Annotated in this window: 53 protein-coding genes (2 of these 53 cut by a window edge); 38 read left to right on the plus strand and 15 right to left on the minus strand. The window is 62.2% G+C overall.

Annotation, left to right across the window (positions count from 1 at the left end):
• From KG088_RS11785 to leuA, 4 genes are all read left to right on the plus strand, one after another.
• On the plus strand, window positions 1–802 hold the 3' portion of the coding sequence (locus KG088_RS11785) for an ion transporter (protein ID WP_213825726.1). Its footprint begins 74 nt before the window's first position; the window shows 802 of its 876 coding nt (coding positions 75–876); the start codon falls outside the window, past its left edge; it ends in the stop codon at window positions 800–802.
• A 47-nt stretch (window positions 803–849) separates the two neighbouring features.
• A complete protein-coding gene (locus tag KG088_RS11790; protein WP_213825727.1) occupies window positions 850–1893 on the plus strand; it encodes a M4 family metallopeptidase in 1044 nt (347 codons plus the stop codon).
• Complete coding sequence (locus KG088_RS11795) at window positions 1890–2231, plus strand: protealysin inhibitor emfourin (RefSeq protein WP_213825728.1); 342 nt, start codon at window positions 1890–1892, stop codon at window positions 2229–2231. Before KG088_RS11790 ends, KG088_RS11795 begins: the two co-directional genes overlap by 4 nt.
• 352 nt (window positions 2232–2583) lie before the next feature.
• Window positions 2584–4290, plus strand: coding sequence for a 2-isopropylmalate synthase (leuA, locus tag KG088_RS11800; protein WP_213825729.1), 1707 nt, complete (start codon window positions 2584–2586; stop codon window positions 4288–4290).
• 32 nt (window positions 4291–4322) lie between these two features.
• Here leuA and epmB read toward each other — a convergent pair whose 3' ends face one another.
• The gene (gene epmB / locus KG088_RS11805; RefSeq protein ID WP_213825730.1) at window positions 4323–5360 is read right to left on the minus strand and encodes an EF-P beta-lysylation protein EpmB; all 1038 of its coding nucleotides are present in this window, start codon (window positions 5358–5360) and stop codon (window positions 4323–4325) included.
• Between the two features lie 105 nt (window positions 5361–5465).
• Here epmB and efp point away from each other — a divergent pair, with 105 nt between their 5' ends.
• The gene (gene efp / locus KG088_RS11810; RefSeq protein WP_213825731.1) at window positions 5466–6032 is read left to right on the plus strand and encodes an elongation factor P; all 567 of its coding nucleotides are present in this window, start codon (window positions 5466–5468) and stop codon (window positions 6030–6032) included.
• Window positions 6033–6118: 86 nt separating this feature from the next.
• Window positions 6119–7093 carry an EF-P lysine aminoacylase EpmA gene (epmA, locus tag KG088_RS11815; protein ID WP_213825842.1) on the plus strand — a complete coding sequence of 325 codons (975 nt, stop codon included), beginning with the start codon at window positions 6119–6121 and terminating at the stop codon, window positions 7091–7093.
• On the opposite strand, the gene asd is transcribed toward epmA, so the two are convergent.
• The 3 genes from asd to rsgA are packed head-to-tail and all read right to left on the minus strand — an operon-like array spanning window position 7077 to window position 9977.
• Complete coding sequence (gene asd / locus KG088_RS11820) at window positions 7077–7928, minus strand: archaetidylserine decarboxylase (RefSeq protein WP_213825732.1); 852 nt, start codon at window positions 7926–7928, stop codon at window positions 7077–7079. The two genes, epmA and asd, sit on opposite strands and share 17 nt — an antisense overlap.
• A gap of 15 nt (window positions 7929–7943) precedes the next feature.
• A complete protein-coding gene (locus tag KG088_RS11825) occupies window positions 7944–8774 on the minus strand; it encodes a sulfurtransferase (protein ID WP_213825733.1) in 831 nt (276 codons plus the stop codon).
• Between the two features lie 51 nt (window positions 8775–8825).
• Window positions 8826–9977, minus strand: coding sequence for a ribosome small subunit-dependent GTPase A (gene rsgA, locus KG088_RS11830; RefSeq protein ID WP_213825734.1), 1152 nt, complete (start codon window positions 9975–9977; stop codon window positions 8826–8828).
• Between the two features lie 132 nt (window positions 9978–10109).
• Here rsgA and orn point away from each other — a divergent pair, with 132 nt between their 5' ends.
• Window positions 10110–10700 (plus strand): oligoribonuclease, encoded by a 591-nt coding sequence (gene orn, locus KG088_RS11835; protein WP_213825735.1) that lies wholly within the window; start codon window positions 10110–10112, stop codon window positions 10698–10700.
• Window positions 10701–10704: 4 nt separating this feature from the next.
• Here orn and queG read toward each other — a convergent pair whose 3' ends face one another.
• On the minus strand, window positions 10705–11820 hold the full coding sequence (gene queG, locus KG088_RS11840; protein ID WP_213825736.1) for a tRNA epoxyqueuosine(34) reductase QueG: 1116 nt from the start codon (window positions 11818–11820) through the stop codon (window positions 10705–10707).
• A 151-nt stretch (window positions 11821–11971) separates the two neighbouring features.
• Between queG and KG088_RS11845 the strand changes: the two genes are divergently transcribed.
• From KG088_RS11845 to KG088_RS11895, 11 genes are all read left to right on the plus strand, one after another.
• Window positions 11972–13510, plus strand: coding sequence for an NAD(P)H-hydrate dehydratase (locus tag KG088_RS11845; protein ID WP_213825737.1), 1539 nt, complete (start codon window positions 11972–11974; stop codon window positions 13508–13510).
• The gene (gene tsaE / locus KG088_RS11850) at window positions 13491–14006 is read left to right on the plus strand and encodes a tRNA (adenosine(37)-N6)-threonylcarbamoyltransferase complex ATPase subunit type 1 TsaE (RefSeq protein WP_213825738.1); all 516 of its coding nucleotides are present in this window, start codon (window positions 13491–13493) and stop codon (window positions 14004–14006) included. Before KG088_RS11845 ends, tsaE begins: the two co-directional genes overlap by 20 nt.
• Entirely contained in the window at window positions 14006–15463 is a 1458-nt protein-coding gene (locus tag KG088_RS11855) for an N-acetylmuramoyl-L-alanine amidase (protein WP_319941431.1), read from the plus strand. Before tsaE ends, KG088_RS11855 begins: the two co-directional genes overlap by 1 nt.
• A gap of 27 nt (window positions 15464–15490) precedes the next feature.
• Window positions 15491–17452 (plus strand): DNA mismatch repair endonuclease MutL, encoded by a 1962-nt coding sequence (gene mutL / locus KG088_RS11860; RefSeq protein WP_213825739.1) that lies wholly within the window; start codon window positions 15491–15493, stop codon window positions 17450–17452.
• Window positions 17452–18414 (plus strand): tRNA (adenosine(37)-N6)-dimethylallyltransferase MiaA, encoded by a 963-nt coding sequence (miaA, locus tag KG088_RS11865; protein WP_213825740.1) that lies wholly within the window; start codon window positions 17452–17454, stop codon window positions 18412–18414. The genes mutL and miaA overlap by 1 nt, the downstream gene beginning before the upstream one ends.
• Window positions 18415–18555: 141 nt before the next feature.
• Entirely contained in the window at window positions 18556–18807 is a 252-nt protein-coding gene (gene hfq / locus KG088_RS11870) for an RNA chaperone Hfq (RefSeq protein WP_213825741.1), read from the plus strand.
• An 8-nt stretch (window positions 18808–18815) separates the two neighbouring features.
• Window positions 18816–20132 (plus strand): ribosome rescue GTPase HflX, encoded by a 1317-nt coding sequence (hflX, locus tag KG088_RS11875; protein ID WP_213825742.1) that lies wholly within the window; start codon window positions 18816–18818, stop codon window positions 20130–20132.
• Window positions 20133–20308: 176 nt separating this feature from the next.
• Complete coding sequence (gene hflK, locus KG088_RS11880) at window positions 20309–21556, plus strand: FtsH protease activity modulator HflK (protein WP_213825743.1); 1248 nt, start codon at window positions 20309–20311, stop codon at window positions 21554–21556.
• The gene (gene hflC / locus KG088_RS11885; RefSeq protein ID WP_213825744.1) at window positions 21557–22438 is read left to right on the plus strand and encodes a protease modulator HflC; all 882 of its coding nucleotides are present in this window, start codon (window positions 21557–21559) and stop codon (window positions 22436–22438) included.
• Between the two features lie 153 nt (window positions 22439–22591).
• Window positions 22592–23791, plus strand: coding sequence for an ATP phosphoribosyltransferase regulatory subunit (locus KG088_RS11890; protein ID WP_213825745.1), 1200 nt, complete (start codon window positions 22592–22594; stop codon window positions 23789–23791).
• Window positions 23792–23860: 69 nt separating this feature from the next.
• Window positions 23861–25156, plus strand: a complete 1296-nt coding sequence (locus KG088_RS11895) for an adenylosuccinate synthase (protein ID WP_213825746.1) — start codon at window positions 23861–23863, stop codon at window positions 25154–25156.
• Between the two features lie 81 nt (window positions 25157–25237).
• On the opposite strand, the gene cobO is transcribed toward KG088_RS11895, so the two are convergent.
• Both cobO and KG088_RS11905 read right to left on the minus strand, forming a co-directional pair.
• Entirely contained in the window at window positions 25238–25837 is a 600-nt protein-coding gene (gene cobO / locus KG088_RS11900) for a cob(I)yrinic acid a,c-diamide adenosyltransferase (RefSeq protein ID WP_213825747.1), read from the minus strand.
• 57 nt (window positions 25838–25894) lie between these two features.
• Window positions 25895–27406, minus strand: coding sequence for a RimK family protein (locus KG088_RS11905; protein ID WP_213825748.1), 1512 nt, complete (start codon window positions 27404–27406; stop codon window positions 25895–25897).
• Between the two features lie 182 nt (window positions 27407–27588).
• Here KG088_RS11905 and KG088_RS11910 point away from each other — a divergent pair, with 182 nt between their 5' ends.
• From KG088_RS11910 to pepN, 5 genes are all read left to right on the plus strand, one after another.
• The gene (locus KG088_RS11910; RefSeq protein ID WP_213825749.1) at window positions 27589–28062 is read left to right on the plus strand and encodes a GNAT family N-acetyltransferase; all 474 of its coding nucleotides are present in this window, start codon (window positions 27589–27591) and stop codon (window positions 28060–28062) included.
• A 111-nt stretch (window positions 28063–28173) separates the two neighbouring features.
• Window positions 28174–28659, plus strand: a complete 486-nt coding sequence (locus KG088_RS11915) for a YajQ family cyclic di-GMP-binding protein (RefSeq protein WP_213825750.1) — start codon at window positions 28174–28176, stop codon at window positions 28657–28659.
• Window positions 28660–28806: 147 nt separating this feature from the next.
• Window positions 28807–29343, plus strand: a complete 537-nt coding sequence (locus KG088_RS11920) for an Hsp20/alpha crystallin family protein (protein ID WP_213825751.1) — start codon at window positions 28807–28809, stop codon at window positions 29341–29343.
• Window positions 29344–29518: 175 nt separating this feature from the next.
• Entirely contained in the window at window positions 29519–29896 is a 378-nt protein-coding gene (locus tag KG088_RS11925) for a YbaN family protein (RefSeq protein WP_213825752.1), read from the plus strand.
• Window positions 29897–30004: 108 nt separating this feature from the next.
• Window positions 30005–32635, plus strand: coding sequence for an aminopeptidase N (pepN, locus tag KG088_RS11930; RefSeq protein ID WP_213825753.1), 2631 nt, complete (start codon window positions 30005–30007; stop codon window positions 32633–32635).
• Between the two features lie 80 nt (window positions 32636–32715).
• On the opposite strand, the gene KG088_RS11935 is transcribed toward pepN, so the two are convergent.
• From KG088_RS11935 to KG088_RS11960, 5 genes are all read right to left on the minus strand, one after another.
• Window positions 32716–33003 carry a hypothetical protein gene (locus tag KG088_RS11935; protein WP_213825754.1) on the minus strand — a complete coding sequence of 96 codons (288 nt, stop codon included), beginning with the start codon at window positions 33001–33003 and terminating at the stop codon, window positions 32716–32718.
• 16 nt (window positions 33004–33019) lie between these two features.
• Window positions 33020–33439, minus strand: a complete 420-nt coding sequence (locus KG088_RS11940; RefSeq protein ID WP_250148226.1) for a CBS domain-containing protein — start codon at window positions 33437–33439, stop codon at window positions 33020–33022.
• The gene (locus tag KG088_RS11945; protein ID WP_213825755.1) at window positions 33429–33779 is read right to left on the minus strand and encodes a P-II family nitrogen regulator; all 351 of its coding nucleotides are present in this window, start codon (window positions 33777–33779) and stop codon (window positions 33429–33431) included. The genes KG088_RS11940 and KG088_RS11945 overlap by 11 nt, the downstream gene beginning before the upstream one ends.
• On the minus strand, window positions 33776–35272 hold the full coding sequence (locus tag KG088_RS19960; RefSeq protein WP_319941427.1) for a DUF1538 domain-containing protein: 1497 nt from the start codon (window positions 35270–35272) through the stop codon (window positions 33776–33778). The genes KG088_RS11945 and KG088_RS19960 overlap by 4 nt, the downstream gene beginning before the upstream one ends.
• A 142-nt stretch (window positions 35273–35414) precedes the next feature.
• Complete coding sequence (locus KG088_RS11960) at window positions 35415–37019, minus strand: cation:proton antiporter family protein (protein WP_213825756.1); 1605 nt, start codon at window positions 37017–37019, stop codon at window positions 35415–35417.
• 132 nt (window positions 37020–37151) lie between these two features.
• On the opposite strand from KG088_RS11960, the gene yegS reads away from it, so the two are divergent.
• The 3 genes from yegS (at window position 37152) to KG088_RS11975 (ending at window position 39450) form a co-directional block, all read left to right on the plus strand.
• Window positions 37152–38087, plus strand: a complete 936-nt coding sequence (gene yegS, locus KG088_RS11965; RefSeq protein ID WP_213825757.1) for a lipid kinase YegS — start codon at window positions 37152–37154, stop codon at window positions 38085–38087.
• A 49-nt stretch (window positions 38088–38136) separates the two neighbouring features.
• Window positions 38137–38565: a VOC family protein gene (locus KG088_RS11970; RefSeq protein WP_213825758.1), complete on the plus strand. Its 429-nt coding sequence runs from the start codon at window positions 38137–38139 to the stop codon at window positions 38563–38565.
• Between the two features lie 69 nt (window positions 38566–38634).
• A complete protein-coding gene (locus KG088_RS11975) occupies window positions 38635–39450 on the plus strand; it encodes a midas domain-containing protein (RefSeq protein ID WP_213825759.1) in 816 nt (271 codons plus the stop codon).
• 190 nt (window positions 39451–39640) lie between these two features.
• Here KG088_RS11975 and KG088_RS11980 read toward each other — a convergent pair whose 3' ends face one another.
• A complete protein-coding gene (locus KG088_RS11980) occupies window positions 39641–39847 on the minus strand; it encodes a cold-shock protein (RefSeq protein WP_089794949.1) in 207 nt (68 codons plus the stop codon).
• A gap of 298 nt (window positions 39848–40145) precedes the next feature.
• On the opposite strand from KG088_RS11980, the gene KG088_RS11985 reads away from it, so the two are divergent.
• Window positions 40146–40790, plus strand: coding sequence for a LysE family translocator (locus tag KG088_RS11985; RefSeq protein ID WP_213825760.1), 645 nt, complete (start codon window positions 40146–40148; stop codon window positions 40788–40790).
• A gap of 34 nt (window positions 40791–40824) precedes the next feature.
• On the opposite strand, the gene KG088_RS11990 is transcribed toward KG088_RS11985, so the two are convergent.
• On the minus strand, window positions 40825–42801 hold the full coding sequence (locus tag KG088_RS11990) for a transglycosylase SLT domain-containing protein (RefSeq protein ID WP_213825761.1): 1977 nt from the start codon (window positions 42799–42801) through the stop codon (window positions 40825–40827).
• A gap of 168 nt (window positions 42802–42969) precedes the next feature.
• Between KG088_RS11990 and KG088_RS11995 the strand changes: the two genes are divergently transcribed.
• The 6 genes from KG088_RS11995 to sixA all read left to right on the plus strand — a co-directional run bounded on the left by KG088_RS11995 (window position 42970) and on the right by sixA (window position 50320).
• Complete coding sequence (locus KG088_RS11995) at window positions 42970–43299, plus strand: YkvA family protein (RefSeq protein WP_213825762.1); 330 nt, start codon at window positions 42970–42972, stop codon at window positions 43297–43299.
• Between the two features lie 101 nt (window positions 43300–43400).
• A complete protein-coding gene (gene htpG, locus KG088_RS12000) occupies window positions 43401–45305 on the plus strand; it encodes a molecular chaperone HtpG (protein WP_213825763.1) in 1905 nt (634 codons plus the stop codon).
• Between the two features lie 320 nt (window positions 45306–45625).
• Complete coding sequence (locus tag KG088_RS12005; protein WP_213825764.1) at window positions 45626–47197, plus strand: Re/Si-specific NAD(P)(+) transhydrogenase subunit alpha; 1572 nt, start codon at window positions 45626–45628, stop codon at window positions 47195–47197.
• Between the two features lie 16 nt (window positions 47198–47213).
• Complete coding sequence (locus KG088_RS12010) at window positions 47214–48659, plus strand: NAD(P)(+) transhydrogenase (Re/Si-specific) subunit beta (RefSeq protein ID WP_213825765.1); 1446 nt, start codon at window positions 47214–47216, stop codon at window positions 48657–48659.
• 100 nt (window positions 48660–48759) lie between these two features.
• Window positions 48760–49827 (plus strand): NAD(P)H-dependent glycerol-3-phosphate dehydrogenase, encoded by a 1068-nt coding sequence (locus KG088_RS12015; RefSeq protein ID WP_213825766.1) that lies wholly within the window; start codon window positions 48760–48762, stop codon window positions 49825–49827.
• A complete protein-coding gene (gene sixA / locus KG088_RS12020; RefSeq protein ID WP_213825767.1) occupies window positions 49820–50320 on the plus strand; it encodes a phosphohistidine phosphatase SixA in 501 nt (166 codons plus the stop codon). Before KG088_RS12015 ends, sixA begins: the two co-directional genes overlap by 8 nt.
• 81 nt (window positions 50321–50401) lie before the next feature.
• Here the strand turns inward: sixA and KG088_RS12025 are convergent, their stop codons facing one another.
• Window positions 50402–51349 (minus strand): AEC family transporter, encoded by a 948-nt coding sequence (locus KG088_RS12025; protein WP_213825768.1) that lies wholly within the window; start codon window positions 51347–51349, stop codon window positions 50402–50404.
• Window positions 51350–51669: 320 nt separating this feature from the next.
• On the opposite strand from KG088_RS12025, the gene kdgD reads away from it, so the two are divergent.
• From kdgD to garD, 5 genes are all read left to right on the plus strand, one after another.
• Window positions 51670–52587: a 5-dehydro-4-deoxyglucarate dehydratase gene (gene kdgD, locus KG088_RS12030; protein WP_213825769.1), complete on the plus strand. Its 918-nt coding sequence runs from the start codon at window positions 51670–51672 to the stop codon at window positions 52585–52587.
• A gap of 28 nt (window positions 52588–52615) precedes the next feature.
• A complete protein-coding gene (locus tag KG088_RS12035; protein WP_213825770.1) occupies window positions 52616–53671 on the plus strand; it encodes an ABC transporter substrate-binding protein in 1056 nt (351 codons plus the stop codon).
• A gap of 115 nt (window positions 53672–53786) precedes the next feature.
• The gene (locus KG088_RS12040) at window positions 53787–54230 is read left to right on the plus strand and encodes a tripartite tricarboxylate transporter TctB family protein (protein ID WP_213825771.1); all 444 of its coding nucleotides are present in this window, start codon (window positions 53787–53789) and stop codon (window positions 54228–54230) included.
• A gap of 17 nt (window positions 54231–54247) precedes the next feature.
• Window positions 54248–55810: a tripartite tricarboxylate transporter permease gene (locus KG088_RS12045; RefSeq protein WP_250148227.1), complete on the plus strand. Its 1563-nt coding sequence runs from the start codon at window positions 54248–54250 to the stop codon at window positions 55808–55810.
• A protein-coding gene (gene garD / locus KG088_RS12050; RefSeq protein WP_213825773.1) for a galactarate dehydratase crosses the window boundary here: on the plus strand, window positions 55791–56779 show its 5' portion. Its footprint extends 580 nt past the window's final position; only the first 989 of its 1569 coding nucleotides appear in the window; its start codon is at window positions 55791–55793; the stop codon falls past the right edge of the window. The genes KG088_RS12045 and garD overlap by 20 nt, the downstream gene beginning before the upstream one ends.

The following is a 56779-nucleotide window of genomic DNA, read 5'->3' on the forward strand; positions in this document are numbered from 1 at the left end:
GATCACCATCATTGTGATCTCGGCGCTGCTGATCGGCGCCAAGACCTATGAGGAGACTAACCGTTTCCAGCAGTGGCTGCTGGTCATGGATGTCGCGATCACGGTCTTCTTCCTGATCGAGATCCTGATACGCATGGGGGCGGAAAAGCGCCTGCGCGACTTCTTCCGGCGCGGGTGGAACGTCTTCGACTTCCTGATCGTGACTGCCAGTCTGGTTCCCCTGGACGACTCAGAGATGGTATTGCTGGCGCGCCTGCTGCGCATCTTTCGGGTGTTGCGCCTGGTCTCGATGATTCCTGAGTTGCGAATGCTGATCACGGCGCTGTTCAAGTCGATTCCCCGTATGGGGTATGTGGCGCTGCTGATGTTTATCATTTTCTACATCTACGGTGCCATCGGCAGCTTCCTGTTCGCCAGCGTGGACGAGAAGCTTTGGGGCAACATCTCGCTGGCCATGCTGACGCTATTCCAGGTGGCCACCTTCGAGAGTTGGGCCACGGCCGTGCTCTACCCGACCATGGAGCACTACCCCTACGCCTGGATCTACTTCCTTACCTTCATCTTTCTCACCGCTTTCGTCTTTCTCAACATGATGATCGGTATCGTGCTCGATGTGATGCAGAAGGAGAACCTGTTGATGGAGCTCGAGAGTGGGGAGGGCGAGGCCGCCGAGATGCAGGGGCTACGCCAGGATGTCCGTGAGTTGCAGAGCCAGCTCACCCGCATGGAAGCGATGCTGGAAGGCCACGACAGGCAGCGGAACCTTTCGGCTCAGGGTGAACCAGACAAGACGAATCGCTGATCGTTCTATCATCACAGGCGGCAATATGGCCCTCGAGGAGATCCGCTATGACCCCTTTATCCATTCCGGCTTCCTTGCCCTTCCTGCCGCCTTACCTGCTCGAGCGCATCGCCAATTCGGCGAGCCCACGGCTACGTGAGTGCGCCAGCCAGACTTTAGTGGTCGACCGGCATTTCCGCGCTCGCATGGGCGCTGTGGCCCTGCCGCCGGGCAGTTTTGTACGTGGGGAGCCGGCCCGCTACATCTATACCGCCGATCAACAGCAGACATTGCCCGGGCGTCTGGTGCGTCGCGAACGCGAGGGCGACAGCGGCGATCCTTCTATCGACGAGGCTTATCACGGCCTGGGGGCGACGTATCAATTGTTCTGGGAGGCCTTCGGCCGCCATTCCATCGATGACCGAGGCATGGCCATGCTGGCCACGGTGCACTACGGCAAGGACTACGAGAACGCCTTCTGGGATGGCAGCCAGATGGTCTTCGGCGAAGGAGATGGAGAGCTGTTCAGCCGGTTCACCAGCGCTCTGGATATCATCGCCCACGAGCTGAGCCACGGCGTGATTCAGCATGAGGCCGCGTTGGTCTATGCCGATCAGGCAGGAGCGCTCAACGAATCGCTCGCCGATGTCTTCGGAAGCCTGGCTAAGCAGCATCAGCAGGGCCAGGGTGTCGAGCAGGCCGATTGGCTCATTGGCGCGGAGCTGTTCACCGACCAGGTCGCGGGCCGGGCCCTGCGCTCGATGGCGGAGCCCGGTACCGCCTATGACGACCCCTTATTGGGCCGCGATCCACAGCCGGGTCATATGCGCGACTTCGTCTTGACCCAGGCCGACAATGGCGGGGTGCATATCAACTCAGGTATTCCCAACCGGGCCTTTCATCTCGCGGCGATGACCCTCGGTGGTTTTGCCTGGGAAACCGTGGGGCCGGTCTGGTACGACACTCTGATCAACCGGCGACTGACGAAGGATAGCGACTTTTCGGCCTTCGCTGAACTGACTCTGGCCAGCGGTGCTGAGCGTTTCGGGACGACAAGCCGGGAAGTCGAGGCGGTGCGCGAGGCCTGGCGCGCCGTGGGCGTGCTGCCATGAGCGCATCCGACACGCTGCCGATCCTGACGGCATCCAGCGTATTGCGACTCCACCGCGAGGGCGGCGTGGCGCATTTCCCGGGGCTGGCGCGTCCACGCTGCATCGAGTGTCGCCAGTGCAGCGCCGCCCAACGGGATGAACTGCAACAGTTGCTCGAGGCCGTAACCCGCGCCTGTGCGTCCGAGATGCCGCCTTTGGGCGCCGATCGACGTCTACTGTCGTTGAGCGTCGAGGAGGACGACGGCAAGGTGATATGGACGCAGAAGGTCGACGAAGACGCGGCCCCCAAGGAACTGCTTCGCTGGTGGCGCCAGGCCGCCGCCGATAACGGTGAATGAGCGACAATTCTTGTGGTCTGGCTTGACAAGTAGGCCAAAGGCTGATTTTGTAGTAGCCATGACTTTCGCATTTTGCCACCTCAGCTTGGACCTACGACTACTAACCGGCTACTAAACGTGTCGGGCGATGCCTCGCGCATCGCGTCTTTCAGGTCAGTTGAGGTATCGAAATGTCTTCCACCCCCACCTTCTCTCGCACTCGCTGCTGTTCTCGCCCGACCTCCTCCGGCCCCGCGAACGGTTTTGCCGTGCCCCCGGCGCCCCGGTATGCTCATTGCATCCGGGGCGTTGTCGTTTCTGAATGCCGCCCGTCTTGTGAATACCGCATCGCCAGCCCACGGAGAATGCCATCATGATGCTCGACAACCCCGCTTCAAAATATCGCCCCTTCGTTGCCGTCGATCTGCCCGATCGCCAATGGCCTGCTCGACGGATCGAGGCGCCACCGCAGTGGTGCAGCGTCGACCTGCGCGATGGTAACCAGGCATTGATCGACCCGATGGATCTGGAGCGCAAGCAACGTCTCTTCGACCTGCTGGTCAAGGTTGGCTTCAAGCAGATCGAGGTGGGCTTTCCCTCGGCGTCGCAGACCGACTTCGATTTCGTGCGCGCCTTGATCGAGGACAACAAGATCCCCGAAGACGTCAGTATCCAGGTGCTGACCCAGGCACGCCCACAACTGATCGACCGCACCTTCGAGGCGCTGGAGGGTGCACAAAACGCTATCGTCCACGTCTACAATGCCACCGACCCGATGTTCCGACGCGTGGTGTTCGGGGTCGACAAGGCCGAATGCGTGCAGATCGCCGTGGAGGCCACCACCCGGATTCGCCAGCGCATGGAAGAGGCGCCAGCGACCTGCTGGACCTTCCAGTACTCGCCCGAGCTCTTCACCACGACCGAAATGGATTTCGCAGTGGAGATCGTCGAGGCGGTGATGGATGCCTTCGAACCGACCCCCGAGCAGCGGATGATCGTCAACCTGCCGGCCACCGTGGAAGTCGCCCCGCCCAACAACTACGCCGACCAGATCGAATGGTTCTGCCGCAACGTAAAGAACCGCGACAGTCTGATCGTCAGTCTGCATCCCCATAACGATCGTGGCACCGGCGTCGCCGCGGCGGAGCTCGGCATCATGGCCGGCGGCGATCGGGTCGAGGGCACGCTGTTCGGTAACGGTGAGCGTACCGGCAACGTCGATATCGTCACCCTGGCCATGAACCTCTATACCCAAGGCGTCCATCCCCAGCTCGACTTCTCCAACATCACGCCGGTGATGCGCGAGGTGGAGTACTGCAATCAGCTGCCGGTGCACCCGCGTCATCCCTATGTCGGCGATCTGGTCTTCACTGCCTTTTCGGGCTCCCACCAGGACGCAATCAAGAAGGGCATGGCCGATCGTCGCGCCAACCCCGAAGCCTTCTGGGAAGTGCCTTACCTGGCCATTGACCCCATGGATGTCGGCCGCAGCTACGAGGCGGTGATCCGGGTCAACAGTCAGTCGGGCAAGGGGGGAATCTCCTATCTGCTGGAGCAGGAGCATGGCATCGAGCTGCCGCGTCGGCTGTCGATCGAGTTCAGCCATGTCGTGCAGGAAGTTGCCGATCGCACCGGCAAGGAGATCACCTCGACGATGATCTATCAGGCCTTCGCCGATGAATATCTGGAGCAGCGCTCGCCCTTCGCGCTGCTCGGGCATCGTCTATCATCCGCGCCTGACAGCCCTCGCGTGAGCGTGGAGGCCACCATCGAGGAACGCGGCGAGCGCCGGGTCATCCAGGGCGAGGGCAATGGTCCGCTGGCGGCCTTCATCAGGGCACTGGCTGGCGCCGGGCATGACGTGGAGATCATCGACTATCACGAGCATTCACGCGGCCAGGGGGCCGATGCCGAGGCCATTGCCTACGTGGAGGTGCGCATCGACGACAGAGCGGTGTTCGGTGTGGGCACCGATGAAAGTATCACGACTGCCTCGATGAAAGGCGTGATGAGTGCGATCAACCGCTATCTGTCGACCCAGGCACCCGCGGCCAACGTCACCGCGGATACGCTGGTCTGAAGCCAGTCGAGGCTGGCGACGCCGCGTCTTTGCTAGAGCGGCGTCTTGCTCGCCTCGCCGGGAATTTCGCGCACCAGCCTCGGCATAAGAAATCCCGGCAGCACCCGACGCAGGCCCGCGACCAGCTCGCGGGCCTGGTCATCGTCGACATCGAAACGCGCCGCTCCGTCCACCGGGTCGAGCACGTGCAGGTAATAGGGCAGAATGCCCGCTGCGAAAAGTCGCTCGGAAAGGGCTGCCAGGGTCTCGATGTCGTCATTGATATCGCGCAGCAGCACGCTCTGGTTGAGCAGGGTGACACCGGCATCGCGCAGTTTTCGGCAGGCGGTGACGACTGCCGCGTCGATCTCATTCGCATGGTTGATATGCAGCACCACCACCTTCTGGAGCCGCGTGGCGGCGAGCCAGCCGAGCAGAGCCTCGTCGATGCGGTCCGGGATCACGACGGGCAGCCTTGTATGCACGCGTAGCCGTGTCAAATGGGGGATGGTATCGAGCCGCTCGACCAGCCAGGCGAGCTGTCGGTCGCTCGACGCCAGAGGATCGCCGCCGGAGAGGATCGCCTCGTGGATGCTGTCGTCGGCGCGCAGGTAGTCGAGCGTTTTCTCCCACTGGGCGCGAGACGGTGCATTCTGCTCGTAGGGGAAGTGGCGTCGAAAGCAATAGCGACAGTTCACCGCGCAGGCGGGACTGGCAATCAACAGCACCCGACCGGCGTATTTCTGGATCAGCCCCGGGGCCGGGGTGTGGTCGGCCTCCTCGAGCGGGTCGGTGCTGAAGCCGGGTATTGGCTCGGCTTCTGCGTTCACCGGCAGCACCTGAAGCAGCAGCGGGTCGCGGCTGTCGCCAGGTCGGATACGGGCCAGATAGGCCTCGGGAACGCGGACCTCGAACAGGGCGTGGCCGCGCTCGGCGCCGGGTAGCCAGGCATCGTCCAGGCCCAGCCGGCGGCAGAGTTCATGCGGATCGCGAATCGCTCGGGCCAGCTGGGTCTGCCAGGGCGCCTGCACGGCCAGCGGTTGAGCCTCCCGGTCGGGACGCTGCAAAAGGGCAGGGCTTCGGGTTATCATGCGCCACACCAGTCAATGCGGGCGAGGGATCGACCTCGCAGAATGTCGTTTGCTTGCACGCCACCGCTTATCGTCGGGGGCGTGCTCGAATATGAGTGAGAAATCATGGCGAACTATTCTACCAACGAATTCAAGGGCGGTCTGAAGGTGATGCTGGATGGCGATCCCTGCACGATCGTCGAGAACGAGCTCGTCAAGCCCGGAAAGGGCCAGGCCTTCAGCCGCGTGAAGCTGCGTAACCTGATGACCGGCCGCGTCGGCGAGCGCACCTTCAAGTCGGGCGACTCCCTGGAAGGCGCCGACGTGCTCGAGCTTGAGATGGAGTACCTCTACAACGATGGCGACATGTGGTATTTCATGAAGACGGATGGCTCGTTCGAACAGTACGCGGTAGAAAAGCGCGCCCTGGGCGACACCGAGAAGTGGCTCAAGGAACAGGTGCCCTACACCGTGACACTGTGGAACGATAACGCCATTGCCGTCTCTCCTCCCAACTTTATCGAGCTGGAAGTCACCGAGACCGATCCCGGCGTGAAAGGCGATACCGCCCAGGGTGGCTCCAAGCCGGCGACGCTCTCCTCGGGGGCGGTGGTTCGCGTGCCGCTGTTCATCAACGAGGGCGAGGTGTTGAAGGTCGACACACGTTCCGGCGATTACGTCAGTCGCGCGTAACGCAAGGCCCTCTCCTAGCGATGCTGAATCCGTCTCTGACGGGCCACGCCAAGGGCGTGGCCTTCGTGATTCTGGAGAAAAGAACCATGGCCAGTGACTGGAGGCCTTCGGCCTCCATTGTGACCCTACGCGAGCGCGCGCGCCTGCTGGCCGAGGTCCGTGCCTTCTTCGCCGAGCGCGAGGTGCTGGAAGTGGAGACCCCGGTGCTGGGCCATGGCGGCAGCACCGATGTGCACCTCGCCTCGCTGTGCGTCGAGGCGACGACGTCCGCTGGTGGCGAGCGGCTCTGGCTTCAGACCTCGCCGGAATTTCACATGAAGCGTCTGTTGGCCGCCGGCAGCGGGCCGATCTTCCAGCTGGCGCGCAGCTTTCGCGACGCCGAGGTGGGAAGCCGCCACAACCTCGAATTCACCATGCTCGAGTGGTATCGGCCGGGGCTCGCGATGGAGGAGCTGATCGAGGAAACCGTCGAGCTGATCCGCAGGGTGCTTCCGCGCGACCCCGGGCCGGTGTGTCGGCGGCGCTACCGCGAGCTGTTTCGTGACGCGCTGGGCATCGACCCCTTCACCGAACCCTTGCCGGCGCTACGTCGGCTGGCCGGTGAGACGGGCGGGCTGACGATGGCCGATAGTGATCGCGATGGCTGCCTGGATCTGCTGATGGGGCTGGTCATCGAGCCTCATCTTGGACGTGAGGGCATCGAGGTGGTGCTCGACTATCCGGCGAGCCAGGCGGCATTGGCACGGTGTCACCGCGACTCTGAAGACGGCGAGTGGGTCGCGTCGCGCTTCGAGGTCTATCTGGCCGGACTTGAGCTCGCTAACGGCTATGACGAGCTCACCGAGGCCGCGGAACAGCGCGCGCGTTTCGAGCAAGACAGCGTAGTGCGACGTCGGCAGGGGCTGCCCGAGGTCGACATGGATGCACGACTGCTGGCGGCACTCGAACATGGCATGCCGCCCGGTAGCGGGGTGGCCCTGGGAATCGACAGGTTGATCCAGCTGGCGCTCGGAAAGCCACGGGTCGCGGATGTCATGGCCTTCGCTACCCCTCGCTGTTGAGGGGGAAGCTGCCCAGCGATGCACACACCCTCACCTTGGTCTTGGGCGCCAGGCGATCATCGAAGTCGACCTGGCCGGCGAAGGCCATCACCACGGTGGAGCCAAGCTTGAAGCGCCCCATCTCCTCGCCTTTTTCCAGCCTTACCGGCGTGTCGAAGCGGACACGCTGAACGTCGCCGGAAAGCGGTGTGACCTGGCCGGACCAGACCGTTTCGATGGCGGCAACGATCATCGCACCGACCAGCACCACTACCATTGGGCCGTACTCGGTATCGAAATGGCACACCAGCCGCTCGTTGCGCGCGAACAGGTTGGGGACATGGTCGGTGGTAGCCGAGTTGACCGAGAACAGCCGTCCGGGAACATAGACCATCTCGGTGAGCGTCCCGCCGAGCGGCATGTGTACACGGTGATAATCGCTTGGCGAGAGGTAGACGTTGGCATAGCTGCCGCCACGGTAGTGTCTCGCTGTTTCCGCGTCCCCGCCGAGCAGGTCGGCCATGGAGAAGCGCTGGCCCTTCGCCTGCAGCAGGTGGTCGGCTTCGATGGCACCGAACTGTGACAGGGTGCCGTCCGCGGGGGAAAGCAGTCCCTCTCCGAGGGGGCGGGCATCCGGCTTGAGTTCGCGGGTGAAGAAGTCGTTGAAGGTGGCGTAAGCCGTGTAATCCGGCTCGGCGGCCTCTCTCATGTCGACCTTGAACTGCTTGATGAAGGCCTTGATCAGAGCATTCTTGAGCCAGGTCAGACGACACTCGGCGAGTCGTCCCGTCAGCCTGGAAAGCAGATGGTGGGGAAGCGGATACTGGATCAGGGAAAAGAGCTTGGAAAATGACAAGGGTGTGATTGCCTTCTATTTCTCGATGGGAGTGTCGTCGCGGTTGCCCCATTCCTTCCAGGAGCCCGCATAACCGCGAATCTTTTCGAACCCCAGCGCCTTGCCCACCAGCCAGGTGAAACCGCTGCGGTGATGGCTCTGACAATAGGTCGCCACTTCCATGTCCGGCGTCAGGCCCAGGGCCTCAAGCTCGGTGATCAGCTCGGCGTAATCGCGAAGGCGTAGGGCGCGTTGTGGGTCCATGGCATGGGTCCATTCCATATTCACGGCGCCGGGAATGTGACCGAGGTGCTTGTTGCTGCCCTTCTCGCCCAGGTATTCAGCTTTGGAGCGGGCGTCCCAGAGGGCGAAATCTCGATCACCCAGTCGCTCCTGGATCTCGTGTCGGTCGATCGCCACTTCCGGGTGCATGATGGCGGCCTCGTAATCGCTGGCCGAGGGGGTGTGTGACTTGGTGGTAAGGGGGAGCGCATCTGCACGCCAGGCATGGATCCCGCCGTTGAGATAGGAGTAGCGGGTATGGCCGAGCAGCTCCAGCGTCCATAACAGCCTCCCGGCCCAGCCACCGCCTTCATCGTCGTAGGCGACTACGTGGGTGTCGCGCGTCAGCCCCAATGAGGAAAACAGCCCGGAGAGCGCTTCGGGCGAAGGGACATCATTGGGCACCTCGCCCTCGCCGCGAAGCAGCCGGCGATGGTCGAGAAACACGGCGCCGGGAACATGACCGTGGTCATAGCTTTCGGCCTTGGCCGGCACGTCGATGATCAGTAGCGATGGCTCGTCAATATATGCCGCGAGCTGGTCGGGTTCGGCGATCAACGGCAGCAGATTGTCTTCGGAACTCATGGCAGTCTCCTGGCTCGGTTCTATGTGGCCTTTATTCAACGTAGCCTTTATTCACCGTAGCTTAGCGGGCGTTGAGGTCGCGGGGTCGTTGAGGCTGTCGACGATGCGTCGATAGCTGGCGAAACGTTCGGGGTGAATCTCGCCGCGTTCCACTGCGCCAAGCAGGGCGCAGCCAGGTTCATGGCGGTGGCGACAGTCCCGGAAATGGCATTGGCCGAGCCATTCATGAAATTCGATGAAGCCCTCGGCGACCTGTTGCTCGTCCAGATGCACCAGCCCGAACTCGCGGATGCCCGGCGAATCGATCAGCTGACCGCTATCGGCAAGGTCTTTGGCGGCAAGGTCATCGGAAGCATGGCCCTCTACGGCACGCTCCCCGGCGTCCGTGCCGGGCAACCGATACAGGCGGGCGGTAGTCGTGGTGTGGGTGCCCTTGCGTGAATCCTTGGACAGTGCCCCGATACGCAGTTCCTCGTCCGGCAGCAGGCGGTCGATCAACGACGATTTGCCCACCCCGCTCTGGCCGACGAAGACCGATGTGCGCCCGCCAAGCCGCTCACGCAGAGCGGTCAGGCCATCCTCCCGCGCGGTAGTGGAGGTCACCACCGCATAGCCCAGGGCCTCGTAGCTGCCGAGCAGGTCACGTATATTGCCGCCACCCTCGGGCAGCAGGTCGATCTTGTTCAACACCAGCACCGGGGCAATGCCGGTGGCCTCGGCGGCGACCAGGTAACGGTCGATCAGGTTGGCGTGCGGCGCGGGCTCAACGGCAAAGACGATGAGTATCTGGTCGATATTGGCGGCCACGGCCTTTAGCTGGCCGCGGGCGTCGGGGCGTTCCAGCACGCTGTCGCGTTCGCCGCGCGCGACCACCACGCCATCGACTGTTTGGCCGTCGGCATCGTGGGCGGCACGCCAGATCACGCGGTCGCCGGTGACCAGGCCCTCTAGATTGGCCCGCAGGTGGCAGCGTACTGTCTCACCGTCCTCACTGTCCTCACCGTTCTCAACGCGACCTTCGGGCGCCACGTTCAGCGAGCGCCCGAAGTGGGCGACGACGCGGCCGGGTTGTTCGGGGCCATACTCTCCTGCGGCCAGCTTCTCGCTGTCGCGGTTGTCGTGCTTTTCGGCGCGCTTGGCACGTTCCGTCTGGACTTTCTCGACTCGCCAACGCTGCTGGCGACTCAGATTACGTTTGCTCATGGGGGCCCGATGCTCGGTACAATGACGGCATTGTACCCACCTTGGGCTGCCCCTGTCGTCAGCCACCGTTCCTAAAGCCACCGTTCCTCAAGCCACCGTCCCTCAAACAACATTCGTCAAGGAAGTCTCTTCATGTCCGCAAACGACACGCACGATCCGCGCACCAATCGCCTGGTGTGGATCGATCTGGAAATGACCGGGCTCGATCCAGAACGCGAGCGCATCATCGAGGTCGCCACGTTGGTCACCGACAACGAGCTGAACCTGATCGCCGAAGGGCCGGTGCTCGCCGTCCATCAGCCGGAAGCCCTGCTGGCCGCCATGGACGACTGGAACCTCAAGACGCATGGCGAGTCGGGGTTGATCGAGCGGGTCAGGCAGAGCGAGATCGACGCCGCCGAGGCACAGCGCCGGACGCTGGCATTTCTTAACGCCTACGTCGCCCCCGGCAGCTCGCCCATGTGCGGCAACAGCGTGCATCAGGATCGCCGCTTTCTCGAACGCGAAATGCCGTCGCTGCTGGGCTTCTTCCATTACCGCAATCTCGATGTCTCGACCCTGAAGGAGCTGGCCAAGCGTTGGAATCCCGGCGCCATGGCCGGCTTCGAGAAGTCCGGTACGCACCTCGCCATGGACGACATCCGCGAGTCTGTCGCCGAGCTCGCCCATTACCGCACGACGTTCCTGATCGTGCCCGAGAACGCGCAAGACGCGTCGGCGTGACGTCTCACTCTGAAGCGATCAGCGCCTCGCGCTTGGCTCGCTGGCGGGCCAGGGCCCAGCGCACATGCTCGCGCACCAGGTCGGAGGGGTAGGGCAGGCGTGCCCGCAGGGCGGCTTCGACCGTCTCGCTCCACGGGGCGTTGCCGAGCCCTACCGCCAGGTTGCGCAGCCAGCGTTCGTAGCCGATACGGCGGATGGGGCTGCCGGCGGTCTTGACGAGGAATTCCTGCTCGCCCCAGGCGAATAGCGATACCAGGCTGGCTCGGTCCAGGTCATGGCGGGGAGCGAAGTCGGCCTCATGGCTCGCGCGGGTGAAGCGTGTGAAGGGACAGACCAGCTGACAGTCGTCGCAACCGAATACGCGATTGCCCATGGCTTCACGGTAGCGTTCGGGAATGGCGCCGAAGAGTTCGATGGTGAGGTAGGAAATACAGGCTCGGGCATCCACCACGCGGTCCTCGACGATGGCGCCGGTAGGGCAGGCGCTGCGACAGGCGCTACAGCTGCCACAATGATCACCTTCGAAGGGCGCATCAACGGGTAGCGGCAGGTCGGTGTAGAGTTCGCCGAGAAAGAATAGTGACCCGGCCTTGGGGTGGAGCAACATGGCGTTCTTGCCGAACCAGCCAAGGCCGGCCTTGCGCGCCAGCGCGCGCTCCATCACCGGGGCGGAATCGACGAAGGCGCGATAGCCGAAGGGCCCGGTTTCGGCCTCGATCCATTTCGCCAGGGTCGCCAGGCGCTTGCGCATCAGCTTGTGGTAGTCGCGGCCGGTGGCGTAGCGGGAGACATAAGCCTTCTGCGGCTGGCCAAGAACCTTGGTGGTTTCCACCTCGGGGGGCAGGTAGTCCAGGCGCACGCTGATTACCCGCACGGTGCCGGGGATCAGCTCCTCGGGCCTTGTGCGCCGGGTGCCGTGCTTGGCCATGAAGCCCATCTCGCCATGATGGCCCGCGGCGAGCCAACGCTCGAGGCGTGCCTCGTCGGCGGAGAGGTCGACATCGGTGATGCCGAGCTGCTGGAAGCCGAGCTCGCGTCCCCAGGTCTTGATGCGAGCGGCCAGGTCGTGTAAGTCGGGCTGAGCGTCGGCCAAGGTGTCGGGCTGCGTATGGGACATCATTGCGGACATCGTCACCGGGGCATGCATGGGAGAAACCGCTATTTTGGAAACGTTATTGTGGAAAAACGGCTGATGCCACCTCTCGGCACTTGGCGAGAGGCGGTCAGTCCTTACACTGGATGATAAAGCATCACTTGCAGGGGAGACACCGATGTCCGTCGCGTCATTCGCCCATCGCGCCGACCCGGGTCGTGCGCTCTACCGCGCCGAGCAGGTTCGAGAGCTCGACCGGCGTACCATCGCCGCCGGCATCGAGGGGTTTGCGCTGATGCAGCGCGCCGCCGCCGCGGCCTGGCAGGACCTCAAGGCGCGCTGGCCCGGGGTGCGCGCGATCAGCGTGCTGTGCGGCGGCGGCAACAATGGCGGCGATGGCCATGTGCTGGCGGCACTCGCCGCCGCCGAAGGATTGACAGTACAGCGCATTGTCCTCAAGCCCATCGAGGAACTCGGTGGCGATGCTCGCCGCGCCGCCGAGATGGCCTCGGCAGGCGGCGTGGCGGCGATTGACTGGCAGCCGGGGTTAACGCTGAGCGGTCAGGTGGTGGTCGATGCGCTGCTGGGAACGGGACTCACCGGCGAGGTGCGTGGCTCTTTCCGCGAGGTCATAGCGGCGGTCAACGAGAGCGACAAGCCGGTCTTGGCGATCGATATTCCCTCCGGGCTGCATGCCGATACCGGTGCGGCGTTGGGTCTGGCGATTCGCGCGACACTGACGGTGACCTTTATCGGCGACAAAGTTGGCCTGCATACCGGGGCAGCTCCGGCACATGTCGGTGAATTGGCATTCCGGGACCTCGAGGTCGATGCCGAGGCGGAGACGGACCTGGTGCCCGCGGCACGGCTGCTCGGGGCCGGGCTGGTTGCGGCTGCGATGCCGCCTCGTTCGCGTAGCGCGCACAAGGGCGCATTCGGCCATGCGCTGATACTCGGTGGCGCGCCGGGGTTCGGTGGCGCGGCGCTGCTTGCCGCGGAGGCCTGTGGGCGGCTGGGCGCCGGTAAAGTGAGCCTGGCGACCTCGCCCGAGCATGTTGTGGCTAGCCTGGTACGACGGCCCGAGGTGATGGTCCATGGTGTGCGCGGCTCGGGCGATCTGGGGGAGTTGCCGCACCAGGCCGATGCCCTGGTTGTCGGACCGGGGTTGGGGCAGGGCAGCTGGGGCCAGGGCATGCTGCAGGCGGCACTGGCAACCGGGAAGCCGCTGGTCGTGGACGCCGATGGCCTTAACCTGCTGGCGACACGCTTTAGTGGCGAGCGACGCGACGACTGGATTCTCACCCCGCATCCGGGCGAGGCGGCGCGACTGCTTGGGATCAGCGCGGACGAGGTGGAGGCCGATCGCCCCGCGGCGGTCCAGGCATTGCAACAACAGTTCGGTGGTGCGGTGGTGCTCAAGGGGGCCGGCAGCCTGGTAATCGGCCCCGAGGGGCTGGCCGTCTGCCCCTTCGGTAACCCGGGCATGGCCAGTGGCGGCATGGGCGATGTGCTCTCTGGCATGTTGGGCGCCCTGCTTGCCCAGCATTTTGTACCAGAGCAAGCCGCGAGGCTTGGGGTGTTGGTCCATGCCCTGGCCGCCGACATGGCCGCCGATGACGCCGGGGAGCGTGGCCTGCTGGCCGGCGATCTGGCATCCTATGCGCAACTATTGATCAACCCCGGGACTGGCGAGGACCATGCTGCTGCAACTCGATGATGAGAATTGCCAGGTCGGCTTCGGTGAAAGCCTGGGCCGGGCGCTTGGCGGGCATGGCCGGGTGCATCTGGCCGGCGAGCTTGGCGCCGGCAAGACGACACTGACCCGTGGCCTGCTGCGCGCCCATGGGTACATGGGCACGGTCAAGAGTCCGACCTATACGCTGGTGGAACCCTATGAGCTCGATGACGCGAGGATTTATCATTTCGATCTCTACCGCCTGGGTGATCCCGAAGAGCTTGAATTCATCGGTGGCCGCGACCTGCTGAGCGAGGACGCCCTTTGTGTCATCGAATGGCCGGAGCGTGGCGAAAGCTGGTTGCCGCCCTCGGATCTGAGCATTGAGCTCGCTATCGCCGGCAATGGACGCCATGCGCTTGTCTTGGCCAATAGCGAGCATGGCCATCGCGCGCTAGCGCGCCTACTGGCCGATCCAACACTGGACGCGATGATCGTGGATCGCCGCGAGTCTGACCAAAGAGGCATTAGGGCATGATGACGCAACCGGTTCTTGTATTGCGTTGTCTGATGGCGGCGGGCCTGTTAATGGTGACGCTGCTGACGGCCGCGGCCCAGGCCGGCCAGGTCGACAATCTGCGGCTGTGGGCAGCCCCCGACCACGCGCGTCTGGTGTTCGACCTGGCCTCGCCCACCCAGGCCAATGTCTTTGCCCTGGACAACCCGCGTCGCCTGGTCATCGATCTCGATGATAGCCGCATGGCTGCCGAAATCGCTGACCTGGATCTTTCCGGCAGTGCCATCAGCGAGTTACGAAGTGGTGTTCGCAATGGCAATGGCCTGCGGGTGGTGCTGGAGCTCGAGCGTGAGGTAGAGCCGCGCCATTTCACGCTGGCGCCAAACGATCAATACGGCCACCGTCTGGTGGTCGACCTCGAGTATCCCGGCGAAAGCGCCGTCGAGGATCCCATTGACCCCATCGAGTCGATGATTCGCGAGCAGGAGATCATCGCCAGTCGCGGCCAGACCATGGCTGAGAGCAGTTCCGGCCAGAACGCCTCGGCAGCCACCGAGGCCCTTAAACCGGCACAGCCGCACCCCCGGCGTGACATCATCGTCGCCATCGATGCCGGGCATGGTGGCGAGGACCCTGGCGCCATCGGGCCCGCCGGCACGCGCGAGAAAGATGTGGTGATGGAGATTGCCAGGCGCCTGCAGGGGATGGTCGATGACGCCGAGGGATTTCGCGCGGTGATGATCCGCGATGGCGACTATTACGTGGGACTGCGACAGCGGACCCGCATCGCGCGTGAACAGAAAGCCGATTTCTTCGTCTCCATTCATGCCGACGCCTTCAACAGCCCGCGCCCCAACGGCAGCTCGGTCTATGCGCTTTCCCAGCGTGGTGCGACGTCGGAGACCGCGCAGTGGCTGGCCGCCAGCGAGAACCAGGCCGATCTGATCGGTGGCGTCGACGGCAGCCTCTCCCTCGATGATAAGGACGAAGTGCTGCGGGGCGTGTTGCTCGACCTGACGATGACGGCAACCCTTAATGACTCCCTGACCATCGGCGGTCAGATGCTCGACCAACTCGGGCGCGTCAACCGGCTGCACAAGCCGAGGGTCGAGCAGGCCGGCTTCGTGGTGCTCAAGTCGCCGGACATCCCTTCGCTGTTGGTCGAGACGGGCTTCATCTCCAATCCACAGGAGGAGCGGCGCCTCAACGATGGCGGGCATCAGCAGAAGATGGCCGAGTCGATGTTCGGTGGCATTCGCAGTCATTTCCAGCGCAACCCGCCACCTGCCAGCCTGCTGGCCTGGCAGCGTGACCGGAACATCAACACCGATGACAACGACTATCGCATCCAGCCCGGCGATACCCTGTCGGAGATTGCCGCCCGTCACGATGTACCGGTGGCGCATCTTCGCCAGGCCAACGAGCTCAACGGCGACGTGATTCGTGTGGGTCAGGTGCTGCGTATCCCTCGCTCATGACCAGGCGCTCAGGACCAGAAACGTAATATGACCGAGCCTCGACGCATCCGGGTTCTCGACCCACGGTTGACCAACCAGATTTCCGCCGGCGAGGTGGTGGAACGTCCTGCCTCGGTGGTCAAGGAACTGGTGGAGAATGCCATCGATGCCGGCAGTCGACGCATCGAGCTGGAGCTGGAAGCCGGTGGTTCACGCCTGATTCGCGTGCGCGACGATGGCAGCGGTATCGACGAGGAAGACCTGCCTCTGGCGCTGTCGCGCCATGCGACCAGCAAGATCCATTCCCTCGAGGAGCTAGAGGGCGTGGCAAGCCTGGGATTCCGGGGCGAGGCACTGGCCTCGATCGGCTCGGTATCGCGGCTTGAATTGACGTCCAATATCGACGACGACCCACGTAGCGGTTGGCGGGTGGTGGCCGAGGGACGGCTGATGGAGCCCCGCGTCAGCCCTGCTCCGCATCCACGCGGCACCTCGGTGACGGTGCGCGACCTCTTCTTTAATACCCCGGCGCGACGCAAGTTCCTGCGCACCGAGAAGACCGAGTTCGGCCACATCGAAGAGGCCTTTCGCCGCCAGGCGCTATCACGCTTCGACATCGGGTGGGTGCTGCGCCACAACCAGAAGACGCTGCATCAGCTCAAGCCCGGCGACGAACCGGTGGCCCGGGAGCGCCGCCTGCAGTCGCTACTCGGCAAGGCCTTCCTGGAGAACGCCCTGCATCTTGACCTGGAGGTCAGCGGCCTGCGTCTCTGGGGCTGGGTCGGCTTGCCGACCCACTCACGCGCCCAGGCGGACCAGCAGTATTTCTATGTCAACGGGCGTGTGGTGCGCGACCGCCTGGTCGCCCACGCCGTACGCCAGGCCTACCGGGACGTATTGTTTCACGGTCGCCACCCGGTCTTCGTGCTCTATCTGGATGTCGACCCGACGCTGGTGGACGTCAACGTGCACCCCACCAAGCACGAGGTGCGTTTCCGCGACGGCCGCATGGTGCACGATTTCCTGTTCTCCAGCCTGCACCGGGCATTGGGGGAGGCGCGTGCCGGTGACTATATCGCGCCGGCGGACGATGGAGCCGAGGCCGCGCCTCCATCGTCAGGAGGAAATGCGTCAGGTGTTGGGGCCCCAGGGGCCGCGTCACCAGGAATAGGGGAAAGTGACGGGCGCTGGGAGCAGCAGCCCATGTCACTGCCCGGACGCGAGGCGCAGCGTCAGCCGGTGGTCACGCCCAACCGCGTCAGGGCGTTCATGGAAGGCTATCGAGCGCTGCACCCCCAGCATGAGGAGAGCCTGTTGACCCCGCAGCCCCGCGCGCTTGACGCTGGCGGCACGGCGGAGGCGTCGGCGACACAGCAGACCACGGGGGAGTCAGGTCCCACCCTGCCCGAGGCGGACGATACCCGCGCGCCGCCGCTGGGTTATGCCCTGGCGCAGCTCAAGGGCATCTATATCCTCGCCGAGAGCGAGCGAGGGCTGATTCTGGTAGATATGCATGCCGCTCACGAGCGAATCGTCTACGAGGGCATGAAGACGCAGATCCAGGCGGGGTCGCTGCAGGCGCAGCCGCTGCTGATGCCCATCTCGCTGGCCGCCAGCCCGGCCGAGGTGGCGACCGCCGAGAGTGAGCACGACGCCTTCGCCCGGTTTGGCGTCGAGCTCGACGTAGCCGGCCCCGAGACCTTGCTGGTGCGGCAGTTGCCGGTGATGCTCAGCGACGCCGATGTCGAGCCGCTGATCCGCGACATGCTGGCGGAGCTGGAGCGCTACGGGCGCTCCGACCGTCTGGAGGCGCACATCAATACCTTGCTGTCCACAATGGCTTGTCACGGCAGTGTGCGCGCCAACCGGCGCCTGACCCTCGAGGAGATGAATGCCTTGCTGCGTGACATGGAGCGCACCGAGCGCAGCGGGCAGTGCAACCATGGCCGGCCCACCTGGACCGAGATGGGGCTTCGCGAGCTCGATCGCCTGTTCATGCGAGGCCAGTGATGTTGGCAAGCCAGACAGCGTCCCCTCGAGACGATCGCCCTCTCGCCATCATGCTCGTGGGGCCCACCGCCGCCGGCAAGACCGACCTGGCCATTGCGCTCCACGAATGGCTGGGGCATGAGCTGATCAGTGTCGACTCGGCCATGGTCTATCGTGGCCTGGACATCGGTAGCGCCAAACCCTCCATGCAGGAGCTGGCACGCGCCCCTCATCGTCTGATCGACATCCGCGATCCTTCCATCCCCTATTCGGCCGGCGATTTCCGCGAGGACGCCCTGGGCGAAATGCGACAAATCAGCGCAGCTGGAGGGGTGCCGCTACTGGTGGGTGGCACCATGATGTATTTCCAAAGGTTGCTCGAAGGCGAGGCCAATCTGCCTTCCGCCGACCCGGACGTGCGGGCCGAGCTGGAGCGCTGGCGTAAGCGTCAGGGGCTTGCCGCACTGCATGCCGAGCTTGCGCGCCTCGATCCACCGTCAGCGGCACGGATTCATCCCAACGACCCACAGCGCCTGATGCGGGCGCTGGAAGTGCATCGTTTGAGCGGTAGGCGTCTCAGCGACCTGTGGCATGAGCAGACGGACGAAACCTTTCCCTGGCGGACATTGTCGATAGGCTTAGCGCCTTTCGACAGGAAGGTGCTGCACACCAGAATAGCCGAGCGTTTCGCGACCATGCTCAGGGCCGGGCTGATCGAGGAGGTGGCCGCGCTGAAGGCGCGTCCCGAGCTGCATGCGGACCTGCCGGCGATGAAAAGTGTCGGCTATCGTCAAGTGTGGGAGTACCTTGAGGGTGTCGTCGACATGCCGGAGCTTGAGCGGCGCGGGGTGATTGCAACGCGTCAGCTCGCCAAGCGGCAGCTGACCTGGATGCGCAGCTGGAACGACTTGCACTGGATCGATAGCCTGGGTCCTAATCCTCTCGGCAAAGCGCTGAAACTGGTGCGAGAATTCAGTAGTTAGCGTAAGATGAGGCCTTCGAACGGCCAGATGGTCAGGCCCTTTCGAGTAACACATCAGGCCCTTTCGGGTAACACAGAGCGCCGCGTCAGGCGCCGTTGCAACCATAATTTTAACCCCAGAGACAATTTCAGGGAGAGTAACATGTCCAAAGGGCAGTCCCTTCAAGACCCGTACCTGAACATTTTGCGCAAGGAGCGCATTCCGGTATCGATTTTTTTGGTCAACGGCATCAAGCTGCAGGGGCAGATCGAGTCTTTTGATCAATTTGTCATCCTGCTGCGTAATACCGTCAGTCAAATGGTCTACAAGCACGCTATTTCCACCGTGGTGCCGTCTCGCAACGTGCGTCTGCCGGTCCAGGATCCTGCGGCTCCGCAGGACATCGAAGGGTGAGGTACTGATTGTTTTTTGAGCGTCCCGATGCCGGAGAAATGGCGGTCCTCGTTCATGTGGATTTTCATGACGAGCAGGAGCGCGAGGATCCTGGTGAATTCCTCGAACTGGTGCGTTCCGCAGGAGCCGAGCCGGCAACGCTGGTCACCGGCAGCCGGCAACGCCCCGATTCTCGGACCTTTGTGGGCTCCGGCAAGGTGGAAGAGCTGCGCGAGGCGCTGTCGGTTCATCATGCCGACCTGGTGATCTTTAACCATGCGATGAGCCCTTCCCAGGAACGCAATGTCGAGCGCGCACTGAAGTGTCGTGTGCTCGACCGCACTGGCTTGATTCTGGATATCTTCGCCCAGCGTGCTCGTACACACGAGGGCAAGCTGCAAGTGGAGCTCGCTCAGCTCGAATACATGTCGACTCGTCTGGTGCGTGGCTGGACCCACCTGGAGCGCCAGAAGGGTGGCATCGGGCTTCGCGGTCCCGGCGAGACTCAGCTCGAGACCGACCGGCGTCTGCTTCGCGGACGTATCAAATCGATCCACAAGCGACTCGACAAGGTGCGTAGCCAGCGCGATCAAAACCGCCGGGCGCGCTCGCGGGCGGAGATTCCCAGTGTCTCGCTGGTCGGCTATACCAATGCGGGCAAGTCAACGCTGTTCAACGCCCTGACGGCATCAAAGGTATATGCGGCCGACCAGCTCTTCGCTACGCTCGACCCGACTCTGCGTCGACTGGAAATCGAGGACGTGGGCCCGGTTGTGCTGGCCGACACCGTCGGCTTCATCCGTCATCTACCGCACAAGCTGGTTGAGGCCTTTCGCGCCACGTTGCAGGAAGCCGCCGAGGCGAGCCTATTGGTGCATGTCATAGATGCTGCCGATCCCGACCGTGAGCTCAATATCTCCCAGGTCGAGGTGGTTCTCGATGAGATCGGTGCGCTGGAAGTGCCGACCCTCAAGGTGATGAACAAGATCGACTTGCTCGATAGCGCACCGCGTATCGAGCGCGACGGTGAGGGTCGTCCCGAGGTAGTGTGGTTGTCGGCTCGCGACAACAAGGGGCTGGAGCTGCTAGAGCAGGCACTTTCGGAATGCCTGGCCGATGATGTCATCGACTTCGAGCTCAGCCTGGCGCCGGAGCAGGGTCGTCTGCGGGCGGGTTTACACGAGCTTGGCGCGGTGCGTGAGGAGCGCTTCGACGACGCGGGACATTCCACTCTGGAGGTGCGGCTGCCGCGCCGCGATTTCATGCAGCTGATGGCACGCCTTGGCGAGAAAGCCGAAGACTATCTTCCCCAGGCCCTGCAGGAACCGTCCGTATGGGAAGCATGAGTGCAAGTTTGAGCAGAACCGCCCATGTAGGCGGTCGTGGCCCTGAGATACGGCAAGGCTGCACAACAATGAAGGGGTCACAAGGCGCCGTCTCCAGGCGCTGACAGGATCGCAACCGATGCCCGTCGCGGAATCTCTTCCGCCGCGGGACGCAACGCATAGTGGAGAGAGGACGTATGGCCTGGAATGAGCCTGGTGGTGGCAACCAGCACGACCCCTGGAGTGGTGGTGGCGGTCGACGCGGCGGTGGCAATGGTGGCGGCGGTGATAATAACCGCGGCGGCAACCAGGGGCCCCCGGATCTCGATGAAGCCCTGAAGAAATTTCAGGACAAGCTCAACGGTATGTTGGGTCGTGGCGGCAAGGGTGACAGGCCCGGCGGCTCTGGTGGCAAGAGTGGCGGTGGCAAACCGCGCAATGTCTTCACCCTGCCAGGGTTGTTGATCGTGGTGGCGCTGGCGATCTGGGCGGCGTCCGGCTTCTATCTGGTCGACCAGTCCGAGCGTGGTGTAGTGCTGCGTTTCGGCGAGTTCCAGGAAGTGGTGACGCCGGGGCTGCAGTGGAACCCGCCGCTGATCGATGATGTGCGCATGGTCAATGTGACGCGCGTGCGTTCCTTGACCCAGACCCAGTCGATGTTGACCCAGGACGAAAATATCGTCTCGGTAGAAATCTCGGCGCAGTATCAGGTCGCCGATCCCCGGGATTATGTACTCAACGTGCGTGACCCCGAACTCAGTCTCGAAAATGCCTTGGACTCGGCCCTGCGTCACGTGGTGGGTGGCACCGACATGATCGACATCCTGACTTCAGGACGTGAGATCCTCGGCAGCTCGGTCAACAGCCGGCTACAGTCGTACCTCGACAGCTACGGTACCGGTATCCTTCTGCAGACGCTCAACGTCGAGTCCACCTCGCCGCCGACGGCTGTGCAGGATGCCTTCGATGATGTCATCCGTGCCCGCGAGGATCGCCAGCGCACCATCAACGAAGGCATGGCCTATGCCAACGCCATCATCCCCCAGGCGCAGGGTCAGGCCCAGCGTTTCGTCGAACAGGGTCAAGGCTATCGTGAATCCGTGGTGGCCGAGGCACAGGGCCAGGCCAACCGCTTCACCGCCCTGTTGACACAGTACGAAGACAACCCAGGCTTGATGCGCGAGCGTCTGTATCTCGATGCAATGGCCGAGGTGTACGGCAACACCGAGAAGGTGCTGGTCGACGTGCCCGGGGATAGTCCGCTGATGTACCTGCCGCTGGACCAGCGCCTCGGCGGTGGAAGTGGCGGGCAAGACAGCGATGCCAGACTCGGCGAGGAAGGCGAGCTTGATCCCCGTGTGCTGGAGCGGCTGCGCAGTACGCAGTCGTCGAGCAACAGTGGCAGCAATAGCAACAGCAGTGGAATCCGCAGGGAGGGCCGCTAAATGATCAATAATCGTTCCCTGCTTATCGTCGGTGGCATCGCCGCTGTCGCCTGGTTGGCAAGCAACACCCTGTATGTGGTCGACGAGACCGAGCGAGCGGTCAAGCTGCGTTTCGGGGAAGTGATCGAGGAGAACATCCAGCCGGGCCTGCATGCGAAGATTCCGATTACGCAGACCATCCGCAAGTTCGATACACGGGTGCTGACTCTGGATACCGATCCCAGTCGCTATCTGACGCTCGAGCAGAAGGCCGTGATCGTCGACTCCTATGTCCAGTGGAAGGTGGTCAACCCCACGCGTTACTACGAGGCGACATCCGGGGATGAGTTGATGGCGATTCGGCTGATCCAGCCACGGGTCGATGAGAGCCTTCGTAACGAGTTTGGTCGCCTGGATCTGCAGCAGATCATCGCCGAGCGCCGCGATGACCTGATGACCGGGCCGGCCGAGGATCTCGACGCACTGATGCGTGAGGAGCTGGGGGTGTCGATCCTGGATATCCGCGTCAAGCGCATCGACCTGCCCGAAGACGTCTCGGCCGCGGTCTATGACCGCATGCGCTCCGAGCGTGAACGTCAGGCACGGGAATGGCGTGCTCAGGGCCAGGAGGAGGCCGAGCGGATCCGCGCCAACGCCGATCGTCGTCGCCAAGTGCTGCTTGCTCAGGCTCAGGCGCGTTCCGAAACCTTGCGAGGTGAGGGCGACGCCGAGGCGGCAGGCATCTTCTCCGAGGCGTATGGTGAAGATGAAGAGTTCTTCAGCTTCTGGCGTAGCCTGAATGCGTATCGTGAGAGCTTCGAGGGCGATGGCAACATGCTGGTGCTCGATCCTTCGAGTGAATTCTTCCAGTACCTCAAGAGTCCGACTTCCACCGAGGAATGACGCGTCGGCGGGTGGTACGCTACCCGCCTGTGGGGTTCATCCCGCACTCAAACGTGGTAAGATCCTGAAACCGGGCGTGGCCCGGTTTTTTTGTGGCCGTCATCTTCGATCTGGCTACCTCTGGGCAATTCATCGTCTTGCAGGATAATTTACATGACCATCGCTGACCGCTGGCTGCTGCCCGACGGCATGGATGAAGTGCTGCCGCCCCAGGCGAGCCGCATGGAAGAGCTCCGCCGAGCGCTGCTGGATCTCTACCAACGTTGGGGCTACGACCAGGTGATGCCGCCGCCGGTCGAGTTTCTCGACTCGCTGCTGACCGGCACCGGTACCGATCTCGATCTGCAGACCTTTAAGCTCACTGACCAGCCGACCGGCCGAATGATGGGGGTCAGTGCCGATGTCACGCCCCAGGTGGCACGCATGGACTCACATTCCATGAAGCGCCAGGGGCCGGTTAGGCTGTGCTATTGCACCAATGTGCTGCGGGCCAAGGCCGATCAATATCAGGGTGGGCGCAGCCCGGTTCAGGTGGGTGTGGAGCTGTTCGGTCATGCCGGTCTGGAGGCCGACCTGGAAGTGCTCCAGCTGGCGCTAGCCAGCCTGAAAGCCGCCGGTGCATGCGAAGTTCACCTTGCCTTGGGGCATATTGGCATCTATCGCAGCCTAGTTCAGGCCGCCGGGCTCGATGCCGATCAAGAGCGGGCACTGTTCGCGGCGCTGGAACTCAAGTCGCCGGGCGAGTTGGCTGCCCGGGTCGAAGAGAGTGTCGACGACCCGGCCCTGGCCGAGATGTTCATGGCCCTGGGCCGCTTGCATGGTGGGCCGGAAGTACTCGAGGAGGCTCGCGAGGCCTTCGTCGAGGCGCCAGCACCCGTGGCTGCGGCGCTCGACCAGTTGCGCGCCCTGCAGCGTGGCGTGCTGGCCGAACATGCGGAGGTAGCGCTATACGTTGACCTGGCAGAGCTGCGCGGCTATCAGTATCACACGGGGATGATGTTTGCCGCGTACGCTCCGGGTTATGGCCAGGCATTGGCCAAGGGCGGGCGCTACGACGATACTGGCCGCGCCTTCGGCCGTGCCCGGCCGGCCACCGGGTTTTCCATGGATCTGAAATTGCTCGCCACGCTGGTTTCGGCAGCGCCTGCCCGTGATGGCATCTGGGCGCCTGCCGAGGGGGGCGGACTGAGAGAGGCTGTCTCCGCATTGCGCGAGCGCGGTGAACGTGTCGTGCAGGCGCTGCCTGGCCAGCGCACCGGGCCCGAGGCGCACCGCTGCGACCGTATCCTGGAACACCGCAACGGCCATTGGGACGTGGTTTCCCTGACAAGTTCATCATCCGATCAGGCCTGAGGGCCGGTGGTCATGGAACATGGCCCTGGGCCCGGGACGGGCGCGGAGCCGCAACGAGAGACAGAGCTGATGGGTAAGAACGTAGTCGTGCTAGGCACCCAGTGGGGTGACGAAGGTAAGGGCAAGGTCGTTGACCTGCTGACCGAATCCGCCTCGGCCGTTGTGCGTTTCCAGGGTGGCCATAATGCTGGCCACACCTTGGTGATCGACGGCGAGAAGACCGTCCTGCACTTGATTCCCTCAGGGGTGCTGCGGGACGACAAGATCTGCGTGATCGGCAATGGCGTCGTCCTGTCACCCGAGGCGTTGATCAAGGAGATACGTGAGCTCGAGGCCAAGGGCGTGCCGGTGCGCGAGCGCCTGCGCCTGTCGCCTGCCTGCCCGTTGATCCTGCCCTATCACGTGCGCCTGGACCAGGCCCGCGAAAAGGCGCGTGGGATCGCCAAGATCGGTACCACGGGGCGCGGCATCGGGCCGGCCTACGAAGACAAGGTGGCGCGTCGCGGCCTGCGCCTCGGCGATCTAATGCATCGCGAGCGCTTCGCCTCCAAGCTTGGCGAGGTGCTGGATTACCATAACTTCGTGCTGACCAATTATCACAAGGAAGCCCCGGTTGACTTCAAGGAGGTGCTCGACGGGGCGATGGAGATGGCCGAAGAGCTCCTGCCGATGGTCTGCGACACGGTGGGGCTGGTCCACGAGATGCGCCGTGCCGGCGAGAACATTCTCTTTGAAGGGGCTCAGGGCTCGCTGCTCGACATCGACCACGGCACCTATCCTTTCGTGACCAGCTCAAACACCACGGCCGGCGGGACGGCCACCGGCTCGGGTGTCGGGCCGCTCTACCTCGACTACGTGCTGGGCATCACCAAGGCCTACACCACGCGGGTCGGTTCCGGTCCTTTCCCCACCGAGCTGTTCGATGCCCATGGGCGCCATCTGGCCGAGCGTGGCCACGAGTTCGGCGCCACGACAGGCCGCCCGCGTCGCTGTGGCTGGTTTGATGCGGTGGCGCTGCGTCACGCCGTGCAGATCAACTCGGTCTCCGGCATCTGTCTGACCAAGCTCGACGTGCTTGATGGGCTGGAAACCATTCGTGTCTGCGTGGGCTATCGCAGCAAGGACGGCGATGTGCTCGATACGCCGGTGGACTCCGAGGGCTACGCGGCCATCGAGCCGCTCTACGAAGACCTGCCCGGCTGGAGCGAATCGACCCTGGGCGCACGACGCATCGAGGACTTGCCGGCTAATGCTCGCTCCTACATCAGCTTTCTCGAAGAGCGGGTGGGCACGCCCATCCACATCATCTCGACCGGGCCGGACCGCAACGAGACGATCGTGCTGCGCAATCCCTTCGACGAATAAGCATCCCTCGTCATCGGCAGAAATAGCAAAGGCGCCCGAGAGGGCGCCTTTCGCGATTAATGACTCGGGGTGTCGAGCGATTCAGTAATCGATGCCGCGCCTGGCCTGAAGGCCGTTATTGAAGGCGTGGCGGACTTCCTGCATCTCGGTGACGGTATCGGCCATGGCGGTGAGCTCGCGATGCGCATTGCGGCCGGTGATGATCACGGTCTGTTCCGGTGGCCGATTCTCCAGCGCCTGTTTGACGGTGGCGATGTCCAGGTAGCCGAACTTGAGCATGTAGGTGATCTCGTCGAGCACCACCAGGTAGACCGCGGGGTCGGCCAGCAGGCGTTCGGCCTCGACCCACACCTCGCCGCAGGCGCGGGTGTCGGCCTCGCGGTTCTGGGTATCCCAGGTAAAGCCAGTGGCCATGATGGCTACGTCGAGGTTGGGATCCTCTTCCAGGCGGTCGCGCTCGCCGCACTCCCATAGCCCCTTGATGAACTGCACCACGCCCACTCGGTAACCGTAGCCCAGGGCCCGTGTCACGGTTCCCCAGGCCGCGGTGGTCTTGCCCTTGCCGTTGCCGGTGAACACCAGCAACAGGCCGCGCTGCTCGGTGGCGCTCGCCACTTTCTCGTCGACCCGGGCCTTGAGTTTCTGCATGGACTGCTGGTGGCGGGATTCTCGATCGCTCATCATGGCTCCTCGACATTGGAAGGGGATCGCGAAGCGTACGTCATTTGCCGTCGCTCGTCAGCCGGCAGGCGTCTTACGAGCCTCGCGCACCCGCGCTTCCAAGCGTGCCAGGAAAACGCCCATGATCCGCTCATAAAGCGTGCGACCGAGGATCGCATCCTCGACGCCGGCATCCACGTTGGGGTTGTCGTTGACCTCGATCACCACCACCCGCTCCCCGGCCTGCTTGAGATCCACGCCGTAAAGGCCGTTGCCGATCAGCCGCGTCGCCTTAAGCGCCGCCTTGATCACGCCCTTGGGTACCTCGGCGGGATCATGGGTCGTGAAACCTCCACTTCTCACCCGAGCGCCGGAATGGTCGTAAATCTGCCAGTGCCCGCGGGCCATGTAGTAACGACTGGCAAACAGCACCTGTCCGTCGAGCACGCCGATGCGCCAGTCATATTCAGTCGGTAGCCACTCCTGAAGCAGCAGTAGGGCGGAGTCCTGAAACAGGCGGCGGGCCTCGGGCTCTAGTTGCGCCAACGATTCGATCTTGACGATGCCGCGCGAGAAGGCGCCATCGGGAATCTTCAGGACCAGCGGGAAGCTCAGCCCGGCAACTCGCTCGGCCAGCGGACGCCGGTCGCGTCGCTTGAGCAACACACCTTCTGGCGCCGGCACGCCGCGAGCTTGCAGTAACGCATGCAGATAGACCTTATTGGTACAGCGCAGGATGTCCTGCGGCGCGTCGATCACCACTAGCCCCTCGTGCTCGGCCTGGCGCGCCATGCGATAGGTGTGGTGATCCAGCGCGGTAGTCTCGCGAATGAAGAGTGCGTCGAATTCTGCCAGGCGTCCCGCGTCGCGCTTGGTTATAAGTGATACGTCGATCCCCTGTTTGCGCCCCGCGCGGATGAAGGCCTTGAGCGCGCTGCGGTTGCTGGGCGGGAGGGCCTCCTGGGGTTCGACGAGAATCGCCAGGTCGAAGCGGTAGCGCCGCCGCGCCTTGGGGGTTCGCCACACCTTGCGCGAATGGCGGTTGAGCGCGACGGCGAAGCGGTCCTGTTCGTCGACGTTAAGGTCGCGCAGTCGCAAGGGCTTGAGGCTGGCCAGCCGCCAGAGATCATGCCGACGTTCCAGGCGGGCCTCGAGCAGCGGGCAGGGGAGTCGCTCGAACAGCTTGCGGGCGAGCTTGGCCAGCTCGGGCAGCAGGCATTCGCCGAACAGCAGACGTAACGAGAGGCGGTCACCTGAAAGCGAGCCACGCCGGGCCAGCTCGCTGAGCAGTGGCGCAATATCATCGAGTTGCAGGTCGATGAGTGCCTTGCGCGACAGGGCGTTGAGTGTCTCGACCGTAGGTATCGCCCGCTGTCCGCGTGCCTGTGCCAGCAGCGAGACATAGTAGCCAGTGCCCAGATAATCGAGCTCGCCGCACAGGTTGATCACATGGGTGGATCGCTCCTGGTTGGCAGTATCGCCATGGCGGCGATCCAGGGAGAGAAAATCGTCGGCGGTGATCAGGTCTTCCGAAGGGTAATAGGGTTGCCAATCTTCCAGACGGTCGACGACGATGCGTAAGGGACACATGAGGGGTTTCCTGGAAGATAAGCCGGAAGACGAGACGGGGCGAGATGTGGGCAAGTCCGTTAGCATGACCGTGAGGCTCGTTATCAACAAGCGGAATCAGAAATGAAAATATTTCATGTAGAGACGGCTGACAGTGACTCACGTGATGGCCACAATCACAGCCACTGATCAGGAGACAAGACATGACTGTCAGTCTGCGCCAGGCCACTTCCCGCGACCTGGATGCCATCTATCGCCTGGAGCAACTCGCCTTCAGCGGTGATCGCTTCAGCCGTCGCCAGCTCTGGCACCTGCTGAATCGGGCCAATGCCGAGACGCGCGTGGCAGAAGATGAAACCGGCCGCCTTTTGGGTTACGCCACGGTATTGCTTCGTCAGAATAGCCGGCGCGCTCGACTCTACTCCTTCTGCGTTCACCCCGAGGCTCGGGGAAGCGGCCTCGGAAGGCGCCTGCTGGAGGCAGTGGAAGCCGTGGCTCGCGAGCGTGGACGTGATGTGTTGGGACTGGAGGTGAGAGTCGACAATCGCGTGGCGCTGGGGCTTTACCGGCGCATGGGCTTTCGTCTGGAGGCCTGGCTCGAGGCTTATTATGAAGATGGCAGCGCTGGCTGGCAGATGGCGAAGCTACTCACACCGCCGGTCGAGGCCGCGTCCTGATTCGTGGGCTGATAAACTCGTTGCCGTTCACGCCGCTGTGTGTGGTTCATCGCAGCGTCGCTAATCATTACCTCGTCGTCATCCAGGTTCGTCGTCATACAGGAAAGCGCCATGCCCTCTTTCGATATCGTCTCCGAGTTCGACCGTCACGAAGCCAGCAACGCCGTTGATCAGGCCAACCGCGAAATCCAGACGCGCTTCGACTTCAAGGGCGTCACCGCGAGCTTCGAGCTCAGCGGTGAGACGGTCGCGCTGGAGGCCGAGGTCGACTTCCAGCTAAAGCAGATGCTCGATGTGCTGCGTAACAAGCTGATCGGTCGGGGTATCGATGCGCGCTGCATGGACGTTCAGGAGCCGGTGCTCTCCGGCGTGCGGGCCCGTCAGGAGGTGATCCTCAAGCAGGGCCTCGACGCCAAGGAAGCCAAGGACGTGGTCAAGCGTATCAAGGACAGCAAGCTCAAGGTGCAGGCGCAGATTCAGGGCGAGAAGGTCCGGGTGACCGGCAAGAAACGCGACGATCTTCAGGCGGTGATGGCGTTGCTGCGGGGGGAGGGTGGCCCTGAGCTGCCGCTGCAATTCGACAACTTTCGCGACTGACAGCGAAGGTGTGCCAGCAAAGGCTGATTCAGGTCAAGTTCGCTTTAGTACACTTGGAAAAGAGCGCTTTCGCCACCAATACTGTGACTGAAAAAGGGAACTAGCCCTTGGGAATTGCGTAATGTGTTCAGACACAGGAGGTGTCGTATGAATCTACAGAAGTTTTCTCCCTGGAATTGGTTTAAGAGCGAGGCGAACGACGCCCCGTCCAGTGCTTCACCGGTTGAGCAACCACGCGGTGCCGAATTGTCGCCGATGTTGGGCATGCATCAAGAGCTAGACCGCTGGATGGGCAACGTCATGCGCCAATTCGGCATGCCCTCGCCGGAGGGGCGCCTCGGCGATATGCCGGCGCTGCTGCGTCCGCAGCTCGATATAGCCGAGAGCGACCGGGAGTACGTGATTACCATCGAGGTGCCTGGCGTCGACGAGAAGGACGTCAAGCTGAACCTCGACGGTAAGCAGCTCATCATTGAGGGCGAGAAACGTCAGGAGAACAAGACCGAGGAGGATCGCTACCAGCGTATTGAGCGCTCCTACGGTAGTTTCCGCCGCGTGCTCGATCTTCCGGCGGATGCCAAGGCCGAGGATATCAAGGCCTCCTTCGCCAACGGTGTCCTGACGGTGAACGTGCCGCGCAGCGGCGAGGTAACGTCCAGTCGTCGCGAGATTCCCATCCAGTAGACCGCATTGCGTTTCTCTTCGGCCCGCCCCACGGCGGGCTTTTCTCTGTACGCGCGATAACTGCCGTCATAGACACAGCCGATTGGCAAGGCGGTAGTGAATGCGCTTGAATGGACGTGTCAGTCCCGCCATCATTCTCGGCGGTGGTTACGAAGGCTAGATCGGGAGGACGTTCATGCCGTCATTGCGTCGTGCGGCCTATCTCGCTCTCGCCTGGGTGAGCTTTGCGCTGGGCGTGATCGGTGCCTTCCTGCCGCTGATGCCGACGACCTGTTTCATGCTGCTGGCCGTCTGGGCAGCCTCTCGAGGGTCGCCACGTTTTGCCGACTGGATACGCGATCATCCGCGCTTCGGCCCGGCTGTTATCGCCTGGGAGGATGAGGGAGCGATTCCTCGGTATGCCAAATGGCTGGCCGTCGTCATGCTCGGTGTGTCGATGCTGGTGCTTGTCTTCACCGTTGGCATTCTGTGGCTCAAACTCACCCTGATTGCAGGGCTCTCGTTGATCGGGGTGTGGATCTTCACGCGGCCCGAACCTGCCATCAGCTCCTGACGTTGCGTGGTAGGGTGTTCTTCCGAGGACCCGCCACGATCGTTGTTTTGGGATAAGCGGCAGCGGCGCCGTACAATGTTTGGTAATTCCAGACAGGAGCCTTACTGAATGTCCGAACCGCAGCCGACCTACCTGAGCGACTACCGGCCTCCCGCCTATCGCGTGACGCACACCGAGCTGACGTTCGACCTCGACCCATTAGCGACGCGCGTCAAGGCACGCCTGCATCTGGATCGCCATCCCGAGCATGGTCCCGGCACTGCGCTGATGCTCGACGGCGAACAGCTGACCCTCAAGGCCATTGCCATCGACGGGCAGCCGCTGGACGATGATGAGTATGCGCTGTCGGATGCGGGGTTGACGATACACCGCGTTCCAGAACGCTTCCTGCTCGACACCGAGGTGGAAATTGCGCCAGAGGCGAACACCGCCCTCGAGGGCCTCTATCTCTCCAATGGTATGTACTGTACACAGTGCGAGGCCGAAGGATTTCGGCGCATCACCTATTACCCGGACCGTCCGGACGTGATGGCGACCTTCTCCACCACGGTTATCGGCGAGACCGCCCACTTGCCCATCCTGCTTTCCAACGGCAATCCGGTGGAGCGTGGCGAACTGCCCGGCGGTCGCCATTTCGCCACCTGGGACGATCCGCACCCAAAGCCCAGCTACCTGTTCGCGCTGGTGGCCGGCGACCTGAAAAAGGTCGAGGACGGTTTCACTACCATGAGTGGGCGCGACGTGACGCTGCAGATATGGGTGGAAGAGGAGAATCTCGACAAGACCGAGCATGCCATGGCGTCCCTGAAGCGTGCCATGAAATGGGACGAGGACACCTACGGTCGTGAGTACGACCTCGACCTGTTCATGATCGTCGCGGTCAACGACTTCAACATGGGCGCGATGGAAAACAAGGGGCTCAACATCTTCAACTCGGCGGCGGTGCTGACCCATCCGCATACCGCGACCGATGCGGCCTTCCAGCAGGTAGAGGGAATCGTTGCCCACGAATACTTCCATAACTGGTCGGGCAACCGGGTGACCTGCCGCGACTGGTTTCAGTTATCGCTCAAGGAAGGCTTCACGGTCTTTCGCGACCAGTGTTTCAGTGCCGATACCAACTCGGCCCCGGTCAAGCGGATTCAGGACGTCTCCTTCTTCCGCACCGCCCAGTTCGCCGAGGACGCCGGCCCCACGGCGCACCCGATTCGGCCGGATCACTACATCGAGATCACCAATTTTTACACCCTGACCATCTACGAGAAGGGTGCCCAGGTGGTGCGCATGTTGAGCAACCTTCTGGGTTGGGAGGCCTTCCGGCGCGGCAGCGATCTGTATTTCGAGCGCTACGATGGCCAGGCGGTGACGATCGAGGACTTCGTCGGCTGCATGGCGGAGGTGTCGGGTCTTGACCTTTCCCAGTTCATGCGCTGGTACTCGCAGGCCGGTACGCCGGAAATCGATACACATGGTGAGTACGACTACGCCAAGTGCGAGTATCGCCTGGTGCTGCGACAGCGGATTCCGGCGACGCCCGGCCAGCCCGACAAGCAGCCGCTGTACATTCCGCTGCGCCTTGGCCTGGTGGGCACCAAGTCCGGCCGTGACCTGCCGCTGACCCTGGACGGCGAGTCGCTGGGCAGCGATGCGGTGATCCATCTGCGCGAGGAGGAGCAGGAATTTGTGTTCACCGATGTCACCGAGGCGCCGGTGCCGTCGCTGCTGCGTGGGTTCTCCGCTCCGGTGAAGTTGCGCTTCCCCTATGGCCGTGAGGACCTGGCCTTCCTGCTGCAGCACGACTCGGATGATTTCAACCGCTGGGATGCCGGCCAGCGACTGGCCATGCTGGCCCTGGAAGACTTGATCGCCGCGCATCGCAATGGGGTCGAGAAGGTCATGGATACCCGGGTGGTGGACGCCTTCCGCAGCCTGCTGGCTGACGAGGCCGACGACAAGGCAGTGCTTGCCGAAATGCTGACACTGCCCACCGAGGCCTATATTGCCGAGCAGCAGGCGCTGGTGGATGTCGATGCCATTCATGCCGCTCGCGAATTCGTCAAGCAGTCCTTGGCGCTGGCACTGCGTGATGACTTCCTGCGCCTCTTTGAAGAGAACCGCTCCGACGTGGCGTATGCCCCGATACCTGAACAGATCGCCCAGCGCAGCCTCAAGAACGTGGCGCTTGCCTACCTGATGGCGATCGAGGAAGAGGAGGGCATCGAACTGGCGCGCGCCCAGTTCAATGCCGACCACAACATGACCGATGTGCGCCATGCTCTGACTCTACTGGTTCACAGCTCGCGTACCGATATCGCCGAGCCGGCACTCAAGGCCTTCGGAGAGGCATGGGCCCACGACCCGCTGGTCATGGATCAATGGTTCAGCATTCAGGTGACCCGCCCCCAGGCGGATGCCCTGGAACGGGTCAAGTTCCTGATGAATCATCCCGCCTTCTCGCTCAAGAACCCCAACAAGGTGCGCGCCTTGATTGGTGCCTTTGCGCAGAATCGGGTCAACTTCCATCGTCTCGATGGCGCCGGCTACCGGCTACTCGCCGACGTGGTGATCACACTCAACACACTCAACCCGGAGATTGCGGCCAGGATCATTATGCCGCTGACGCGCTGGCAGCGTTTCGAGGAGCCGCGCCAGGAACTCATGAAAGCCGAGCTCGAACGCATCCGTGTCGAGGAGCTTTCGCCCAATGTCTACGAAGTTGTCGAGAAGGCCTTGGCGTAACCGCCCGACGCAGGACCCGTCAACGACAACGCCGCCTTTGAGGCGGCGTTGTCGTCTGTAAAGGGTAACAGGGTGAAACGCTAGTTGATCAGCCAGCTAAGCACGAGCACAGCCAGCAGCCACCAGATCAAAGCGGCAATCAGACCCCCACGGGTAATGGCACGCAGGCCTTTCCAGAGCAACCACAGACCGATGATCAACACACCCAGGCTGACCAGCGAAGGGGCGATGCCCAGTGATTCGGAGAGCCCGCTCAGGAAACCTCCGACGGAGTCGCCCAGATTGGCAAAGAGGTTGGTCAGTAGGTCGACCAGAAAACGGATGATGTCGCCTATGGTGCTGCCGAGCCAAGCAAAGAAATCTGTCATTAATAGGGTTCCAGCATCACTCGATCAGGTCCATGACGGTCCCGACGATGTCATCCATGGTCACCAGGCCGAGCAATCGGTTGTCGTCGAGCACCAGCACGCGCTTCACCACGCTGCTGGTCATCAGGCTGGCTACGTGTTTCACGTCGAGCGATTCGCCGACTCCGATTGCCGGTTTGGCGCACACATCGTAGACGTTGATCAGGTCGATGTCGCCGTTCTCGGCGACGATCGTCTTGAGAATGTTGGTATAGGTGATCAGGCCCCAGGCGTCGTGGGGGTCCTGTTGTTCGACGACTAGACATTTGAGGCGATGACGCTTCATGAGCCCGAGTGCATCGCGCAGGGTGGCGAAAGGCGACACCGTTACCGGGTCGCGCATCATGATGTCCTTGACCAGCATGGTGTCTCTCCGTCGGTTGGGTTCAGTGCTCATGCCTGAGTTGTTCCTCGAAGCGCCTGACCTGGGACATATCGATGCCGCCCAGGTGTTCCACGGGAAGCGTCATGACCAGGCCTTGTGAGTCGTCACCGGCGGGGTTGAGGACCTTGCGTATGGCCTTGAGTACTTTGAGGGACAGGCTTTTTTCTAGCGTTATCAACAGCACGCTCTGGCTGCCTTCAAACGTCAGGCCAAAGAAGGTCTTCTTGCGTTCGCCGCCGATGCCACGGCCTGACATCAGCGTCATGCCCACGGCCCCGGCGTTGGTGGCGGCATCGATGCACGCCTTCTCGAGCTCCTCCGGAGCGATGGCGACCAGTAGAGAAAATTTCATGTCGTCTTGCCTCTCGTTTTCATCACGCGCTCCATCAGAATGGCATAGCTCATTACGGTCACAATAGGAAAGATCGAGGCGAAGGCGATCAGACCAAAGCCATCGATCAGCACGTTACGACCATCAATCTGACTGGCTAAACCAATGCCCAGCGCCGTCACTAATGGCACCGTCACCTCGGAGGTGGTGACGCCCCCTAGGTCAAAGGCCAGGGCCACGATGTAGCGGGGTGCCAGCGCTGTCAGCACGATCACCAGCAGGTAGCCGCCGATAATATAATGGTGGATGGAGTCGCCGGTGATGATGCGATGCACGCCGATGGTGATGCCGATGGCGACACCCAGCGCGACCAGCAGCCGGATCACGTTGCCCTGGATCTTCCCGGCGGCGGCCTCCTCGGCCTGCTGGCCTACGGCGAGCAGCGCCGGCTCGGCCATGGTGGTGGCGAAACCGATACAGAAGGCGAACAGATAGACCCATAACCAGCTGTCCAGGGCGATCAGCTGCTCCGCCATGTTGCGACCGATCGGGAAGAGCCCCAGCTTGAGGCCTACTACGAAGGCGTAGAGCCCGATGATCACCAGCGCGAAGCCGGTCGCTACCCTGAGTGGGTTGGCCATTGGCCGCTGGAGAACGAGGTACTGGAAGAACAGGATCACCAGGATGATCGGCAGCACGTCGCGCAGCATGGAGAACAGCTCGAGTATCATCGCCATCACGCCACCGGGTGCCTCGACTTTCGCCTGGGTGTCGATCAGCGCGGCATTCCCTGCCGCGTTGCCCGGGTCGCCGAAGACCAGAATGCCGTAGAGCTGCACGCTGATCATGGGCACCATCACCGCCAATGCCACCAGGCCGAAGCCGTCGATCAATGGGTTTCGCCCCTGGATCGAGGAGGCCAAGCCGATGCCCAAGGCAGCGATCAGCGGAACGGTCACGATGTTGGTGGTCACACCGCCAGAGTCGTAGGCCAGCCCGACGATTTCCTCAGGGGCGAAGAAGGTGACGGCCACGACGGACATGTAGCCGATGATCATGTACCAGTGTAGCGGGTGGCCGAGAATCACTCGAAACACCCCCAGCGCCATGACCAAGCCGACCGAGGAGGCGACGATCAGCCTCAGAGTCAGCGCGTCGATGCGACCTCCGCTGATCTGCGAGGCTTGTTCGGCAACGGCGATCAAGGCCGGTTCCGCGACGACGGCCGAAAAACCTATCGCGAAGCCGAATAGCATCAGGATCGGCATCGAACCACGGCGAGCGAACTGGTTGGCTAGTCGTTTGCCGACCGGAAAGATGCTCAGTTCGAGTCCCCTAAGAAAGAGCGCCACGCCAAGAGCGACGATCAACAGGCCGACCGCCATGGCCAGGCCACCCTCCGGCCACTGGCGTAGTAGAAAGGTCTGGAAGGCCACCACCACCAGGATGATGGGCAACAGGTTGCGCAGTGCGTGGAGCAGCGCGTGGGCGAAGTCCCTGAGTTGTTCAGCCAAGACCGACCCCCTCTTTTCCCTGTTATCTACCAACCTCGCCGGCCATGCCGCTCGGGACGGGGAAATACGAGCCACAATCTATCATCAATGACCTGCCCGGCTGCAGAGTGAGCTTGATGTGAATCAAGGTTCGCTTTTTCCATCAGCCCAACTGGCGTGAAATGGATTCGACACCGGACTCCTCGGCGGCGCTGTCAGCCAGCGCCCGACCTGCCTCGTCGTAGACGTGGAAGACCGCATTGGCCCCGAGCGCCATTATCGGCTCGATCTCCTCGGGGTATTCGACGATTGCGGTGATGCGCCCTCTGAAGGCACGTGACTTCAGCTGCTTCAGGGCGAAGAGGTTGCCCGCATGGTGGGGCATAGCGAGTACGACCATCTGGACGCCATGGGACATCAGCAGCTTGTCCCAGAAATCCGAGTCGACGGCATCGCCCTCGAGAATGTTGAAGCCGCGCTTGCCGAGAGTCTCGACGGTATGGGTGTTGCTGTCGATGCCCAGCACGCGGAGACCGTATTCCTTCTGCAGGCGACGGTAGACGCTGCGGCCGATGCGACCCATGCCCAGCACCACGGCCTCGGCGTCGCCGACCTCGATGGGCCGGTCGCGGGGTGCCAGTTGCCGAGGGTCGTGCTGCGGTAGCCTGGATTCGATCCGGCGATAGATTCCTTCGCTGAAGCCATTGAGGATGGCTGAGGCAGCGAAGCTGATGGCCACGGCCAGCGACAGGACGACCAGCCACTGATCGTTCAGCCAGCCGCTGGCGACGGCGATGGTGCCCACGATGAGGCCGAACTCCGAGTAGTTGGACAGGCTGAGCGTAGCCAGCACTGAGGTCCGGTTGCGCATGGGAAAGCGCAAGAAGATGAACTGATAGAGCAGACTCTTCAGCGGTAGTACGACCACCAGCATCAGGGCCATGCCGAGGTGCGTCCAGTTCGGCATAGCGGTCAACCCGAGGTTCAGGAAGAAGCCCACCAGCAGCAGTTCCTTGAGGTTGAACATTGATCGGGCGAGGTTCTGCGCCGAGGAGTGTGGTGCCAGCAGCAGCCCAATAATCAGGGCTCCAAGGTCGCCCTTCACGCCGACCGACTCGAAGAGCGAGTAGCCCAGCACCAGGGCCAGCAGCATGCCGAACAGGATCTGCATCTCGCCGTGGCCGAGCCGGTCGAGCAGGGTGCGCAGGAGCGGCGCCAAAGGGATCAGCAGCACCAGGCCCAGGGCCCAGGGGCTTGGCAACTCACCGGTGGAGGCTGTCAGAAAGAAGACGGCAAAGATGTCCTGCATGATCAGTACGCCGATGGCCAGGCGCCCGTAGGCGGTCTGGCTTTCGCTGCGCTTGTCGAGAATCTTGACCACGAAGACGGTGCTGGAGAAGCTCAGCGCGAAGCCCAGCAGGGGGAGGGTTTGCCAGCCGGCGCCGTCCAGCAGGCCTAGCCCTAGTCCCAGCCACTTGAACAGCGACAGCAACGTCACCATCAGCAGCGTCGATGCCAACATGTGCAGGGAGGCACTCCCCCAGACATCCCGCCGCAGCAGGGTGCGCACGTCGAGCTTCTGGCCGATGGTGAAGAGCAGCAAAGTGACGCCGATGCCGGACAGGGTCTCGAGTAACGGTGTCTTGTCGTAGCCCAGGGCGTTGAGCGCGAAGCCGGCGACCAGGAAACCCACCAGGGGCGGTAGCCGCAGGGCCATGGCTGCGAAGCCACCGACGAAGGCTGCCAGAAGAAAGGCCGGGTTGATCATGCACAGTCCAGTTCAGCACGCTTCGGGAAGACAGACAGTGTAGGGAAGACGTAAAGTAAATGACATGCCCTTCCACCATTCGGTGGGGCGCGTAAATGTGCGCCAAGACCAGGAAATCTTCAGGGAGTTGACATGATTTCGCTCATTCTAAACGGCATGAAGGCCCAGTTGCCGGCGGTGAGGGAGGCCGTTAATGCGCGTCGCAAGGCAGGTGATGTTTTCGAGGTGTTCGTGACCTGGGAGCCGGGCGATGCGGCGCGTATGGCTGAGCAGGCAGGCAAGACGGGAGTGAAACGACTAATTGCCGGAGGCGGCGACGGCACGGTCAACGAGGTTGTTAAAGGCCTCATGCGATTGCCGCGGGGGCGCCGTCCCGAGTTGGGAATCCTGCCTCTGGGCAGTGCCAACGACTTGGCGACCTCGGTGGGGTTGCCACTGGATGCCGAGCCGGCCCTGGGGGCGGCCATGCAGCTGGACGCCTTTCCCGTGGATGTGCCGCGGCTCGGTGATCACTATTATCTGAACATGGCCAGCGGCGGCTTCGGTCCGGAAATCACCTCGTCCACTCCCAAGACACTCAAGCGCCTCCTCGGCGGAGGCGCCTATTCGTTGATCGGCGCCCTGCGTGCCTGGCAATACAAGCTCTATCCAGGCCAACTGGAGTGGGAGGGAGGAAAGCGCCGCGCCTCACTGTTTCTTCTCGCCATCGGTAATGGTATTCAGGCCGGGGGAGGACAACCGCTGACGCCGGAAGCCAAGCTTGATGATGGCCTGCTTGACGTCCTGGTCATTCGCGACTTCAAGGGCCTGTCACAAATGCGGCAGGTCATCGCCGAGCTTCAGTCTCGTCCCCGGCAGGGTGAGTTCGTCGATGTCTTTCGCACCCCCTGGCTGACGTTCGAGGGTGATGTCGAGCTACCCATCACCCTCGACGGTGAGCCCTGCCAGCGCCAGGAGTTTCGCGTCGAGCTAGACCCAGGGGCACTGTCTCTGGTGCTTCCCCCCGACTGCGCTCTGCTGTCCCGCGAGCGACCGGACACGTCCGCTCAGCTGGCCAGCCGACAATAGTCGCGGCATGATAGCGACTGACATTGGTCAAACAACGGAGGATCCTCCCATGCTGACGCCTTTCCATCTCGCCGTTCAGGTCCGTGACCTGGCGGAAGCGTGTGGCTTTTACGGAGACCTGCTGGGTTGCCCGCAGGGCCGCTCCAGCGATACCTGGGTCGATTTCAATCTCTTCGGTCATCAGTTCGTTTGCCATCTCAATCCGGCCCTGGGCGACAAGGGCATCGATGATCACCGTAACCCTGTTGACGGTCATGGCGTCCCGGTGCCCCACTTTGGCGTAGTGTTGGAAATGAGCGATTGGGAGGCGCTGGTAGACCGGCTGACCGCGTCAGGGGTGCGTTTCGAGATCGAGCCCTACATCCGGTTTCGCGGCGAACCCGGTGAACAAGCCACCATGTTCTTCCGTGACCCCAGTGGTAATGCGCTGGAGTTCAAGGCGTTTCGCGATATTGCCGGGCAACTGTTTGCCACATGACGGTTCACATCGCCTTGCGGGAGGGCTGTCGCTCTGCTGCAATATGGTCTTTTCGTCAGGAGCAAGAGGATGGCAATGAAACCCTGGATACCGCTGGTCATGGCCCTGAGTCTGGGTCTCGCTGGCTGTGGCAATGGTGAGGACGAGCCCGAGCCGTCCCAGACGCAGCCGAGCCAGCCTGAAGCGGAACAGGAGGCTCAGGAAACGCCTGAGGCATCGGACGCCGCGGCCTCTGAGGAGGGCGATGCTGCTACTTCCGAGGCGCCACCTGATGACGACACTGCACCGGATTCGGCGTCTGCGACGGACAGCAATGCCAATTCCGATGGACAGACGGCAGAGGACAACGAGGCCGCGGCAAGCGATGACGACGAGGCCGCGGCAAGCGATGACGACGAGATGGAGGCCGACGCCGAAACGACACTCGGGGAATCGCCGGGGACCAGCCTTGAGGGGGACGAGGCGTTACCCGGAGAAACCACTACCGATGACGTGGATGCCATCATCGAGGAGCAGGAGCGCCGCTTCGATGAGGCCAGCCAGCGTATCGACGAGCAGTTCGAGCAGGTGGAAAGTCAGCCCGCTGTACCTGACAGCCTCGACGAAGAGTCGCTTGACTCGGAAATGGAGTCGATCGACGATATCGGCTCAACGATCGATGAGGAGGCAGCACGAGCGGGCGAGCCCACCAGCAGTGATATCGATGCCATCATTGAAGAGCAGGAGCGGCGCTTCGAGGAAGCCAGTCGACGCCTGGAAGAACAGTTCGAGCAAGTCGGAGAAGATGAGATCCCCGAACTGGAACCTATGGAGATCGATGAGCCACTGGAAATCGACGAACCGATGGACAGCGACGAACCTGCTGCGTTCGACGAATCACCCTGAGCTTGCACTGCCGACACATCTTGGCCGCCTGTCGTAAAACCTGGCGTCATAAAGAAGGCCCACCATCTGGTGGGCCTTCCTGTTTCTCGCTACATGCTTATGGCCGCGAATATTGTCTGGTTTGCTTAAAGTAGCTTGTTAGCCGGACAGGGTCGGACCGCTGCAGCGCCGTTCCACCGGAGAGGGTAGCTCAGTTGGCGAGACGGATATTGGAGGCCTGAAGGCCCTTCTTGCCTTGGGTGACCTCGAAGGAGACCTTCTGGCCATCCTGCAGGCTCTTGAAACCTTCAGCCTGAATTTCGGAGAAGTGGGCAAACAGATCATCCCCGCCGTCATCGGGAGAAATGAAGCCGTAGCCTTTAGTGTCGTTGAACCACTTGACAGTGCCAGTTGCCATCGTCGATTTCCTTAACTTACGGTAATAATCATACAGGGCACCCGAGGTGGTTCGAGGGCCCCAAATGTACAGGTGTCACAAGAAAAAATACGTAAACGGCTTATCGACGGAGTCGAGGTGCCATCGACGAACTTTACTCTCAACCCTGCACAGCGGTAGGAGCGCAACACTTGCTCAAGGCCGTCAGGCCCTTCGCTTCGGTCGTTTTTACCTCCCGCAAAAGTTACTCTAGTTGCATAGCCGCCATGCGTCCAGCAACGGAATTGCGCATTTTTTTCATCTTCACGCGAGCCTTGTTATGTGGATGGATGACCAATTCTGGTCTTTTCTGGTGGCCATCACCTTGTTGACCGTTAGCCCTGGGGTCGACACCTTGCTGGTTATCCGCAACACCGCGCGAGGTGGCATGCGCGATGGCATACTCACCAGCCTGGCCATTAGTTGTGGGCTCTTCGTGCATGCCGGAGTGTCGGCACTGGGTATCTCGTTGATCCTCTTGCAATCGGCCTGGGCCTTCGGTCTTCTCAAGCTTGCCGGGGCCGCCTATCTAATCTGGCTGGGGGTGACGAGCCTGTTGGCAGCGCGTCGTGGCAAGAGATTGGTGCTGAACGAGAGCCCTAATGATTATCCGCGGGAGTCAGCCTGGCGACCGTTGCGCGAAGGATTTCTCTCCAATGTGCTCAACCCCAAGACGGTGGTCTTCTACATGGCCTTCCTGCCACAGTTCATTGCCCCAAGCGATCCCGCGCTCGCCAAGTCATTGTGGCTCGCCGGCGTGCATTTCATGATTGCCAATGCCTGGCAGGTGGCAATTGCCATGATGGTCGGTACTGCCGGCGGATGGCTGGGAAGCCCGCGGTTCGCTCGCTGGCTCAATGGCGTCACGGGAGCCGTGCTGGTCGCACTGGGCGTGAAACTGGCGTTGCAGCGACTCCCTGGCTAACGCCGGGAGCTGTCACAAGCGAACTGCTCACCCATCATTTTCGTGCCAGCAGCGAAACGTCGTAGCGCACGGTCTTCTCGGTATCACTCAGCATCGAGACCCCCTCGCTGTTACCGTCGTTGGCGAGACTTTCGAATATCGCCCGATAGGAAAGGACCGCCTGGACGTAGGCACGTGTCTCGCGGAAGGGAATACTCTCGACGAACAGGTCGAACTCCTGCGGAGCCTCTCGCAGCCAACGATCGACCCGGCCAGGGCCAGCATTGTAGGCGGCGGTGGCGGCGAGGCGGTTGCCCTGATAGCGGTCCAACATGTCGCGGATGTAGGTGCTGCCGAGCCGGATGTTGGTTTCGGGGTCAAGCACTCCGTACGGGCCGGGATCGGCGATGCCCAGTTGGCGGCTGAGTTGGGTGGCGGTGGCCGGCATCACTTGCATCAGGCCCCGTGCGCCGGCAGGGGAAAGGGCTGCAGGGTTGTAGGCACTCTCGCGACGCGCGATGCCCATCAGCAGGTAGGGATCGACACCGTTCTGCTGCCCCCAGTGAATAAAGTCGTCGCGATAGGCCTCGGGAAAGCGCCAATTCAGCGCGTCCCACATGCCGCCGGCGATGGTGGTCTGAACCAACTTGGCCAGCCAGCCGCGGCGCTGGGCATAATCCGCCATGGCCCTTGCCTCACGCGGACTGGCGTTGGCCACTGCGCGATACCATTCACTGCCGGCCAGGCCTGGTTCACCGATGCGCATCAGAGCCTCCGTGCGCCGAACCACTGGCCAGTTCGCCACCTCTCGTCGGTAATCGTCGTCGAAGCCGTTGCGCTCCAGGTTCAGGGCGTAGGGGCGCTCGAGGCGGTCGGCCGCGGCGAAGCCGTAGAAGCTGCGCTGATCGGCGGCGGCGGCATAGGCAGACTCTGCCGTGACAGGATCGCCGAGCCGTTCGAGGGCCCGACCCAGCCAGTACTGCCAACGGGCGTCCCGGCGAGGATCGTCGGGCATGCGATGGATCCAGTCGATCACGGCCTGCCAGTCGCGTTCGGCCAGGGCATCGCGAACCCGCAGCTCCAGCAGCTCGGGGTCTGCGAGCCGCGCCACGGTGTCGTCGGTCCAGCCCCGATGACGGTCGGTATCGCGCACCAACGCATAAAAAGCCAGATCGCGCTCAATGGTTTCTCGATGCCTAGCATCGATTGACAAGTGTGGCGCGATCTTGTGCCAGGCCTCCAGCGCGGCTTCGGTGTCGGCCCGGGTGAAGCCGTGCATGGCCGCGGCGAAGAGCGGGCCGCTGCCCCGGCAGTCGGGACCGATGCAGGTGGGGATGCGGGTCACGGCGCTATAATCCTTCTGCAGCCGCTCGAGAGCGGCACGTCCATCCTGCCAGCGGCTACCGAGCATGCGATCGAGATAGCGCATCAGGCCGGTTTCGCCGGCTCGCCAGGCCAGCATCTTGCGCGCCCAGACGTCTTCTTCGCCGATCTCGTCCCTGTCGCGCAGGGCCTGAAAGAGCGCATCGCAGGCTTCCGGCTGGGAGCGTCCCACTTGCCACAGCTTGCGACCACCTTCTGCGGCGACTTGTGGCTCCCGATCGAGTATGGCCGAATAGTAGTGGCATTGACGCTCAGTCCCTTCGGGAACACCGTCGGCGACGGCCAGCAGGTCGTCGTAGCGACCGGCTTCCCCATAGCGAGCGATCGCTTGGCCGCGCATCCAGTCACTGAGCGGTGAATCCGCATAACGCTCGAGGTAGGCTAGCACCTCCTGCGGGTCGGCATGGGGGAGGCGTTGAAGCAGTCCGTGATAGGCCACGTAGCCAATCAAGACATGGTCCTCGATGGCGACGTGATCGATCTCCTGCCATTGTTTCTGGCGGGCCGCGTCCAGCGCCTCGCGCATGGCGTCGTCGTTCGTCTGTGCCACTGCCGGTGACAGCGTGCCCAGCAAAATGACCGTTACCAGGGCGTGCCGGCAACGATGCCAGTCACGAGGCCATTCACGAGAGAAGAGGCGTGCAGGCATCTGGGATCCCTCATGAGATTAAGTAATCGATTATAGTGGTTATCCTCGCCGATGAGGGGGTAGATGAGTAGTGTCGCAAATAGGCGACAGTGACTGAAAGGCATGTCGGTGCGCCAGTAAAGCACCCGTGGTCGGTGGGGTTGTCGGAGTCAGCAAGGAGGAGACGAAATGGCCAAGAAAGGCGGTTTGACACTAGTCGGTCGATTGAGGCGCCGTTCTCGGATGCTGGGGCAGATGGCCGGGGCGCTCAAATGGTTTTTGCCCATGACCCGCGATGTGCTGAGTGGGCGTTACCGACCGGTGCCATGGCGTGCGTTCGGCTGGATGCTGGCGGCGCTGGCCTATCTAATATCGCCCCTCGACCTGATTCCCGACTTTATCATGCTGCTGGGCCTGGTCGACGATGTCTTCATTGTCGGCTGGCTGCTCACGCGCGTCGACATGGCGCTTTCGGACTACCGTCAGTGGCGTGGAGCGAAAGACGTTCCGGTCGAATAGCACGCTTGAAATCCGCTCGTCGAACCCCATATCCCCTTCAGTCTTGAGATCGCCGGTGCTCCTGCGCCGTCGTGATGTGCACTCGATGAGGGATTTCATACATGACTACCGCTACGCGTGAAGAGACGCTGGGCTTTCAGACCGAAGTCAAGCAGCTTCTCAACCTGATGATCAACTCGCTGTACTCCAACCGGGAGATATTCCTGCGCGAGTTGATCTCCAATGCCGCCGACGCCTGCGACAAGCTGCGCTATCAAGCGTTGGACAACGATGCGCTTTATGAAGGCGACAGCGAACTGCGCGTCGAAATCGAGCATGATGCCGAGGCCGGCACCGTCACTCTGCGCGACAACGGCATCGGCATGAATCGCGATGAGGTAATCGAGAATCTCGGCACCATCGCTCGTAGTGGCACCGCCGAGTTCCTCAAGCAACTCTCCGGCGAACAGCAAAAGGACGCGCGGCTGATCGGCCAGTTCGGCGTCGGCTTCTATTCCAGCTTCATCGTCGCCGATGAAGTCACGGTGCGTACCCGCAAGGCCGGCACCGACAAGTCCGAGGGTGTTGAGTGGCAGTCGAAGGGCGAAGGCGAATTCACCGTCGCCGACGTCGAGCGGGACCTGCACGGCACCGAGATCACTCTGCATCTCAAGGAGGACGCGAAGGAGTTTGCCGACGACTTCCGTCTGCAGAGCCTGGTGCGCAAGTACTCGGATCACATCGAGGTGCCGGTTCGCATGCCGAAGGTCGAGACGGCCAAGGATGAAGACGGCAATGCCATAGAAGGCAGCGAGACGACCACCTGGGAAACGGTGAACGAGGCCACAGCTCTCTGGGTGCGCCCCAAGAGCGAGATTTCCGACGAGGAATACAAGGCCTTCTACAAGCATGTGGCCCACGATTTCAGCGACCCGTTGGTCTGGAGCCACAACAAGGTCGAGGGCAAGCTCGAGTACGTAAGCTTGCTTTACGTGCCGGGTCGCGCGCCCTTCGACCTTTACGAGCGCGATGGCGCCCGCGGTGTGAAACTCTATGTGCAGCGCGTCTTCATCATGGACGATGCCGAGCAGTTCTTGCCGCTGTACCTGCGCTTCATCAAGGGCGTGCTGGATACACGTGAGCTGTCGCTCAATGTGTCGCGTGAGCTACTGCAGCAGGACCCCAAGGTCGAGAAGATCAAGAGTGCCTTGACCAAGCGGGCGCTGGATATGCTCAAGAAGCTTGCCAAGGACCCGGAAGGCTATCAGACCTTCTGGAACACCTTCGGCAGCGTGCTCAAGGAAGGGCCGGCAGAGGACTATGCCAACCGCGACAAGATCGCCTCGCTGCTGCGCTTCTCCTCCACCCACACCGACAGCACCACTCAGGATCAGTCCCTGGCTCAGTACGTTGAGCGCATGAAGGAAGGGCAGCAGAAGATCTATTACATCGTCGCCGATGGTTTCAACGCGACCAAGAATAGTCCTCATCTGGAAATCTTCCGCAAGAAGGGCATCGAGGTTCTGCTGATGCACGATCGCATCGATGAGTGGCTGATGAGCCATCTCACCGAGTTCGAGGGCAAGAGCTTCGTTGATGTGGCCAAGGGCGATCTCGACCTCGGCGACGTCGAGGACGAAGAGGAAAAACAGGCGCAGGAAGACACTGCCAAGGCCAAGGAGGGGTTGGTCAAACGCGTCAAGGAGGCCCTCGGGGACGAGGTGCAGGAAGTGAAAGTCACTCACCGCCTTACCGACTCGCCGGCCTGTGTGGTGCTGCCGGAACACGAAATGGGCTTTCAGATGCGGCGCATCATGGAGGCCGCGGGCCAGAAGATGCCGGAGGTCAAGCCGATTCTCGAGCTTAATCCCGAGCATGCACTGGTCGCGCGCCTCGAAAGCGTCGAGGGCGAGGGATTTGCGGATCTCGCCCGCATCCTGCTGGATCAGGCGATTCTGGCTGAAGGCGGCCATCTCGACGATCCCGCTGCCTACGTCAAGCGCCTCAATGCGCTATTGACCGCCTGAACCTACGCCTGCTAGGCAGACAACACTATGTCCTGATACCCCCGCTGATCGATCGGTCAGCGGGGGTGTTGCGTTGTGCGGCGCGGTATTATTCGGGTTTTCGGCGATCGCCTGCTAACATTCGCCATTATTACCAGCGAGACGCCTGTATCGACAGGGCGCTGCCGCAGCAAGCAAATCGCCGGGGGACTGGAGTCTACGTTGAAAGCTTGTCAGCTCGATGCGCGGTTCCTCGGCTTGTGCGAGGGTGTCAGCTACGGTAAGAGTGGCACACGGGAATCATTCAATAACGATCAAGGCCTGCTACAGGGGGATCGAACGTGAAGATCGGAGCACCCAAAGAGAGTGCTCGGGGGGAGGCGCGTGTCGCGCTGACCCCGGAGAGCGCAAAGCAGATTCAAAAGCTGGGACACGAGTCCCTGGTCGAGACCGGTGCCGGTATCGCGGCCGGTTTCGATGACGAGGCCTACCGCGAGGCCGGCGTCACGGTCGTCGACAATGCCGAGGCACTCTGGACCGAGGCGGACATCGTCATCAAGGTCCGTGAGCCTTCCGACGCGGAGGCCGAGCGCCTGCGTCAGGGCCAGACGCTGATTTCCTTCTTCTGGCCGGCCCAGAACGAGGCGTTGCTCGACAAGTGCAAGGCCCAGGGCGCCACCGTCATCGCCATGGACATGGTGCCGCGCATCTCGCGGGCGCAGAAGATGGACGCGTTGTCCTCGATGGCCAACATCGCGGGCTATCGCGCAGTGATCGAGGCGGGCAACAACTTCGGACGCTTCTTTACCGGCCAGGTGACGGCGGCCGGCAAGGTGCCGCCAGCCAAGGTGCTGATCGTCGGTGCCGGGGTGGCAGGGCTTTCCGCCATTGGCACCGCCGCGAGCCTGGGGGCCGTGGTGCGCGCCTTCGACGTGCGTCCTGAAGTGGCCGAGCAGATCGAATCGATGGGTGCCGAATTCCTGTTTCTCGATTTCGAGGACTCTCAGGACGGCTCGGAAAGCGGGGGTTATGCCGCGCCTTCCTCGCCGGAATTTCGTGAGAAGCAGCTCGAATGCTTCCGCGAGCAGGCGCCGGAGGTCGATATCGTCATCACCACCGCGCTGATCCCAGGTCGGCCAGCCCCCAAGCTGTGGCTCGAGGACATGGTCAAGGCCATGAAACCGGGCTCGGTGGTCATCGACCTGGCGGCCGAGAAGGGCGGCAACTGCGACCTGACCCAGCCCGACGAGAAGGTAGTCTCCGACAATGGCGTGACCATCGTCGGCTACACCGATTTCCCGTCGCGCATGGCCACCCAGTCCTCGCTGCTCTACGCCACCAACGTGCGTCACATGCTCACCGATCTCACGCCCGAGAAGGACGGGGTGGTGGTTCATGACATGGAAGACGACGTGATTCGCGGTGCTACGGTGACCCATCAGGGCGAGATCACCTTCCCGCCGCCGCCGCCCAAGGTCAAGGCAATCGCCGCCGCCAAGCCCAAGGAGAAGGTCAAGGAGCCGACGCCCGAAGAGAAGAAGGCCGCCGAGCTCGCCACCTTCAAGGCCCAGACCAAGCGCCAGGCGACCCTTCTGGGAGTGGGTGGCGTTGTGATGTTGCTGCTCGGCCAAGTGGCGCCGGCGTCTTTTATGCAGCATTTCATCGTCTTCGTGCTGGCCTGTTTCGTCGGTTTCCAGGTCATCTGGGGTGTGAGTCACTCGCTGCATACACCGCTGATGGCGGTCACCAATGCGATCTCGGGCATCATCATTCTCGGCGCGATCCTGCAGATCGGCTCCGGTAGCGTCGTGGTGGGGATACTCGCAGCGATCTCGGTGCTGATCGCGTCCATCAATATCGTGGGTGGCTTCCTGGTGACACGCCGGATGCTGGCCATGTTCCAGAAATCCTGAGCGGCGGAGAAACGATATGTTGGGTCAAGGATTCGTATCTGCCGCGGCAATCGCGGCGAGCGTACTGTTCATCCTCTCACTGGGGGGGCTGAGTAATCAGGAAAAGGCCAAGCGGGCCGTCTGGTACGGCATCGTGGGTATGGCGGTGGCGGTCTTCTTTACCGCCTTCGGGCCGGGCATCGGCGGCTACTGGTGGATGATCCCGATGATGATCATCGGCTCCGCGGTCGGCTGGTACGTGGCCAAGCGGGTGGCCATGACCGAGATGCCACAGCTGGTGGCGGCGCTACACAGCTTCGTCGGCCTGGCGGCGGTGTTCGTGGCCTGGAGCGCCGACCTCGAGCGTCGGCGCGTCATGGCAGCGCGGGCCGTCGATGCCTCGATGGAAGAGTTCTCGGCCTTTGCCGCCCTGGTCGCCACCAAGGCGCCGGATGAGTTGACATTCCTGCAGGGGGAAGTGGTATTCGCCATTTTCATCGGTGCGGTAACCTTTACCGGCTCGGTGATCGCCTTCGGTAAGCTCGCCGGCAAGGTCGATGGCAAGGCCAAGCAACTCCCGGGTGGGCATATGCTCAACGCGGGCGCCGCTGTGCTTTGCCTGCTGCTGGCCATTGCCTACATGGCAGGGGCGGGGTTCTGGACGCTGCTGTTACTGGCGGCACTCTCTTTCTTCATCGGCTATCACCTGATCATGGGCATCGGCGGCGCCGACATGCCGGTGGTGGTGTCGATGCTCAACAGCTATTCGGGCTGGGCGGCGGCGGCCGTCGGCTTCACGCTCTCCAATGACCTGTTGATCGTGACCGGTGCCCTGGTGGGGTCTTCGGGTGCGATCCTCTCCTACATCATGTGCAAGGCGATGAACCGCAACTTCATCAGTGTCATCCTGGGGGGTTTCGGTAGCGCGAGTTCCGGCGAATCGGCCGCCATGGAAGGCGAGCAGGTCGCTATCGACGCCGGTGGTGTGGCCAGCGCCCTCAATGATGCTGACAGCGTGATCATCGTGCCGGGCTACGGCATGGCGGTGGCGCAGGCACAGAATGCGGTCAGCGAACTGGTCCGCAAGTTGCGCAGTGCCGGCAAGAACGTTCGTTTTGGCATCCACCCGGTGGCCGGGCGCCTCCCGGGCCACATGAACGTGCTGCTGGCCGAGGCCAAGGTGCCCTATGACATCGTGCTGGAAATGGACGAAATCAACGATGACTTCCCCGACACCGACGTGGTGATCGTCATCGGCTCTAACGACATCGTCAATCCGGCTGCCGAGGAAGACCCCAACAGCCCCATCGCCGGCATGCCCGTCCTCAAGGTATGGGAGGCCAAGCAGGTCTTCGTGAGCAAGCGTGGCCAGGGAACCGGCTACTCCGGCATCGAGAACCCGCTGTTCTACAAGGAGAACACGCGGATGTTCTATGGGGACGCCAGAGCGAGCATCGATTCGCTGTTGCACCTGATCGACTGACGGAAGCCTTGCCTCTTGACGCCCCCTCGCTGGGGGCGTTTTTCGTTACACTACCTGTATCGTCTTCCTTTCAATCATCATCACTATATTCGGTGTGAACATGTCCGACGTTACCATGCGGGTGGCAGTGCTCGGCGGCGGCAGCTTCGGCACGGCACTTGCCAGCATCGCTGCCGACAACGGGGCTCGGGTATGCCAGTGGCTGCGCGATCCCGACCTGGCCGCGCAAATCAACCGCGAACATCGTAATGGCCGGTATCTGCCCGATTACGCCATCAATCCCGCCGTGACCGCTTCCACCGAGATGGCCGTGGTGCTGGAGGGGGCCGAGCTGGTGCTGGTTGCCATTCCTTCCCAGGCTTTTCGTGAGGTAGTACGCCAGGCACGACCCTGGCTCAACGCCGAGCAGATACTCGTCAGTACCACCAAGGGCATCCAGGAAGATGGCTTCAAGCTGATGAGCCAGATCCTCGAGGAGGAAACCGGCTTTGTGCATATCGGTGTCATTTCCGGTCCCAACCTGGCCTCCGAGGTGGCCCAGAAGCAGCTCACCGCCACGGTGATCGCCAGCGATGACCCCGAGACCCGCACTCGCGTCCAGACGGCACTGGGCTGTGACTACTTCCGTGTGTATGCCAGCAACGACCGCTTCGGGGTAGAACTTGGTGGTGCGCTCAAGAATCTCTACGCGATAGCCGCCGGCATGGCCGCCGCACTCGGCATGGGCGAAAATACCCGCAGCATGCTGATGACCCGTGCGCTGGCCGAGATGGGGCGATTCGCCGTCGCGCGTGGTGCCAACCCCATGACCTTCCTGGGACTGGCGGGGGTCGGCGACTTGATCGTGACCTGTTCCTCGAACCTGTCGCGCAATTATCGCGTTGGCTTTGCACTGGGCGAGGGCAAGACTCTGGATGAGGCCGTGGCGTCGCTCGGCCAGGTGGCCGAAGGTGTCAACACGGTACGCCTGGTACGCGAAAAGGCGCACGAGGACGGGGTTTACATGCCACTCGCCGAGGGGCTTTACCAGGTGCTTTTCAACGGCGTGCCGGCGCGCGAGATGGCGCGCCTGCTGATGCGTGGCGAGCAGAGCAGCGATGTGGAATTCGTGCTGCCACGGGAGGACGTCAAACAGGACCGCCGCGACGCGGGAGCGCGTAATGACTGAGCGACTATTGATCATGCGTCACGGTCAGGCAGCGCCGGGCCAGCCGGATACGGCGCGAGAGCTGACACGAGAGGGATGCCAAGAGGTTAGGCATATCGCGGCCTGGCTATCGGGACGGGACGATCTCGACCTGGCCCGGTTACGCCTGGTGGCCAGCCCCTACGCGCGGGCTCATCAGACTGCCGAACTGGTCGCTGAAGGGCTGGCTATCGCGCGACCGCAGCGCGATATCGAGACGCTCGAGATCATCACCCCCGATGATCCCCCTGACACCGTGCTGGATTGGTTGCTCGAGCAGGGTGACGAGCGCCCGGTGCTGATCGTCAGCCACATGCCGCTGGTCGGCGCGCTCACCGGCTTGTTGGTAGATGGGCGAGCCGACGGCGGCCCGACCTTCCCCACGGGGGCCATCGCTGAACTGACCACCGACATTCCTGCCGCCGGCTGTGCTCGCCTCGCTCGATTCACTGCCCCCGCTGATATTGCCGATTAAGGAGCCCTCCTGCCGGCCCGATATTTAGCGGGGGTGGCGGGCTCGAGGTGGTGATGGAAGCCGATAGCGCAAATTGACGGGCTATATCAGCCCGAGCAGCTTCAAGGCGAAAATGCCCGCGGTGACGGACAGACTTGCCATCAACGTGCTGATGGCGATGATATTGGCCGCCAGCTTGGCATTGCCGCCCATCGCCTTGACCATGACGAAGCTGGCCGCCGCCGTCGGGCTGGCAAAGAAGAGAAACAGCAGCCCCAGCTCACGCCCCGAAAATCCCACCAGCCAGGCACCGCCGGTCGCAAGAATGGGCAGGGTCACCATCTTCAGCAGGCTGGCGCCTACGGCAGGGCCGTAGGATTGACGCAGGGCATTCACCGAGAGCGTTGCGCCAATGCAGATAAGCGCCAATGGCAGGGTCAACGACGCGAAATATTCACCCGAGGTCATCAGCCAGCCAGGCAGGCCTATCTCCAGCATTGCGAAGGGCAGCGCCGTTAGTACGGCCAGTATCAAGGGATTGCGCGCGACATGCTTGACGATGCTGTGCCAGTTGGCCTCCTTGCCCGGCCGATACGCGGCGAGCACAATCACCGACAGGACGTTATAACTCAGAATCACCACTCCCAGCAGCAACCCACCGGCCGAGAGTCCATAGTCGCCGTACATGCTTGCCGCCAGCGCAAGCCCGACGATACCGCAGTTACCGCGAAACGCTCCCTGTACGTAGACGCCACGCTCGGCATGGCTCACCCGCCACAGGGCCCAGGCCCAACTGATCAGAAAGCTTGCCAGGGTCGCCAGCGCAAAATAGACCATCAGCCATGGATGGAAGGCCGTCTCGATGTCGGCCTTGATTAGGCTCAGGAAGATCAGAGTCGGCATGGTGGCCTTGAACACCAGCGCCGAGGCGGTGGCAACGAAGCCCTGGTCGATCCAGCCGACGCGTTTGAGCACCAGGCCGATAAACACCATGGCGAACACCGGGAGAGTGATCTCCAGTGTGCCGAGAAAGATCTCGAGAGGGCTCATTCGCTGGTGGGTCGCATCAAGAGGTAGGCGTTGGGCATGGGTGAGGCTCGTCTTCGTTTGGCGTCAGGATATCGCTATCGAGGTCCAGGAGCGACGACCTGCAATCCAGCATATGCATCCCGGCTCACGCATTCAACTTTAGTCGCGATCATCGCGAAGTTACTTGCGGGGCCATAGCCTTATCATTATCTTTCGAGTTGTATGATGTATGACAGCAAGTCGCGCTCGGTTGTTGTCCATCTCCGAGACAGGGCGATACAGCGTAATCCCTATGCTGTCGCTAAAGCAGGCCAAATTGACGCGCAAAAGAGGATGACCGGGTGAAATTTTCAGTAGACGAGGTGACACGCGCCCTGGGGGATGGATTGCTCTCCTTTCCCATCACCGACTTCGACGAACAGGGCAACTTCGATCCCGACAGCTACCGCCAGCGCCTGTCGTGGTTTATCAGCCATGACATTTCGGCCGTCTTTGTCGCCGGCGGGACGGGCGAGTTCTTCAACCTGACGCTCGAGGAATACCGTGAGATCGTCACCCTGGCGGTCGAAGTGGTGGACGGCAAGTTGCCGGTCATTGCCAGTGCCGGCTTGAGCGTCGGCAGCGGCAAGGCCTTCGCCAAGGCCGCCGAAGAGGCGGGCGCCGACGGGATCCTGCTGATGCCGCCCTACCTGACGGAGTGCCCTCAGGATGGCCTGGTCGAGTATGCCCGGCAGATCTGCGATGCCACCTCGATCAATGTCGTTTACTACAATCGTGGCAACGGCATTTTGACTGCCGCCTCAGTCCAGGCACTGGCCGACAGCTGCGCCAATCTCATCGCGCTCAAGGACGGCAAGGGTGACATCCAGGCGCTGAACAAGATCGTCAAGACGGTCGGGGATCGTCTGGTCTATATCGGGGGCGTCCCCACCGCCGAAATCTTCGCCGAGGCGTATCTCTCCATCGGCGTCAATACGTACTCATCGGCCGTGTTCAACTTCGTGCCGGACATGGCCGTGACGTTCTACAAGGAACTGCGCAAGGGCAACAGTGAAGCCGTCAAGCAGATCACCAACGACTTCTTCATTCCCTTCGTGGATCTCAGGGATCGGAAGGCCGGCTATGCGGTCAGCCTGATCAAGTCCGGGGCCGAGATCATCGGTCGCCCGGCGGGCAGTGTTCGTGCACCGCTGAGCATGCCGACTTCCGAGGAGCGCCAGCAGCTCGAAAAGCTGATTGGTATCGCCAAGCAACGTTAAAACGACAACGCGTTAATGAGGTGAAAGAATGACTGTATCCAAGAAGACCCTGGCAGGACTGAGCTCCGCCGTCGTCATGGCATCCATGACCTTCGGCGCCGGCGTCGCCATGGCTCAGGATGGCCCGCTGCGTGGCAACATCCGGGTCGTCATCGGCTCCACGTCGACCGGGGGTGACACCTACCAGAACTCCACCATCGTGGTGGACAAGCTAGCTGAGCAGCTCGATCTCAACATGAAGGTCGATGCCGTCGGCGCAAGTTCGGCGTTCCGCACCCTGGACCGGGACTCTCGCGGCAATACCCTGATGATCTTCCACGATCAGTCCTACCTGGGCTACCTGTATGGCGTGGAGGGCTACGACAATATCTTCGAGAAGTATACCGTCGGGCCGACCGTTGCCATTAATCCGGGCAATGCCTACCTGGTCCCCAAGAACTCTCCGTACGAGACGCTGAATGACATCATTGAGGCCGTGGGGAACGGGGAAGAGGTGCGCGTCGCCATCCAGCCGGGTGGTGTCTCCGAGATCGGCTTCAGTGCCCTGAAGAACGCCATCTCCATCGAGCACCCGGGGCAGGAAGACAACCTGGTCGCCGTGAACACTGGCTCCCAGTCGGACAAGAACCAGCAGCTCTTCGATGGCCAGGCGGACCTGATCAACGGCACCGTGCAGGCCAACGAGCAGTACACTCGCCTGCCGGAGGACGATCAGAAGGCCATGCGCTTTGTGTGGCTGACGGCGCGTCAGGATACCATCGAACAGGCACCGGAAGAGGGCCTGGGCCAGACCACCCGCGAACAGCTCCTGGAGTACGTGGAGCCCAACGTACACGTCACCATGGGAGACGACGAGACGTTCACCTTCGACAAGGAATTCTTCTTCCTTTACAACAAGGATATGGACCCGGCCATCGTGGACCAGATCGACGAGGCCCTCACCGAGATCTATGCCGAAGGCGAGATCCAGGAAGTCCAGAAGAACTCCTTCTTCATCCCCAACTTCAAGCCTTCCGATGAGGCTTCCGAGTATCTGCAAGAGAAGATGTCTCGCTACGAAGAGATCATCGAAAACATCCAGTAAGTGATCCGGCATCGGCGGCGTCATTGTCGCCGATGTTCCCTCCCTGCCGTATGGCGTGAATCGCTATAGAAACAATGCCGGGCAGGATGCCCTCCTGCTCATTCCCGGAGCCACTATGGAATCAGGTCTCTCAAGTCTGCTCAGCGTCTCGATAGATTTCGAGACATCCCACCTGTTCTTCCCGAGGATCATCCACTGGACTCTGGCGGGACTTTTCGCCGTCATCCTGGTCACCAGGGTGCTTCCCTTCTTGGCCGCGGTGACACGAGGAGAGCGCACTCTGCCCATCGTGGGAGAGCGCATGGATGGCCTGCGTTTTTTCGGCACCTTGGCCCTGATCGTAGCCTATTTCTACCTGATGACGGTGGTGGGCGACATCTTCCCCTACACGGGCTACGGCTTCCTGTTCGTCTCGATGGCATTCGTTTTCCTGATGTCGCTGATGTACATGCACGAATGGACGAAGAAGAGCGTGACCATCGTAGTGATCAATGCCGTCGTCGCCCCTAGTCTGGCCTGGTACGTGCTGGCCAAGCTGTTCACTATCACCCTGCCGTGACCGAAGCGAGCGCCACCATGGAATTCCTGTCACTTCTCGACATCACTTTCTTTCTTCTTGCCGGATTCGGGGCCCTAGTCGGCATCATTTTCGGCGCCATTCCCGGCATGACCGCCACCATGGCGGTGGCGGTCTGCCTGCCGCTGACCTATGCCCTGGGTCTGCACCACGGCCTGGCACTGCTGCTCGGCCTCTACGTGGGTGGAATCTCCGGTGGGATGGTGCCGGCGGTACTGCTGAATATTCCCGGTACGCCGTCCTCGATTACCACCACTTTCGATGGCTACCCTATGGCCCGCAAGGGAGAAGGGGAGAAGGCGCTGAAAGTGTGCGTCATCGCGTCGGTGGTCGGCGGGCTTGTCAGCGCCGCTGTGCTCTTCCTGTTCGCTCCCATGCTGGCCGACTTCTCGATCAAGTTCTCCTACGTGGAGAAGTTCCTGATCATCCTGCTGGCATTGAGTGTCATTGCCTCACTGTCGAGCAGCATGTTGATCGGCATCTTTAGCGGGGTCATCGGCATCTGGCTGAGCCTGATCGGCGACTACAGCATCTCCGATGGCGGTAACGGCAAGACCCGGTTGATGTTCGACTTCATGGAGCCCTATCTTTTCGAAGGGTTCTCGCTGCTACCGGTGCTGATCGGCATCTTCGGTATCTCCACCATCCTGCTCGAAGCCGAGAAAGGAGTGAAGAGCGACACGGCCAACGAGCGTATCAAGATCGGCAAGGGGAGCCACTTCTCGCTTTCGATCTTCAAGGGGCGCATGACCAACCTGATGCGTTCGTCCTTCATCGGTACCTTCGTTGGCATGCTGCCTGGGGTTGGCGGCAGTGCCGCTTCAGTGCTGGCCTATACCCAGGAGAAGAACCTGGCGCGGGACTCGAGTGAGATGGGCAAGGGGGCGCCTCAGGGTCTGATCGCCTCGGAGTCGGCCAACAATGCGCTGACCGGTGGCGCCCTGATTCCACTGCTCTCCCTCGGCATTCCCGGTGACTCCACCACTGCGGTGCTGATCGGTGCCTTTACCCTCCAGGGCATCCAGGTGGGGCCGCTGTTCATCCCGGAAAATCCCGAGACCTGGTACGTCATGATGACGGCGCTGGTATTCGCCAACATCGTGATGTTCTTTCTGATGTTCTATGCCATCAAGCACATTGCCAAGGTGGTGATGGTGCCCAAGCATATCCTCTACCCGATCATCGTGATGATGTGCGTGGTGGGAGCCTATGCCATCAATTACGGCATCATGTTCGACGTCTGGACCCTGTTGATCTTCGGCATCCTGGGCTATCTGGTCCAGAAGGTCGGCCTGGAGGTCGCCCCGCTGATCATCGGCTTCATCCTGGGAAGTCAGGCAGAGATCTACTTCGTCAAGAGCCTCGAGTCATTCGGAACTTTTTCCATCTTCTTCACCAAGAGCCCCATCGCGGTGGTGCTGTGGCTGCTGATCCTGGCCTCGGTGATCTTCTCGATTGTCATGGGGTTCAAATCTCGCGCCAGGGAGAAGATGGAGCTGACCCAGATCTCTGGCAGCACGCAAACTGATTCTGGAAAACGTCATGACACAAATAGCCGCTAATGCCCGGGTGATTCGGGTGCACCCGAACGATAATGTCGCCATCGTGGTCGAGCGCGGTGGCCTTACCGAAGGCACTGCCATCGAGGGCGGCGTCACCACTACGATGGCCATTCCCCAGGGCCATAAGGTAGCGCTGGTAGCGCTAGCCGAGGGCGATCGGATAATTCGCTACGGCGAGGTCATCGGCACGGCGGTGTCGGCCATCTGCCGTGGCGGTCACGTCAACGAGACCAACGTGCGCCTGCCCACCGCCCCGGCGCTCGGTGAATTGCCCCTGGCCACCCGCGAGCCACCCGCAGTAGAAGCACTTGAGGGGTATACCTTCGAGGGTTTTCGCAACCCGGATGGCAGTGTCGGCACCAAGAACGTGCTCGGTATCACGACCAGCGTGCAGTGCGTGGCCGGTACCGTCGATTACGTGGTGCAGCGGATCAAGCATGAGATGCTGCCGCGCTTCCCAAACGTCGACGACGTGGTAGGCCTCAATCATTCCTATGGCTGCGGCGTGGCGATCAATGCGCCGGCCGCCGTGGTACCGATCCGTACCCTCAGGAACATCGCCCTTAATCCCAACTTCGGTAACGAGGTGATGGTGATCGGGCTAGGTTGCGAGAAATTGCAGCCCTCCACCCTGATCGATGACAAGCCGGTCAAGATCTACGAGAACACCGAAGCGGCGAATCCGGACGCCAACGTGTTGAGCCTTCAGGATGAATCCTTCCACGGCTTCGGCGAAATGGTCGAGGGCATTCTGGCCATGGCCGAGCGTCACCTGGAGCGTCTCGATCGGCGCCGTCGCGAGACCTGTCCGGTGTCCGATCTGGCGGTCGGGATGCAATGCGGTGGCAGCGACGCCTTCTCCGGCGTGACCGCCAACCCTGCCGTGGGCTTCGCCACCGACTTGATCGTGCGAGCCGGGGGCAGCGTGATGTTCTCCGAGGTCACCGAGGTGCGTGATGCCATTCACCT

Source organism: Halomonas jincaotanensis, from assembly GCF_018448785.1.
GTDB lineage: Bacteria > Pseudomonadota > Gammaproteobacteria > Pseudomonadales > Halomonadaceae > Halomonas > Halomonas jincaotanensis.

Bases quoted from the DNA above. Each gene is read 5' to 3' on its own strand.
- KG088_RS11920 (WP_213825751.1), top strand. From the start codon at position 28,807: ATGAATCTACAGAAGTTTTCTCCCTGGAATTGGTTTAAGAGCGAGGCG.
- hflK (WP_213825743.1), top strand. From the start codon at position 20,309: ATGGCCTGGAATGAGCCTGGTGGTGGCAACCAGCACGACCCCTGGAGT.
- KG088_RS12010 (WP_213825765.1), top strand. From the start codon at position 47,214: ATGTTGGGTCAAGGATTCGTATCTGCCGCGGCAATCGCGGCGAGCGTA.
- KG088_RS11980 (WP_089794949.1), bottom strand. From the start codon at position 39,847: ATGGCAACTGGCACTGTCAAGTGGTTCAACGACACTAAAGGCTACGGC.
- pepN (WP_213825753.1), top strand. From the start codon at position 30,005: ATGTCCGAACCGCAGCCGACCTACCTGAGCGACTACCGGCCTCCCGCC.
- epmB (WP_213825730.1), bottom strand. From the start codon at position 5,360: ATGATAACCCGAAGCCCTGCCCTTTTGCAGCGTCCCGACCGGGAGGCT.
- cobO (WP_213825747.1), bottom strand. From the start codon at position 25,837: ATGAGCGATCGAGAATCCCGCCACCAGCAGTCCATGCAGAAACTCAAG.
- KG088_RS12040 (WP_213825771.1), top strand. From the start codon at position 53,787: ATGGAATCAGGTCTCTCAAGTCTGCTCAGCGTCTCGATAGATTTCGAG.
- KG088_RS12015 (WP_213825766.1), top strand. From the start codon at position 48,760: ATGTCCGACGTTACCATGCGGGTGGCAGTGCTCGGCGGCGGCAGCTTC.
- hfq (WP_213825741.1), top strand. From the start codon at position 18,556: ATGTCCAAAGGGCAGTCCCTTCAAGACCCGTACCTGAACATTTTGCGC.
- orn (WP_213825735.1), top strand. From the start codon at position 10,110: ATGTCCGCAAACGACACGCACGATCCGCGCACCAATCGCCTGGTGTGG.
- queG (WP_213825736.1), bottom strand. From the start codon at position 11,820: ATGATGTCCCATACGCAGCCCGACACCTTGGCCGACGCTCAGCCCGAC.
- KG088_RS11925 (WP_213825752.1), top strand. From the start codon at position 29,519: ATGCCGTCATTGCGTCGTGCGGCCTATCTCGCTCTCGCCTGGGTGAGC.
- KG088_RS11845 (WP_213825737.1), top strand. From the start codon at position 11,972: ATGTCCGTCGCGTCATTCGCCCATCGCGCCGACCCGGGTCGTGCGCTC.
- KG088_RS11975 (WP_213825759.1), top strand. From the start codon at position 38,635: ATGGCAATGAAACCCTGGATACCGCTGGTCATGGCCCTGAGTCTGGGT.
- KG088_RS11790 (WP_213825727.1), top strand. From the start codon at position 850: ATGACCCCTTTATCCATTCCGGCTTCCTTGCCCTTCCTGCCGCCTTAC.
- KG088_RS11895 (WP_213825746.1), top strand. From the start codon at position 23,861: ATGGGTAAGAACGTAGTCGTGCTAGGCACCCAGTGGGGTGACGAAGGT.
- mutL (WP_213825739.1), top strand. From the start codon at position 15,491: ATGACCGAGCCTCGACGCATCCGGGTTCTCGACCCACGGTTGACCAAC.
- KG088_RS11915 (WP_213825750.1), top strand. From the start codon at position 28,174: ATGCCCTCTTTCGATATCGTCTCCGAGTTCGACCGTCACGAAGCCAGC.
- epmA (WP_213825842.1), top strand. From the start codon at position 6,119: ATGGCCAGTGACTGGAGGCCTTCGGCCTCCATTGTGACCCTACGCGAG.
- sixA (WP_213825767.1), top strand. From the start codon at position 49,820: ATGACTGAGCGACTATTGATCATGCGTCACGGTCAGGCAGCGCCGGGC.
- KG088_RS12025 (WP_213825768.1), bottom strand. From the start codon at position 51,349: ATGAGCCCTCTCGAGATCTTTCTCGGCACACTGGAGATCACTCTCCCG.
- KG088_RS12045 (WP_250148227.1), top strand. From the start codon at position 54,248: ATGGAATTCCTGTCACTTCTCGACATCACTTTCTTTCTTCTTGCCGGA.
- hflC (WP_213825744.1), top strand. From the start codon at position 21,557: ATGATCAATAATCGTTCCCTGCTTATCGTCGGTGGCATCGCCGCTGTC.
- rsgA (WP_213825734.1), bottom strand. From the start codon at position 9,977: ATGAGCAAACGTAATCTGAGTCGCCAGCAGCGTTGGCGAGTCGAGAAA.
- KG088_RS11960 (WP_213825756.1), bottom strand. From the start codon at position 37,019: ATGATCAACCCGGCCTTTCTTCTGGCAGCCTTCGTCGGTGGCTTCGCA.
- KG088_RS11855 (WP_319941431.1), top strand. From the start codon at position 14,006: ATGACGCAACCGGTTCTTGTATTGCGTTGTCTGATGGCGGCGGGCCTG.
- leuA (WP_213825729.1), top strand. From the start codon at position 2,584: ATGATGCTCGACAACCCCGCTTCAAAATATCGCCCCTTCGTTGCCGTC.
- KG088_RS11985 (WP_213825760.1), top strand. From the start codon at position 40,146: ATGTGGATGGATGACCAATTCTGGTCTTTTCTGGTGGCCATCACCTTG.
- htpG (WP_213825763.1), top strand. From the start codon at position 43,401: ATGACTACCGCTACGCGTGAAGAGACGCTGGGCTTTCAGACCGAAGTC.
- KG088_RS11990 (WP_213825761.1), bottom strand. From the start codon at position 42,801: ATGCCTGCACGCCTCTTCTCTCGTGAATGGCCTCGTGACTGGCATCGT.
- KG088_RS11945 (WP_213825755.1), bottom strand. From the start codon at position 33,779: ATGAAATTTTCTCTACTGGTCGCCATCGCTCCGGAGGAGCTCGAGAAG.
- tsaE (WP_213825738.1), top strand. From the start codon at position 13,491: ATGCTGCTGCAACTCGATGATGAGAATTGCCAGGTCGGCTTCGGTGAA.
- efp (WP_213825731.1), top strand. From the start codon at position 5,466: ATGGCGAACTATTCTACCAACGAATTCAAGGGCGGTCTGAAGGTGATG.
- KG088_RS11905 (WP_213825748.1), bottom strand. From the start codon at position 27,406: ATGTGTCCCTTACGCATCGTCGTCGACCGTCTGGAAGATTGGCAACCC.
- yegS (WP_213825757.1), top strand. From the start codon at position 37,152: ATGATTTCGCTCATTCTAAACGGCATGAAGGCCCAGTTGCCGGCGGTG.
- KG088_RS11890 (WP_213825745.1), top strand. From the start codon at position 22,592: ATGACCATCGCTGACCGCTGGCTGCTGCCCGACGGCATGGATGAAGTG.
- KG088_RS11940 (WP_250148226.1), bottom strand. From the start codon at position 33,439: ATGAGCACTGAACCCAACCGACGGAGAGACACCATGCTGGTCAAGGAC.
- KG088_RS11970 (WP_213825758.1), top strand. From the start codon at position 38,137: ATGCTGACGCCTTTCCATCTCGCCGTTCAGGTCCGTGACCTGGCGGAA.
- KG088_RS11995 (WP_213825762.1), top strand. From the start codon at position 42,970: ATGGCCAAGAAAGGCGGTTTGACACTAGTCGGTCGATTGAGGCGCCGT.
- KG088_RS11935 (WP_213825754.1), bottom strand. From the start codon at position 33,003: ATGACAGATTTCTTTGCTTGGCTCGGCAGCACCATAGGCGACATCATC.
- KG088_RS11825 (WP_213825733.1), bottom strand. From the start codon at position 8,774: ATGAGTTCCGAAGACAATCTGCTGCCGTTGATCGCCGAACCCGACCAG.
- KG088_RS11910 (WP_213825749.1), top strand. From the start codon at position 27,589: ATGACTGTCAGTCTGCGCCAGGCCACTTCCCGCGACCTGGATGCCATC.
- miaA (WP_213825740.1), top strand. From the start codon at position 17,452: ATGTTGGCAAGCCAGACAGCGTCCCCTCGAGACGATCGCCCTCTCGCC.
- KG088_RS12035 (WP_213825770.1), top strand. From the start codon at position 52,616: ATGACTGTATCCAAGAAGACCCTGGCAGGACTGAGCTCCGCCGTCGTC.
- KG088_RS11795 (WP_213825728.1), top strand. From the start codon at position 1,890: ATGAGCGCATCCGACACGCTGCCGATCCTGACGGCATCCAGCGTATTG.